Below are 57,349 nucleotides of genomic sequence, written 5' to 3'. Positions count from 1 at the left end.
TCGGGAAGGGGGTACATTAATGGCAAGGTCATTAAAAAAAGGACCTTATGTAGAGCCCAAGTTATTAAAAAAGATTGAAGAAATGAATGCAAAGAACGAAAAGAAAGTCATTAAGACATGGTCCCGCCGTTCTACCATTTTCCCACAAATGGTAGGTCATACCATTGCTGTGCATGACGGCCGGAAGCATGTGCCGATATATATCACCGAAGAAATGGTCGGCCATAAACTCGGCGAGTTTGCACCGACGAGATTTTTTAAGGGCCACGGTGCTCACACCGAGCGTTCTACGGCTCTGAAATAGCCGAAGGGAGGTATTCAAATGGAAGCAAAAGCTGTTGCTAGATATATACGAATTTCCCCCAGAAAGGCGCGTCAGGTAGTGGACCTTATCAGAGGGAAATCGGTCAAAGAAGCACTTGCTATACTTAAGTTTACCCCGCAGAAGGCAGCGGAAGCTATTGAAAAAGTTGTCAAATCCGCGGCAGCTAATGCGGAGAATAATTTTGAAATGGATAAAGACAGTTTATATATTTCTCAGATTTTTGTAGACCAAGGTCCGACCTTAAAGCGTTATAAACCCAGGGCCATGGGTAGAGCGGATTTAATGCGTAGAAGAACAAGTCATATTACCGTAGTAGTTAAAGAGAAAAAGGAGGGATAATGCGTGGGGCAGAAGGTACACCCTAAAGGCCTGAGAATCGGAATTATTAAAGACTGGGATGCTAAATGGTATGCTGAAAAGGACTATGCCGATTTTTTGCTCGAAGACATAAAAGTGCGTGAATACGTCAAAAAGAAATTATACGCTGCCGGAATATCTCGGATTGAGATCGAGAGGGCTGCTAATAGACTAAAACTGACTATCCACACTGCTAAGCCAGGTATTGTAATTGGGCGGGGCGGATCTGAAGTTGAAGCCCTGAGAAAGAACCTGGAGAAGATGACCGGGAAGCAAGTGAGTATAAATATTGTTGAAGTTAAGGTTCCTGAGCTTGATGCCCAACTGGTTGCTGAAAACATAGCGGCACAATTGGAAAGACGGGTTTCTTTCCGTAGGGCTATGAAACAGGCTGTTTCTCGTACTATGCGGATGGGCGCTCAGGGCATTAAAATTGCCTGTTCCGGTCGTTTAGCCGGTGCAGAAATGGCCCGGACGGAATGGTACAGTGAAGGCAAAGTTCCTTTGCATACTTTAAGGGCAGATATTGACTACGGATTTGCAGAGGCAGATACTACTTATGGAAAGATAGGTGTAAAAGCTTGGATTTACCGTGGGGAGGTCCTTCCCGAGGTAAAGACTAGTGTTGCAAGCGAAGGAGGAGAATAGAATGCTGGTACCTAAAAGAGTTAAACACCGTAAGCAGCAGAAGGGCCGCATGAAGGGAAAAGCAAAAGGCGGAACCCAAATCGCCTTTGGCGAGTATGGACTTCAAGCTCTGGAACCTGCTTGGATCACAAATAGACAAATCGAAGCTGCGCGGATTGCTATGACCAGGTACATTAAACGGGGCGGTAAAGTATGGATCAAGATCTTCCCCGATAAGCCCATAACAGCCAAACCGGCTGAGACCCGGATGGGTAGCGGTAAAGGTTCGCCTGAATACTGGGTAGCAGTAGTAAAACCTGGACGGGTTATGTTCGAACTGGCCGGGGTCAGTGAGGAAGTTGCCCGCGAAGCAATGCGCTTGGCTGCCCATAAGTTACCGATTAAAACAAAGTTTATAACTAGACAAGAGATGGGTGGTGACGCTAATGAAAGCTAAGGAAATCAGGGAGTTATCCACCGAGGAACTGGTGCGCAAAGTGGATGACTTAAAAGATGAACTTTTTAAATTACGCTTTCAATTAGCTACTGGGCAATTAGAAAACCCGATGAGAATAAGAGAAGTACGCCGTTCAATTGCGCGGGTGAAAACCATAATTCGGGAGAGAGAACTTCAGGCCCAGCAAGGGTAATCGGTGAAAAGCCAAGAAAGGGGGCAAAAGCACAGGTATGGAAAGAGGCGCCAGAAAAGTACAAATCGGCAAAGTGGTAAGTGATAAAATGGATAAAACTGTTGTTGTGGCTGTTGAGACATTGGTCAGACACCCTTTGTACGGTAAAATTATGAGAAGAACCAAAAAATATAAGGCTCATGATGAGGAAAATGCCTGTAGGATTGGTGACAGAGTTAAACTGATGGAAACAAGACCGCTCAGCAAGGAAAAGCGTTGGCGGGTAGTTGAAATTTTAGAACGTGAAGAACAGATATAGCATTCCCGCATCTGAAAGGAGGGCACTAGCATGATTCAGGCAGAAACCAGGCTAAAAGTAGCTGACAACACTGGAGCCAGAGAACTGCTTTGTATCAGGGTAATGGGTGGTTCGTATCGCCGCTATGCCAGTGTAGGCGACATTATTATTGCTTCTGTTAAGGATGCAACACCAGGCGGCGTTGTTAAGAAAGGCGATGTTGTCAAAGCCGTTGTTGTTCGGACAAACAAAGAAATAAAACGGCCTGACGGTTCTTATATCAAATTCGATGAGAATGCAGCCGTTATAATTAACGATGCCAAGAACCCCAGAGGGACTCGTATTTTTGGACCCGTAGCGAGAGAATTGCGGGAAAAGGATTTCATGAAAATTGTATCTTTGGCGCCAGAAGTACTGTAGTGGTACCGGAAGAAGAGCTGATGTCAATAAAGTCAGGAGGTGGGTACTTTGGCTAAGAACAAGATCCATGTGAGAAAGGGAGATACAGTCGTTATCATATCAGGGGATGAAGCTGGACAAAAGGGCAAAGTGTTAGAGGTCCTTCCCAAGGAAAACCGTGTTGTTGTGGAGGGGCGTAATATAGTAAAACGCCACACCAGACCTACACAAAAATTGCCTCAAGGTGGGATTATTGAAAAAGAAGCCCCGATTGCCAGTTCCAATGTAATGATATACTGTCCAAAATGCGACGGGCCCAGGAGAATAGGCAAGCAAATTCTTGAGAATGGGAAAAAGATCAGGGTCTGCAGAAAATGTGGAGAAACGCTGGATAAGTAGTTGCGGAAGGGGGGTAACGTTTTATGGCCAGACTTAAGGAATTGTACTATAAGGAAGTAGTTCCAAAACTTAAGGAAAAGTTTCAATATAAAAACATTATGCAGGTCCCCAGGTTAGAGAAGGTCGTAATTAACATGGGCGTTGGCGATGCTATTCAAAATGCAAAGGCTATCGATGCCGCCGTCAATGACCTGTCTCTGATTACCGGACAAAAACCTGTTGTAACCAGAGCCAAAAAGTCCATCGCCGGCTTCAAACTGCGCGAAGGTATGCCTATTGGCTGTAAAGTTACACTGCGTGGAGATCGGATGTATGAATTTGTCGATAAACTTTTGAACATTTCTTTGCCGCGGGTAAGGGATTTCAGAGGGGTATCCTCTAAATCTTTTGACGGAAGAGGCAACTATACCCTGGGCATCAAGGAACAGCTGGTATTCCCCGAAATTGATTACGACAAGATTGATAAGGTCAGGGGCATGGATATTACCTTCGTCACCAGCGCTAAAACCGACGAAGAAGCTCGTGAGCTCTTAAAGCTTTTAGGCATGCCCTACAGGGAATCTTAAGAACAAAAGGGGGGAACGACGTGGCAAAAAAATCGATGATTGCCAAGGCAAAAAGAACACCCAAGTTTTCAGTCCGGGCTTACAATAGATGTAAAATTTGTGGCCGGCCGCATGCATATATGAGAAAGTTCGGGATGTGCCGGATTTGTTTTAGGGAAAGAGCATACAGAGGAGAAATTCCCGGCGTGAAAAAAGCAAGTTGGTAAGATAGGAAGGGGGTAGTTAATAGTGGTAATGACAGATCCTATCGCAGATTTCCTTACCAGGATTCGGAATGCCGTTATGGTAAACCATGATAAGGTAGAAATTCCTGCTTCCAAGGTGAAAAAAGCAATCACTGAAATTTTTAAGGAAGAAGGGTTTATTAAAGACTGCGAATTTATTGATGACGGTAAGCAAGGCATCATTAGGATATATCTGAAGTATGGCGATAACCGCGAAAAGGTTATTACAGGCCTGAAAAGAATTAGCAAGCCCGGTCTGAGGGTTTACGCAAAGAAAGATGAAATACCCCGCGTATTAGGTGGTTTGGGCGTAGCCATTATTTCCACCTCGCAAGGCATCATGACTGATAAACAGGCCAGAAAGCTGGGGTTAGGCGGAGAAGTTCTCTGCTATATTTGGTAGGAAAAAGGGACGCAGATTTTGAACGGATATTGATAGGAGGTGTAGACATGTCCAGGATTGGTAAGCAGCCTGTAATTATACCTCAGGGAGTGGAAGTAAAAGTAGACGGTAATGTAGTGACCGTAAAAGGGCCTAAAGGCCAGTTGGTAAAAGAATTCCACAAAGATATGTTAATTACCGTCGAAGACAATAAAATAGTTGTGCAAAGGCCTTCTGATGAAAAAGTGCACAGATCGTTGCACGGTTTAACCAGGACACTGGTAAGCAATATGGTAGACGGAGTGACCAAGGGGTTTCAAAAAGAACTGGAATTATCAGGTGTTGGTTACCGGGCGGCAAAGCAGGGAAATAAGCTGGTTCTTACCGTTGGTTATTCTCATCCCGTAGAAATGGAGCCGCAGAATGGCATTGAAATAGAAGTACCGGCAGCTAATAGGATTGTTGTCAAGGGCATTGACAAGGAAACTGTAGGCGCTTTTGCTGCGAAAATTCGTTCTGTAAGAGAACCTGAACCTTATAAGGGTAAAGGAATTAAATATGTTGATGAGAGAATTCGCCGTAAGGTTGGTAAGACCGGCGGTAAAAAGAAATAATTAGGCTCCTGCCGTATTGAATATAGCAGATTAGCGGACGAAAGGAGTGAGCAATTTGTTCAAACAAGTTGACCGTAAAGCTATCAAGGCAAAACGTCATCTGCGAGTACGCAAGAAAGTTTTTGGCACCCCGGAACGCCCCAGGCTGAGCGTATTTCGGAGTCTCAATCATATATATGCTCAGATCATTGATGATACAAAAGGGTACACCATTGTGGCCGCTTCAACCCTTGAACCTGAACTAGGTAAAAGCTTGAGCTCAAAAAGCAATGTGGAGGCGGCTCAGGCGGTTGGTAAAGCAATTGCCGAAAAGGCCCTGGCCAAGGGAGTAAAGCGGGTTGTATTTGACCGGGGCGGACATATCTATCACGGAAGAATCAAGGCCCTTGCCGATGCGGCAAGAGAAGCAGGGCTGGATTTTTAATCCCAGGAAGAAGGAGGGGAAATAATGTCATTAATTGATGCCAGTAAATTGGAACTGACCGAAAAAGTTGTCAATATAAACAGGGTAGCGAAGGTTGTAAAAGGTGGACGCCGTTTTAGCTTTAGTGCATTGGTAGTTGTAGGCGACGGAAATGGATACGTAGGTGCCGGTCTGGGAAAAGCCAGCGAGGTGCCTGAAGCTATTCGGAAAGGCATAGAAGATGCAAAAAAGCACCTGATTCATGTTCCTATTGTTGGAACTACAATTCCCCATGAAGTTATTGGTCATTTTGGCGCCGGTAAAGTTTTACTAAAGCCTGCCGCTCCCGGTACCGGAGTTATTGCAGGTGGTCCGGTAAGGGCAATCCTGGAACTGGCCGGAGTCCGGGACATTCTTACAAAGTCGCTGGGTTCCAATAACGCCAATAACATGATTCATGCAACCATGGATGCTCTGAAGAACTTAAAAAGAGCAGAGGAAGTTGCCAGGCTTAGGGGAAAAACTGTTGAAGAGCTCTTAGGTTAGGAGGGGAACTAAATGTCTCAGAAGTTGAAAATAACTTTGGTGAAGAGTGTTATCGGCACTCCGGAAGACCAAAGAGCAACAGTTCGTTCATTGGGACTCAAAAAGGTTAACGCTTCTGTTAGCCATGACGATACTCCACAGATCAGGGGAATGATAAAGAAGGTTTCTCACCTGGTAAAAGTAGAAGAAGTATAATCTGAACAGGCAAGGAGGTGTCGTTTCGTGGAATTACACAACCTGAAACCGAATGCCGGGGCCAGGAAGAGCCCAACCAGGAAAGGAAGAGGTATTGGTTCCGGATTAGGCAAAACAGCAGGACGGGGACACAAAGGACAAAATGCCCGTTCGGGCGGCGGCGTAAGACCCGGATTCGAAGGTGGCCAAATGCCTTTGCAGCGGGCTGTTCCCAAGCGCGGGTTTACCAATGTTTTTGCCAAGAAATTTGTAACTACAAACTTGGATAAATTGAATAAGTTCGCAGATGGCACAGTGGTAACACCGGAATTGATGAAACAGGAAGGTATTATCAGTTCAATCAAGGACGGGGTCAAAGTATTAGGTAACGGAAACCTGGAGAAAAAATTGACTGTCCAGGCCCATGCTTTCAGTAAATCCGCTGCGGAAAAAATTGCTGCGGCCGGCGGTAAAGCTGAGGTGATTTAATTTGTTTGAAGCTCTAAAGAGTTCCCTTAAGCTGGGAGACCTGAGGAAAAAAATCCTCTTTACCTTGGCTATGTTTGTGGTTTTTCGAATCGGGGCCCATATACCGGTACCCGGCATAAACCACACAGCCATTGAGCAGCTCATCAAGGGCGGAGGTTCGCTCCTCGGATTTTTTGATGTTATTTCGGGGGGCGCCTTTAAAAGATTTTCCATTTTTGCCATGAGTATTACCCCTTATATTAACGCATCGATTATTATGCAGTTATTAACGGTTGTCATCCCCAAGCTGGAACAGCTCTCCAAGGAAGGGGAGGAAGGCCGGAAAAAGATTACCCAATATATTCGGTACGGAACGGTAGTTTTAGGTTTTGTTCAATCCCTGGGAATGGCGTTTACTTTAAGGGCAGCCGGAGCCTTGGAGAATCCGAGCTTTGGTTCTTACATGATTATTGCCATCACCTTGACCGCCGGGACTGCCTTTCTCATGTGGCTGGGCGAACAGATTACTGAAAAAGGCATTGGCAACGGTATATCATTAATAATTTTTGCCGGTATTGTGGCCGGAATTCCGGGCGGGCTCTACAATATTTATGAGGCTGTTCGGGTTGGAACGGTCAATCCGTTGAGTGTTGTACTGCTGGTAATCGTAGCTGCTCTGGTTATAGCAGCAGTAGTGGCCGTAAACGAAGGTCAAAGGCGGATACCTGTTCAGTATGCGAAAAGGGTTGTCGGTCGTAGGGTCTACGGTGGCCAGAGCACCCATATTCCCCTGAAGGTTAACCAGGCCGGGGTTATACCGATAATTTTCGCATCATCAATATTAATGTTTCCTACTACCATTGCAAATTTTTTCCCTAATAATGCTTTTTCTAAGTGGATAAATTCGGTGTTTGCATGGGGTAGTGTATCGCACAGTATAATGTACGCTTTATTGATAATTTTCTTCACATATTTCTATACTGCCATCACTTTCAATCCGATGGATGTTGCAGATAACATGAAAAAATACGGAGGGTTTATACCCGGACTCAGACCGGGACGCCCAACTGCCGAGTATTTAGATAAAATACTGACAAGGATTACGTTGTCTGGAGCCGTCTTCCTTGCATTGATCGCTATTCTGCCGGCCATTATCCTAGGCGCTACCAAAATACCGAATATTTACTTTGGCGGCACCAGTTTGCTGATCGTCGTTGGGGTGGCTTTGGAGACCATGAAACAGATTGAATCCCATCTATTGATGCGTCATTATCAGGGCTTTATGAAATAATTACAGGAGAGGGTTTTCAGTGATTTATTGCAAATCCGAACGGGAAATTGCCTATATGCGTGATGCGGGCAGAATAGTTGCTCAAACGCATCAGGAAGTTCAAAAAGCCCTCAAACCAGGCATTACAACCGGTGAACTGGACAGCATTGCCGAAGACTTCATCAGAAGTAAAGGGGCTAGGCCGGCATTTAAAGGATATATGGGATTTCCGGCATCTATTTGTGCCTCTGTAAATGAGCAGGTAGTACATGGTATTCCCGGTTTAAAAAAGCTGGAAAACGGTGATATTATTAGTATTGACATTGGTGCGGAAATAAATGGATATTATGGGGACAGTGCAGTTACTTTACCCGTTGGAGATTGTTCAAAAGAAGCATTGGACCTGATCAGGGTAACAGAAAATTCCCTATATGAGGGAATCAGTAAAGCCCGGAAAGGTAACCGGTTGTCCGATATATCTCATGCGATTCAAAGCTGTGTGGAAAGCCATGGTTATTCTGTTGTACGCGATTATGTAGGTCATGGCATAGGGAAGAACATGCACGAAGAGCCGCAAATTCCCAATTTCGGCAAGCCCGGAAGAGGTCCAAGGCTGATGCCAGGGATGACTTTGGCCATTGAACCGATGGTTAATCTGGGCACATTTGAAGTTATGACTCTGGAAGATAATTGGACAGTTGTTACCAAGGATAGAAAGTTATCTGCTCATTTTGAACACTCTGTTGCCATTACCGAAGATGAACCAGTGATCTTGACTTCAATATAATCCCGTTTTATTTCCCTGATGCAAACATACGGGAGGTGCTCATATTGTCTCTTAATGAGCCGGGGATAGGGCAACTTGTGAAATCTAAGGCAGGCCGTGATAAAAAGAGATTCTTCATCATTTATGACGTCCTGAATGAGGCCTTTGTTCGGGTGGTGGACGGAGACTGTAGAAAAGTGGAAAATCCCAAGAAAAAAAACCTTAAGCATCTGCAATTATATCCCGTAATTGCTGATGGGATAAAAGCCAAACTTGCCCAAGGGAAAAAGGTTGACGATGCTGAGGTAAGAAGGGCTATTGAAGACTTGGTAACCGGTCTCGAGTAAGAGAGGTCGAACTAAGGAGGTTGGTTGACCTAATGTCAAAGCAGGATGTAATTGAAGTCGAAGGGACAGTTATAGAACCACTGCCGAACGCAATGTTCAGAGTGGAACTGGAGAATGGACACAGAGTTTTAGCGCACGTTTCCGGAAAAATTCGTATGAATTTTATAAGAATTTTACCGGGTGATAAGGTGACCGTTGAATTATCTCCCTATGACTTGACGCGTGGGCGAATCGTATACCGGTACAAGTAAGCAGCTTAGGCCGGAAGGAGGACATTGAAATGAAAGTCAGACCGAGTGTGAAACCCATTTGTGAAAAGTGCAAGATAATAAAACGTAAAGGCAAAGTAATGGTAATTTGCGAGAATCCAAAGCATAAGCAGAAGCAGGGATAAGTTGTCACGGAAAACTATACTTACATTGGAATGACGGAGGTGTAATTTAATGGCCAGGATAGCAGGTGTTGATTTGCCCCGGGACAAAAGGGTAGAGATTGCTTTAACCTATATTTTTGGTATAGGCCGCCCGACTGCCAATCAAATTTTAAGTCAAACAGGGGTAAATCCTGATACCAGAGTTCGGGACCTAACTGAAGAAGAAGTTGCTAAGTTACGTGAAGTAATTGATAAAAACTACAAAGTTGAGGGTGACCTTAGAAGAGAGATTTCTTTAAACATTAAGCGGCTGATGGAAATTGGCTGCTACCGGGGATTGCGCCACCGTAGGGGACTGCCTGTACGGGGCCAAAGAACTAAGACCAACGCCCGGACACGGAAAGGACCGGCTAAGACCGTTGGCGTAAGGCGTAAGAAATAAGTAAAGGGGGAAAGAGTGGATGGCACGAAGAGTCAGGGGCAAACGTAAAGAGCGGAAAAATGTGGAACAAGGTATTGCCCATATCAAATCAACCTTTAATAATACAATTGTTACCATTAGTGACCGGGCAGGAAATGCTATTTCCTGGGCCAGTGCAGGGGTCATGGGCTTTAAGGGTTCCAGGAAAAGCACTCCTTTTGCTGCTCAGATGGCAGCTGAAAAGGCAGCAAAAGAAGCAATGGATCATGGTATGAAAGAAGTAGAAGTCTATGTAAAAGGGCCTGGGGCCGGCCGTGAGGCAGCTATCAGGGCTATTCAGGCGGCAGGAATTGAAGTCAATGTTATTAAAGATGTTACACCAATACCACACAACGGTTGTAGGCCGCCCAAGAGAAGAAGGGTTTAGGAGGTGTTTAAATAATGGCAAGATATACGGGGCCTGTTTGCAGATTGTGTCGTAGAGAAGGCGCTAAATTGTACCTGAAAGGTGACAGATGCTACAGTGACAAGTGTGCCATAGACCGTAGAGGGTATGCCCCCGGTATGCACGGCCAGGGACGGAAGAAGATTTCTGAATACGGAATTCAGTTAAGGGAAAAACAAAAGGCCAGAAGAATTTACGGTGTTCTGGAAAAACAGTTCCGGAACTACTTTGCTAAAGCTGACCGCCAGCCCGGGGTTACCGGTGAGAATTTGCTCCGATTACTGGAAAGAAGGTTGGACAATGTTGTTTACCGGTTAGGCTTTGCTTCATCCAGGACGGAAGCCAGGCAGTTGGTTCGCCATGGTCATTTCACCGTAAACGACAAAAAGGTGAACATCCCATCCTACTCTTTGAAGGTTGGCGATGTTATAAAAATCAAGGAAAAGAGTCTGGAACTGCCGAGAATTAAGGAGCTTTTGGAGCAGGCTGCTCATAAGACTCCCCCCGCTTGGTTGGAATTGGACGTAGATCAGCATCTAGGAAAGGTGGTTGCTATTCCTTCCAGAGAAGAGATTGACGTGCCTATTGAGGAGCACCTCATTGTTGAGCTGTACTCTAGATAAAAGGCCGGGATTAATCGAGTTCTCTAGAAGGAGGGTTATCTTATGTTGGAAATTGAAAAGCCCAAAATTGAGTGTGTGGAACTCAGTGAAGACAATACTTATGGCAAGTTCGTAGTAGAACCCCTGGAGAGAGGATACGGAATTACTCTGGGTAATTCTCTGAGAAGGATTCTGTTATCATCTCTCCCGGGTGCTGCGGTTACATCGGTCAAAATTGATGGAGTACTGCACGAATTTTCTACTGTTCCCGGTGTTTATGAAGATGTTACAGACATTATTCTTAACCTGAAAGAATTGTGCCTTAAGATGTATACCGACGAGGAAAAAGTCCTCCGCATTGAGTCAAAAGGACCGGGTGAGGTTAAGGCAGGAAATATAATAACTGATGCTGATGTGGAGATCCTGAATCCGGAGTTACATATCGCTACTTTATCCGATGATGCTCGTTTAGTTATGGAGATTAACGTTGCAAAGGGTAGAGGATATGTACCTGCGGAAAGGAATAAAAAAGACGATCATGTAATCGGTATTATCCCGGTTGATTCGGCTTTTTCGCCTGTTCGGCGGGTAAATTACTACATTGAAGATACCCGGGTAGGCCAGATTACTGATTATGACAAGCTGACCCTGGAAGTGTGGACTAACGGCAGCATCCGTCCTGACGAGGCTACCAGCTTGTCAGCCAAGATATTAAGCGAGCACCTGCGCCTGTTTATAGGCTTGACAGAAAATATCAAAGATGTTGAAATAATGGTGGAAAAAGAAGAGGAAGAAAAGGATAAAATTTTGGAGATGACAATTGAGGAATTGGACTTGTCAGTTCGTTCATACAATTGTCTTAAGCGGGCCGGGATTAATACCGTGGAAGAGCTTACTCAGCGGACCGAAGAGGATATGATAAAGGTCAGGAATCTCGGGAAAAAATCCCTTGAAGAGGTTATTAATAAATTGGCCGAACTTGGTTTGTCGCTCAAAAAATCTGAAGACTAAAGGGAGGGATTGTCGTGGGGTTATCCAAATTAAGACGTCCTACTGCTCATAGGAATGCTATGCTAAAAAACCTGGTAACTTCTCTGTTGCGAGAGGAAAGAATCCAGACCACAGCTCCCAGAGCAAAGTCTGTCAACCGTTTAGCTGAAAAAGCTATTACCCTTGCTAAGCGCGGCGACTTACATGCAAGGCGCCAGGCGCTGGCAATGATTCAGGATGAAGAAGTGGTAACCAAACTGTTTGATGTTTTGGCAACCCGGTATGAAGACAGGCAGGGAGGTTACACCAAGATTATCAAGGTTGGAAATCGCCGTGGCGATGCGGCAGAAATGGTTATCCTGGAATTAGTTTAATCCCAATACAGGAATTAAAAAGGGCACGAGGTCAGGATGTTTACAAAATAGTCAAGTAAACGGTACTCCTGGCTTCTCTTTCTTTATAACCTGATTTGGGATTGCGGTTCGATAACAAGAAATGTGTGTTATTTAAGCGGAGGGATTTTATGGTCACTCTCGTCGAGATGGCCGGTGTGGAATTTGCCTATCCAGATGATAACCGTAAAGCTGCGCTGCCTGTGCTCAGAGGGGTTAACCTGCGGGTTCGGCGGGGCGAATTTCTGGCTGTCATTGGACCGAATGGTTCGGGTAAATCAACCCTGGTCAAACATTTTAACGGGATCCTTTTACCTTCGAAAGGGCGGGTCACAGTAGACGGCCTGGATACGGCTAACCAGGATAATCTATTGGAAATCAGACGGAAAGTGGGGCTGTTGTTTCAAAACCCGGAAAACCAGTTGGTCTCCTCTATTGTGGAGGAAGATGTGGCTTTCGGCCCTGAGAACCTAGCCCTGCCACCGGAAGAAATACAAAAAAGAGTAGCTGAGGCTCTGGAAGCTGTGGAGATGACCCCTTACCGGCATCAAACGGTACATACCCTGTCCGGTGGTCAAAAACAAAGGGTTGCCATAGCAGGGTTATTGGCTATGCGGCCTGATTGCCTGGTTTTGGATGAACCAAGTTCTATGCTTGACCCGGCTGGCAGGAGGCGTTTGTTTGACATTTTGCTGCGTTTACACAAAAGAGGAATGACAATTATATTAGTAACCCATTTAATGGAAGAAGCAGCCCTGGCCGACCGGGTTTGTATATTTGGCGGCGGGACCATCCTGCGGGAGGGGACGCCGGAGGAAATTTTCAGTGAGCCCGATTTTCTGATCAGCCAAAACTTGGAGGTTCCCCAAATAAATTGTCTGGCAGCCATGCTGAGAAATGAGGGGTTTAATATCCCTGCCAGTATTTTAACAGTCGATGAAATGGTGGATTATCTATGCAGATTGAAACACGCAACCTGAGTCATATTTATGCAAAAGGTACGGCCATGGAGAACAAGGCCTTGACAGACGTTAATGTAACTATTGAAAGGGGTACGTGGACCGCCATTGTGGGTTCCACAGGCTCAGGGAAATCCACATTTATTCAGCATTTAAACGGGTTGTTAAAGCCTACTTCCGGCCAGGTTTTGATAAATGGCAAAGATATCAATGCCAAAGGGGTTCCGCTCGTTGAGGTCAGGCGTACTGTGGGACTGGTTTTTCAGTACCCCGAACACCAAATCTTTGAAACAACTGTTTACAACGAAGTAGCCTACGGGCCACGCAATTTAGGATTTAAGGATGCGGAGGTGACGGAGGCTGTAAGAACCGCTCTGGAGAAAGTAGGGCTTGATTACGGGGATTTTAAGGACCGGTCTCCTTTGGAGCTGAGTGGGGGAGAAAAGCGTAAAGTGGCTATTGCCAGCGTATTGGCCATGAGACCCCAAATCATGGTGCTGGATGAAGCAACGGCAGGATTAGATCCCTGTGGTCGGGAGAGGCTGCTGCGGGAGATTGCCCGGTTAAAAAAAGATTTGGGCCTGACGATTGTTTGGGTGACTCACAATCTAAATGAAGTTTTAACTTATGCTGACAAGGTTATAGTTTTCCATAAAGGGCGGCTTGCGCTCCAGGGCAAACCAATGGAGGTATTCAGCCAGGTTGAATTATGCGAAAAGGTAAAATTAGGCGTACCTCAGCTTTTGGAATTGGAGTATAAACTAAAGGCGCGAGGGTTGAAACCCCCAAACAGGTTTACCACTTTAGAGGAAGCTAAAAAGGCAATTGCAAATCTTCTAAGGGGGGAGAACCGTTGATAGATTCCCTGGCTTTTGGCCGGTTTGTGCCGGGAAATTCATTTTTGCACAGATTAGACCCCAGGACAAAAATATTTGCGTCTTTTGTTTTGATTACCACCATAATGCTGATTAATAAAATGCAGGTTTTGTTTGCCTTTGGTTTACTGACGGTGATGATGATATTTCTATCCGGGGTTTCACTGAAAGCTTTTTTGAATTCTGTTAAATTGGTGTTATTTCTGATCATTTTTACTATTATAGCGCATTTTCTTTTTACGCCGGGACAACTTATGTTCAAGTGGGGATTTTTGCAGGTATCCAGGGAAGGGTTTAACCAGGGGATCACCATGTCCTTAAAGCTTTTTTATATTGTTTCTGTCACTTCGCTGGTTACCTTAACCACATCGCCCATGGCTCTGACCGACGGACTGTTGGCCATTTTCCGGCCTTTTAAAAGGATAGGGCTCCCGGCTGACGAACTGGCGCTTATGATGGTGATTGCGTTAAGGTTTATCCCTACTATCTGGGAAGAAACTGACAAAATCAAAAAGGCTCAGATGTCCAGGGGTGCCCAGTTTGACACGGGCAATATTATAACCAGAATCGGTCATATGACAGCTCTTATGGTGCCTATCTTGCTCAGTGCTTTCCGGCGTGCTGACGAACTGGCCCTGGCTATGGAATCAAGAGCCTATAGGGTAGGAATTCCCCGAACAAGAATGAAAATTATGAAGTTTTCTCCTTGGGATTACCTGGTAATGGTTTTGTTGACTGCTGTCCTGGTTGTTGTTGTGGGGTACCGCATGAACTGGTAGGTGGCAAGGGTGAGAAACATTAAAATGACCGTTGAATACGATGGAACATCATATCACGGTTTCCAGAAACAGGCAGGTCAGAATTTGCCTACAATTCAGGAGGCTTTGGAAAAAGCTCTCAGAAAGCTGACCGGGGAGGAAATTTCTGTTACCGGGGCCGGGAGAACTGATGCCGGTGTTCATGCGCTGGGTCAGGTGATAAATTTTTATACCGAGTCTTCAATACCCACTGGGAATTTTGTACGGGCATTAAACAGCGTATTGCCTGAAGATATTGTGGCCAAAGATGCTGTAGAGGCGCCCGGAGATTTTCACGCCCAGTTTTGGGCTAAGAAGAAAACCTACAGATACACTATTTTTAACGACACAGTACCATCGGTTTTTTATCGCCGTTACTCGTTGTTTGTTCCTTATAAGCTCAATGTGGATAATATGCGAAAAGCAGCTTCTTTTCTGGTGGGACAACATGATTTTTCGGCCTTCAGGGCTGCCGGTTCCACGGCCCGTAGTTCCATTCGGACTATGTATAGGGCTGAGGTTGAACAAGAGGGAGAATTAATCCACGTTTACTTAGAAGCAAACGGCTTCCTTTACAATATGGTGCGTATAATAACAGGCACGTTACTCTATATTGGCCAAGGCAAGTTGAGGGTGGAGGAGATGAAAGATATTATAGCTTCTGGGGACCGTACGCTGGCAGGGCCTACAGTCCCGCCGCAGGGGTTATGCCTTATGCGGGTTGAATACTAAAACTTGACATGACATTTCCTGTATATTAAAATATTCTTGTGATTTTTGCACATATAAGGTCCACAGCCCCGGATCTCTGTGTTACTAGTGGTAGATAGTAACACAAATAAAAAAGTTTATGACTGTTTGCAGCAAGGAGGGAATAGGATGAATACTTACATGGCTAAAGCCGAGGACATACAAAGAAAATGGTATGTTATCGATGCTGCCGGTAAGCCGCTGGGCAGATTGGCTTCCGAAGTGGCCAGGCTCCTCAGAGGCAAACATAAACCGATTTTCACCCCACATGTTGATACTGGAGATCATGTAATAGTAATCAATGCAGAAAAGGTTGAATTAACCGGTAAGAAAAGAAGCCAAAAACTTTATGTTCGCCATACCGGATACCCAGGTGGGCTGAAGACTATGAATTATGAAACTCTTTTAAGAACAAAACCCGAAAGAGCAGTGGAAAAAGCCGTTAAAGGTATGCTTCCTCACAACCGTTTGGGCAGGGCAATGCTCAAGAAGCTGAGGGTATACCGTGGTTCTGAACACCCACATCAGGCTCAAAAGCCGGAAGTATGGCAAATCGGGGAATAAAGAAAGGAAGGAGGAGATAATTCATGGCTCAGGTCCAATACTATGGTACCGGACGGAGAAAAAACGCAGTAGCCCGTGTACGGTTAGTACCCGGTGACGGAAATGTCACCGTTAACAATAGAAGTTTAGATGAATACTTTGGTAAGAAAACCTTGGAAATGATAGTAAAGCAGCCCTTGAATCTGACTAATACATTAGGCCAGTATAATGTTCTGGCTAGTGTGCGCGGAGGCGGTACGTCAGGACAGGCAGGCGCTGTAAGGCTGGGCATAGCCAGGGCATTGATCAAGGCCGATCCTAACCTGCGTCCGGCGTTAAAAAAAGCCGGTTTCCTGACCAGAGACCCCAGAATGAAGGAAAGAAAGAAGTACGGTTTGAAAAAAGCCCGCCGGGCCCCACAATACTCAAAACGGTAATTTTGTTAGTTATAAGGAAGGATATTGCCTTCCTTATTTCTTTTTGGCAAAGATTGAGCCAAAAACCAGCTTTTTTCGCAAAAAAACTTAATTAAACTAAGCAGTTTAAAGAGGAATATAACGGTTTTAATAGAATAGATTAGATTAGGACTTTTGAAAAATTTAGGGAAAGGAGGGGAAAAGAGAGTGTTAAAAAGGCTACATAAATTTTCCTTGAAAAAGGTTATGTTATTAACTGCGCTGGTGTTGTTGGCCTTGCTGGTTGTAGGTTGCTCACAACAAACATCTACGGCTCCAGCCACTGCTCCCGAGAAGGAGACCTCCGGTGACGCGACGCAAAAGCAGGATACCCAGGCAGGCGGTGCAACCCCTACCAAGGTAAGTGATACGGAAATAGCTCAGACTCAGTGTACCGAATGTCACGAAATGTGGCCCGAAATTGCTACCTGGCAGACTTCCGTACACGCCAATGTTCCATGTCTTACCTGCCATAAAGGGTATGATCCCCAGCAAAACAAGAGCGCCCATGACAGCGGCTCTTTCCAGAAACCCATCGCTATTCGCAATAATCCTGTATCAGATGATGCCTGCAGAAGCTGTCATGCCATGCAAAACAGGCTGGCCACTCTGCTGCCTGACCTGATTGCTCCGCACGAAAAGCACGAGGCTGCCAAGGTACCTTGTCTATCTTGCCATAGGTTTGTAACCCATGGCAATATCGCCGAGCGTAAGGTTACTACGAGACCTGAATATTCCGATTATTCCAAATGGTCTCCGCAGTTGGCTAAACAAGCAGCTCCTCAGGTAATGCGCCGTCCGAACATGTTCGTATGTATTAATTGTCACGAACAGCGTAAAGTTACCACTAAGTGTGCTGCTTGCCACTACTACCCTGATAGGAAGAGCCTGCCTTCCCACGAAAATCCAGAGTGGAAGGTTATTCACGGTAGGGAAGGACGGAAAGACGTAAATAACTGTGCTAAATGTCACTATGATAAAGAAAGTCAGAAGTTTGCCACTCCGTCCACCGGAGACTTGATTGCTGATTTTGCACGGGCTAACAGCTACTGCTACGGTTGTCACCTGAAGCGTCCGGCCAACCATGACGGTGCTTGGATGTCCAAACACCCGCAGATGGCTAAAGACAAGGGCCTGCAGAACTGTTTCGCCTGCCATGATAAGAACCAGCCCAGGCCGAATGTTACAGGTACTTATTGTAACACCTGCCACTGGTTCCAGGATCCCAAGCCGGCTGCAGAGCAGGCACAGAAAAAATAAGGTAATATTAAGAGGGCTTCCGGTAAAGGAAGCCCTTCAGATTTTTAGACAAAGTTTCAAATTGGCACGATTAAACCTTGACAAGAAGGCAGGGTACCCAAACCAGATGGCTATATGAACCACGGAGTCCACAGCGCAGCCAAGCTGCAATCAAAATTTAAAAGACCAGAAACCCATGATAAAACTGAAAAAATGACGCAGAGATAAAAAAGAGAGGTACTCTCAGGCACTACTTAACGGTCTGAGAACACAGAGAAAAACATAAAACCAAGAAACAACATAAAAAATCAACAAATCAAAATAAAAAAAGGAAACGACTACAATGAGCATGATAAACAAATTCAAAGAAAAAATCAAAGGTTCTTTAAGCACATTTGACAGAATGATTTTTAAGGGACATTTCTGTTTTATGCATAAGAAAGAAAACCGTTATTATCTTTTGAGTCAGGAGAAGGTTTTACTAAAGGATTTCGGTGAAGCAAACCGTCCGTATATCTACTTAAATAGTCCAAAAGTCTCAAAAGAGGAGATTGCTAAAAAAATTATGGAGACCGATATGTCAATCTATCCAGATTTGGTTGAACATGCAAAGACTTCCCTCAGTTTTTAATGACAGCCTAAAATTTAGTTTTTTTTGCAAACTTTTACAAAGTAGTAGTACAGAGAATTAATTATCAAAGTAAGGTTTATGAGTTATCCAGTAATGAAGTTTCAATCAGCTCTTAATAAATTTTCTCGACCAGCTTCCTCTGTGCTCTCTGAGTCCTCTGTGGTGAGTTTTTAAAACCACAGGTATTACTGAGGTAACAGAATTTTTCAAGTAATTAACTCTTTGTGGTAAACTGTTTCCGCCCACAGCTTCGAGCAACGGTTGTTTTCCGTTACACGGCCGGTGGAATACAGTGACGAATAAATTCTTTTCCTTACATAATTCCCTCCCGTTCTGCATATTGTTAAAAGGGATAAGCATATGGGAGGGCGCCTATGAAAAGGGTTTATTTCTGGTCGGCGAAAATTCAAAAGAGAGACCTGCTCCTGGCCATACTGGCCATAGCCATCATCACGGTCAGTATTGTCTGTCGGGTGGCCGCTTACGAAAATACGGTTGCATCTGCTGTTTCCTGGAAAGTGGCCAACCGGGTGATTGTGATTGATCCTGGCCATGGCGGAATGGATCCGGGAGCGGTAGGTAAAGCAGGTACTCTGGAAAAAGATGTGGTTTTGGAGGTTGCTCACAAATTAAAAAGGCTCTTAAGCGACGCGGGGGCCATTGTAATACTGACCAGAGAAAGCGATAGCGATTTAAGCGGCAAGGCCGCGGGTTCGGCTTATGAGAAGAAACGAAGAGACCTCGCTAATCGGGTGGCCATAGCTAATAAAAATAAGGCTGATATATATGTCAGCCTTCATTTAAACAGTTTTCCGTCGGCACGGTGGACGGGGGCCCAGACCTTTTATCAGCACGGGTCGGCAAAAGCGAAGCTGTTGGCGGAATGCGTCCAGGCCGAAATTATCAAATCATTAAAAAACACTGACCGGCAGCCTTTAGCCGAAAACTTTTACACGACGCGGCAGACCGCCATGCCGGCCGTTACCGTAGAATTAGGTTTTTTATCCAACCCGCGGGAAGAGCAGCTTTTAAGGCAAGCCGATTACCAGGACAAAATGGCAGTGGCTATTTTTTCAGGTATAGCCAAATACTTTGCTGAGGCAGATAACATGGGCAGGAAAAAATAGTCATACGTAGAAATGAATGTGTAAATAAGTTCCGGCAACCGGAGGAGGGCTGAGGATGGGTAAAATTGTATTCGGCGGCATAGTTCCGCATCCGCCTATTATGGTTCCTGAAGTAGGCAGAGGTGAAGAAGAAAAGGTCAGTTCTACCCTGGCGGCCATGGGGCAATTTGCCAAAACATTGGCAGATACCGGGCCCGACCTTGTAGTGATCATTTCGCCCCATGGGGCGGTTTTTTCCGATGGTGTGGCCATTAACGGCGCTTCTGTGCTGAAAGGGAGTTTAAGCCGATTCGGGGCGCCGGAGGTATTCCTGGAATATGTAAATGACCTGGAATTTGCGGGACTTGTTGTTTCTGAAGCTGAGGCCGGTGGTATAACAGCCATAATTATGGACCGGGAGCTGGCCGGGAATTACCGTGTCAGTGTGGAACTTGACCATGGAGTAGTTGTTCCTATGTATTTTGTGGACAGGGCAGGTATCCGCCTGCCGATGGTCATGGTCTCCATGTCCATGTTGCCACCCGTTGAACTGTATAAATTCGGAATAGCGCTGCAGAAGGCTGCCGTGAAATCTGACCGGAAGGTTGCCGTGATAGCCAGCGGTGATTTATCCCACAGGTTAACACCTGACGCGCCGGCGGGCTATGCACCGGAGGGGAAAATACTGGATGAAAAAATTGTACAAGCTATCAAGGATTTCGATGTGCCGGGTTTAGTCAGTTTAGACCCCAATCTGGCTGAAAAAGGCGGCGAGTGCGGTTGGCGGTCCATTATCATGATGCTGGGAAGTCTGGACGGCTATGAAATTCATTCAGAAGTACTGTCATATGAGGGACCCTTTGGGGTGGGGTATATGGTAGCTGTCTTAGTGCCGGGAGAGGCGTCGGAAAAGAGAAAAATGCTGCCGCAAATGGTTGCTGAACGGGAAAAAATGATCAATGACCGCCGGGCTAACGAGAGCGCCTATGTTAGATTAGCCCGGGAAACCTTGGAGCACTATGTAAGGGAAGGGAAGATTCCCGGGGTTCCGGATCCGCTGCCTGAGGATATGCTAAAGAGGGCCGGTGTTTTTGTCTCCATTAAAAAACACGGGCAGTTGCGGGGCTGCATAGGCACAATTCTGCCGACTACGGAGAACTTGGCGCAGGAGATTATTAACAATGCCATCAGTGCCGGCACCAGGGACCCCAGGTTTGCCCCTGTCCGGGAAGAAGAGCTCGATGAGCTGGTCTACTCGGTAGATGTGTTAAAGGAACCGGAACCTGTAGACGATATGTCCCAGTTGGACCCCTATCGTTACGGGGTAATTGTCCGCAAAGGGCATAGAACTGGCCTTTTGTTGCCCAACCTTGAGGGGATAGATACAGTGGAAGAGCAGGTGGCCATAGCCCGGCAGAAGGCGGGTATCGGGCCCGATGAACCGGTGGAGTTGGAACGGTTTGAAGTGGTGAGGTATTACTAACAAAGGTGGTTGGCAAAATGCACCCTGCTTTGTATTGGGAAAAAGCAGAAAATAATAAAGTACAGTGCAGGTTGTGTCCTCAGTTGTGTGTAATTGCGGAGGGTCGGAGGGGCTTCTGCCGGGTCAGGGCAAACCGGGAAGGGCAGCTTTTTACCTTAAATTACGGACGGTGTTCATCCTATGGTATGGACCCCATTGAAAAAAAGCCTTTGTATCATTTTTATCCGGGGCACAATATTTTTTCTGTGGGCACGGTGGGGTGTAACTTGCGCTGCGGCTTCTGCCAAAACTGGACCATTGCCCACGGGGACCCCGAGACGGTGGAGGTTTCGCCGGAGCTGTTAGTGGAAGCAGCCGCCAGGGAAAAAACCAACGGAAACATCGGGATAGCCTATACCTATTCTGAGCCTTTGATGTGGTATGAATTTGTTCTGGATACAGCCAGACTGGCCCACGCAAAGGGCCTGAAAAATGTCCTGGTGACCAACGGTTTTATTAACCCGGAGCCCATGGAGGTCCTGCTGCCTTATATTGATGCCATGAATATTGACGTCAAAGCTTTTCGGGATGAGTATTACAATACTACCTGTGCCGGTGAACTGCATCCCATCAAAGCGACGGTGGAAAAGGTTTTTGCCAAATGCCATGTGGAAATAACTACCCTCTTAGTGACGGGGTTAAACGACAGCGAGGAAGAAATAGGGGAACTGGCCGACTGGCTGGCTGGCCTGAACCCCGATATTCCGCTGCACCTGTCCCGGTATTTCCCCAATTATAAAATGGACCTGCCGCCTACGCCGCTGGAGACGATGGAGCGGGCTTGGGAGGTAGCCATGCGGAAACTGAACTATGTCTACCTGGGCAACGTACAGGACGAAAAAGCCCGTAATACCTACTGCCCCAAATGCGGAGAGCTGCTGATTCAACGGTCCGGTTATTACACCGAAGTAACCAATCTGACCGGTGGCAAGTGTGCCAAATGCGGTCAAGCAATTGCCATTGTTCAATAGATGCTGTTACCATTATATTTATCATAAAAAGCAAAAGAAATAAGTTTTCCTTACCTTTCTATAAAATTTAGTGCTATAATAATTTTATTAATTTTAGCACCAGATAATTATACAAACAAAGGGGTCTTGCTATATGAACGCTGTATTTTTTGCTGCCTTGTGTTTGATTTGGGGTTCTACCTGGATGGCCATAAAAATAAATTTGGGTTCTTTTCCGCCATTTTTTTCCGCCGGTTTACGTTTTTTGCTGGCGGGTTTTGTACTTTTGGCGGCCATGAAGTTTGCCAAAGTCTCATTTCCAGGCGAATGGAGGAAACTGTCTCCCTCCTTCGTCTTTGGCCTTCTAAACGGCATTTCTTACGGGCTTATTTACTGGGGCGAACAATACATACCCTCGGGCCTGACGGCAGTTCTCAATGCATCCCTGCCCTTTTTCAGTATCATCTTCGCCGCCATGTTTATTGGTGAAAGGATTACGCTGCGCAAGGTGTTTGGTTCAATCATCGGGTTTGCGGGAGTTCTGTTGCTGTTTTACGAAAGCCTGTCGGAGTTGGGTTCCGGAAAAATAATGGGGGAAATAGCCATTGTGGTTGCCGCCGCGGTATATGCCCTGGCCGGTGTACACGTGAAAAAACGTTCCTCAGTAGAACCCCTGGCTGCCGTCACAGTACAGATGCTTACTGCCGCCGCAGTTTTACTCCTAGTAGCCCTCCCCGTTGAATATGGTGCAGCGGTGCACTTCACCTGGCGGGGGTTGGCGGCTTTTATGTACCTGAGTTTATTCGGGTCGGCAGTGGCTTTTTATTTATACAACCATTTAATCTTACGTATGGAAGTTACTGCCTTAAGCTATACCTCGCTGATTACTCCGGCCATAGCAACCTTATTGGGTGTTTTGATCATGGAAGAAGAATTGAACGGGTTCATGATTATCGGCATGATTTTAATATTTACGGGGACCGCCATTATCAACATAAAAGGAGCCCACCGGTCTCGGGATAAATTGCCTGATTTATCCGCCGATTCCGAACCATACCGGCAGTCCGAAGAACTACGGCAGTCATAAAAGAATTAACCGAAATTGCAGTTTAAGGCTGGATAATTTTGGCTAACCTATAGTCGATAGACTTATGGGGAGGCGGAGTAAAGTTGAACAAAGCTAAAGTATTGAAGGAAATTAATAATCGGATTGAAATGTATAACCTCTTTATCCGGGCGGTCAAAAAGGCCCACATGGAAAAGAAATTGAAGGCAAGTCCGCAAAAAAGGAGAGGTTAAAGGTCTTGACAGCAGCGGCAGGGCAGAAGGGTATCTCCGCTACCTGGGAGCTTGGTGCTGCAAACCCTTACCAGGAAGTCCGCTAACCGCTATGGAGGCAAAACAACTATTGCTTCAAGGTTACGGGCGCGTTAAGGAGCAACTGCGCCCGCAAAACCGCAGCCAGGCAGGCAAGGGGTTTCCGCATGTTTGAAGATGGCGAAGGCCGCCGGGAAGTCCGGCACTCAAGTAAAGTTGAGTAGCCGGACGGGAGGCGGCCTGGCTTTTGAGAAATGCAACATGAGCCATCGAGTTCGGGAACGCTGCCTGCCTGGCCAGGTTTTGCAGCACAAAGCTCCTTGGTAGCGGAGAACCCCACCTACCCCTTCCGAGATCGAAGGAAGGCGTAGCCCCGGAGCAACGGTTGTTCTACTGGTGCAGCGGCTTTCCCATTCCACCTGCGCCTTCCTTGGGACCGGCATAATTGATTTTAACTCCGGCCATACTATCTGATAGTGTTATCACCGGGGAGGCAGATAATATGCTGTCACGGCGGGAGTTTATCAAATTGATGGGCGGATTGACCGCCGGTATTTATGCAGCGGATTTTGTGGTGCCAGAACTGGCGGCGGCATTTGCGGGAAAAGCCAAAGTGCCGGTCATCTGGTTGGAGATGATGACCTGTTCAGGCAATGTTTTTTCTGCTCTCAATACCCTTCACCCCGGTATGCGGGAACTGCTGTTTGATATTATTGAACTCAGGTTCAGTAACAGTATCATGTTCGGCGAAGGCGACCAGGCCATAGAGTATCTTTTCCAAACTATTGAACAGGAACGGGGGCGTTACATTCTTATCGCGGAAGGTACTGTTCCGACCAAGGCGAACGGTTATTACAGTCTCATCGGATATTACCCCGACGGCCGGCCCTTGACCAGCCTGGAGGCCATCAAACTTGCCGCAGGTAATGCTAAATACATTATGAGCCTGGGTACTTGCGCCAGTTTTGGTGGTCCTTACGCTGCCAAACCCAACCCCAGCGGATCAAAACCGGTTATGGACGTAATAGAGGAGCCGGTAGTGAACGTGCCGGGGTGTCCGGTTAATCCTGACTGGTGCGTTGGTACTTTGATTCATCTAATACTCTATGGAATGCCGGATCTGGACGGATACCGGCGTCCGACCATGTTTTACGGGAAGCGGATACATGACTGGTGTCCCCGGCGGCAGCATTTTGATAACGGTAATTTTGCTTCCAGACCTAGCGAAGAGGCTTGTACCTACAAAATAGGCTGCAAAGGTCCCGTTACCTTTGCCGATTGCCCAACCCGGCAATGGAACAGTGAGCATGTAAATTGGCCGGTCGGGGCCAATTCCCCGTGTATAGGCTGTGTTGAACCGGGGTTTCCTGATGCCATGAGCCCCTTTTTTGAGCACCTGCCCGATGCGGTGCCACTGGGTATCAGGGCATCCACTGATGCTATAGGGTTGGGGGTAGCCGGCGCAGTCACCGCCGGTATTAGTGCGCACCTGGTAGCCAGTACCGTATCGGGGCGCATCGGCCAACGTTTAATCGGGGGTACGGAGGCAAAACCTACAGGTTTAAGTGGCATTGTACCCGGGTCAACGGGTAACAAAAGAGTTATTAAGTTTAAGCCCGCAGGCAGGGCCAAACAAATCGGCCTGAAAAGGCATTGGAAACAGTTGCAGGTCAATAACGCACTGCCCAAACAGAAATGGTATGGTGCTCTGATAAAATATTTACCTAAAAGGAAGGGTAGATAGTGGCAGTTACCAAAAAAATCAGTCCCATCACGCGTATTAACGGATTCTGGAACATAGAAATAACCGTAGACAACGGTAAGATTGTTGATGCCAAGAGCAGCGGAATATATTTCAGGGGTCTCGAACTTATCTTAATTGGCCGTGATCCCAGGGATGCCGCTTACCTTACACAGCGGATATGTGGTATTTGTTCTTCCGTTCATGCCCTGGCTGCTTCTTTGGCCCTGGAAGATGCCCTGGGCATTGAAGTGCCCCCAAACGGTATCCTGATGCGCAATCTGACATTTGGGGCAGATTTGCTGCAGAATCATATCCGGCATTTTTATTTACTGGGAATTGCCGACTGGGTCGAAGGACCTGATTTTCCACCCTTTGTTCCCAGGTACCGGCGGGACTTTCGTTTGTCAAAGAAAGATAATGAGCGCATTTTCAAACATTATATGGAGCACTTTGAATATGCCAGAAAATGTCATGAAATGGTTACTCTGGTCAGTGGGAAAGTTCCCCACCAGCATGGCATTGTTCCAGGGGGGCACACCGTCAGACCAACTATGGATATGATTTACAAGTTTTCCTCTATGCTCCACGAGGTCAGCGAGTTCATTTCAAACAAACTGATCCCTGATATGGAAACCATAGCTGAAAACTATAGCGATTATTATAAACTGGGAGTTGGGGTTAAGAATTTAATGGCCTTTGGAAATTTTCAGATTCCCAAAATGAGAGATAAGTGGGTAGTCCCCTTCGGTATTGTGCGGCGGGGGAAAATAGAACCTGTTGATCTTACAAAAATTAAAGAATATGTAACATTTTCATGGTATCTGGATAAAGAGCCAACCCACCCCGACAGGGGCAGCACTGTTCCTGAGGCGGATAAAAACGCGGCTTATTCGTGGTGTAAAGCGCCCAGGTATGAAGATGAACCTGTTGAGGTGGGTCCTCTGGCCCATATGTGGATGACGGGTGAGTACAGGCACGGAATCTCCACCATGGACCGTTTAATGGCCAGGTATCTGGAATTAAAAATGGCTGCAGAGCTTATGAAACAGTGGGTGAAAGAACTTAACCCTGACCTGCCCGTATATCAACCTTATGAGATACCGGGGGGTGAACACATCGGGGTGGGATTAACGGGAGCCATGCGCGGCGCTCTGGGGCACTGGGTACGGGTAGAAAACAGACGAATCAGCCATTACCAGATCATTACCCCGTCAGCCTGGAACTGTTCCCCCCGAGACGGAACAGGTACTTACGGGCCTATCGAACAGGCCTTAATCGGTACGCCGGTGGAAGATATTCACCAACCCATTGAGGTGGGCAGAATAGCCAGGGCCTTTGATCCATGCCTGGCCTGTGCGGTGCATATGGTTAATCCGCAGGGTGAAATCAAGCAATTCGTTATCTGAGGAGGTTTTTGCATGCCTGGTCAAAAGGTTCTTATACAACCAAGGGGAATAAGAATTCTGCACTGGCTTTTGGCTTTTGGTCTGGTAGCGCTGTTGCTGTCGGGTTTATATATTCATTCCCCTTTCATAACCGCACCGTACGTAACTTTGAGAACGGCGCAAATAATTCAGCTCGGAGCCGGTTTTATTACGGCCGGCATAGTTGCTTTGCGGCTTTATTACGCCCTGGTGACAGGAGACTACAAAAACATTATGTTTAAGCCGGCTGATTTTAAAGAATTCATTAAACTTATCAAGTACTATCTTTTTCTTGCCCAAAAAGAACCTCTACATAAAAAGTACAATGCCGGGCAAAAACTGATTTTCACTTCCTGGCTGATAGCTTTTTTGTTTCAGTTTTGTACCGGCCTTTTGCTGTACTACCCGGTGTGGGTAAATAACCATCCCTTTTTCGGGCACCTGCAAACCATCAGGTTTTATCATTACCTGGTGGCGTTGTGGTTCCTGGCCACACTACCGATACATGTTTATCTGGTCCTAACGGGGGACCCCGGTCGCCTGCAGGCCATTTTTACCGGCTGGGCGCGCCTGGCCAGACCCAAAGGCAGCTAAATTAAATTTTTTAGCGCACCCTATTGCATGTTTATGCAAAAATAATGTATAATTATAAATTATTAAACTCCGCATTAAAACTTTGTTCAACTTTCGCAGCTCTATCAGCATTGTAATGGTGAAACAATAGGTTGGGGCTGAGCGGAGGGCCGAAACTGCATATTTTGGAGGGATAGTCTATGATTAATGTAGGAATCGTTGGTGCCACCGGTTACACAGGTACCGAACTGGTGCGGTTTTTATCCAGGCACCCGCAGGTCAGGATTGCCGGTGTAACTTCCCAGAGTTACGTGGACCAGCGATATGCAGATATATTTCCCAATACGGAAAGATTTATTGACCTGGCCTGTGAAGAACAGGATTTGGATAAGCTTTTAGCCAAGTGTGATGTGATTTTTACTGCCTTACCGCACGGCGTTTCCATGGAAGTGGTTGGGGCGGCCGCGGCAAAGGGGAAAAAAGTTATTGACCTGGGAGCTGATTACCGTTTTGATGATGTAAGGGTTTACGAAGAATGGTACAAGATAGAGCATAAAACGCCGGAACTGGCCAAAAAAGCGGTTTACGGCCTGCCGGAGATTCACCGGGACGAAATAAAAAACTCGCAGGTAATCGGTAATCCGGGGTGCTACCCAACCAGTATCATACTGGGATTGGCCCCCTTGCTGAAACACGGTCAGGTTAAAGTGGAAACCCTGATCATTGATGCTAAATCAGGGGTCTCCGGCGGCGGTCGGGGACTTAATCTGGCTTTTCATTATGCCGAATGTAATGAAAATTTAAAAGCTTACAACATTGGCGTACACAGGCATACCCCGGAGATTGAACAGGAATTGAGCAAATTGGCCCGCACTGATGTCCGAGTTTCTTTCACCCCGCATTTGATTCCCATGACACGCGGAATTTTAAGTACCATTTACGCTAGTTTACATAATATCGACACCGATACCGAAGAATTGCTCAATATTTACCGGGATTTTTATAAAGATGAGTTTTTCGTGCGGATTCACCCGGAAGGAAGGTATCCACAGACAAAATACGTGTATGGGTCCAATTTTTGCGATATTGGCCTGCAATACGACCCCAGAACAAACCGGGTAATTGTTGTTTCTGTTATAGATAACCTGGTTAAAGGAGCATCGGGACAGGCGATCCAGAACATGAATATTTTATTTGGTTTGCCCGAAAAAACGGGCTTGGATTACCCGGCTTTGTGGCCGTAAATTAAAAGTCAAATCTTTATTTTTTGCTGACCTGGCTACTAGCCATTGGACATTAACCAGGACGGAGTGATTAAAATGATAAAACGAATTGACGGCGGAATTACGGCGCCAAAAGGCTTTTTGGCCAGTGGCGTAACAGCCCATATCAAAAAGGATAAAAAAGATTTAGCCGTTATATATTCTGAAACCCCTGCATCTGCGGCAGGAGTTTTCACTACCAACCGGGTCAAGGCTGCACCATTGTTGGTTTCCATGCAAAATATTGCCGACGGCAGAGCCCAGGCTGTAGTTGTGAACAGCGGCAACGCCAACGCCTGTACCGGTGAACAGGGCCTGCAGAATGCGCAGCAGATGGTTAAAACAGCGGCGGAGTGTCTGAAATTGCAGCCGGAAGACGTAATTGTGACTTCCACCGGGGTTATCGGTGTGCAACTGCCCATGGATAAAATAACGGCAGGTATAGAAAAAGCCGTGGCGGAATTATCCAGGGACGGTGGTTACAAGGCGGCCAAAGCAATCATGACCACCGATACCGTCGAAAAAGAAATAGCCGTATCTTTTAAACTGGGTGAAGCTGAAGTGGTTATCGGCGCAATGGCCAAAGGTTCAGGCATGATTCACCCGAACATGGCCACCATGTTAGGGTTTATTACCAGCGACGCGCAAATTTGTCCGGCCATGTTGGATAAGGCTTTAAGACAAGTGGTCAATCAAACTTTTAATATGATTACTGTAGACGGCGATACCAGTACCAACGATATGGTAGTGGCCCTGGCCAACGGAATGGCGGGAAATAAACTGATTGATACGGAAAATGAAGATTATGCTGTTTTTAAGCAAGCCCTCTATTATGTTTGCGAACACCTGGCCAAATCGATTGCCAGAGACGGGGAAGGGGCCACCAAGCTGATAGAGATACAGGTTGTTAACGCTTATACCGAAGAGGATGCGAAAAAAGCTGCCAAAGCTGTTGCCAACTCAAACCTGGTGAAAACGGCGATTTACGGCGAGGATGCGAACTGGGGCCGGATTATTTGTGCTGTGGGTTATTCCGGCGCTAATTTCGAACCTGATAAAATTGATATTTACATTGGTGACGTAAAAACGGCTGAACAGGGTTGTGCCCTTGGCTTCAGCGAAGAAAAGGCTAAAGAAGTTTTGATGCAGGAAGAAGTCCTGATTAAAGTTGATATGCATGTAGGTACTGCTTCAGCCAAAGCCTGGACCTGCGACTTTTCCTACGATTATGTGAAGATCAATGCCAGCTACCGGACATAGCAGTCGGCTGGTCACAGATGGCTGCTGAAAGCTTTGCTTTTAAAAATTAATCTCAGTGTCCTCTGCGTTCTCCGTGGTTTAAAACATAGGTTAGTCTGGTAACCGGCTATCGAAGGGGGGCCTTTATGAATCTTTCCCGGGTTTTGTACCTGGCCCGGTATTATATCAGGGCAAAATTTTTCAATGACAAGAGGCCTATACTGTCGGGCATGAAACTGACCCACAGGTGTACGCTGACATGCCGCCAGTGTCCTTACTGGCAGCGGCCGGCGCCTGATTTGAGCTGGCAGAAGGCCGGGGAATTGTTCCCCTTTTTATATAAAAAGGGTATCCGCCTTTTAATTTTTGAAGGCGGAGAACCCTTGTTATGGAAAGACGGTTCTAAAACTATCCATGATTTGGTACGGGAAGCCAAACGATATTTCTTCTGTGTTGGCGTAACCACCAACGGTACCCTACCCCTTGATGTGGATACAGATATCATCTGGGTAAGCATCGACGGACTGCGGAAAACCCATGACGCGTTGCGGGGTAAATCTTTTGATAGGATTATAGACAACATCAAATCTTCATGCCATGCTAAAATTTTTGCGAACATTACCATTAACCGTATTAACGCCGGTGAATTGCCGGAGTTGGTAAGGGTCCTGGCCCCGCTTGTCAAAGGCATTACCATACAGTTCTTCTATCCATACCCAGAGAGTGAAGACCTGGCATTGAGCTGGGAGCAGAGGTCGGCAGTGCTGGACCAATTGATAAAAATGAAGAAAGAAGGTTACCCCCTGACAGATTCGGTTTTAGCTTTACAGGCTTTAAAAGACAACAATTGGAAGTGTGAACCCTGGATGATAGCCAACGTGGAACCGGACGGAACCTTTAACCAGGGCTGTTACCTGAAAAACCGGACCGGAGATGAATATCCCTGCACCTTATGCGGTTTTGCTGCCCATACGGAAATATCCCTGGCTTATCAACTGCATTGGTCAGCCATTATGGCCGGGAAGGAGATATTGGGGATATTTTAAATCACTGCTGCTGGGGCCAGCGGCATTTTCCGGCAGGAAAAGAAATGAGGTGATATTAGTGCCCAAAAAGGATCTAGCTCCTGAACGATGTGAAGAGATCCTGCGGCAGGCGGAGTTTGGGTATCTCGGTATGTGCCGGGAAGGGGAGCCCTACTTCATACCCTTTAACTTCCTTTACGATAAGGGGAGAATCTATATACATACAGGCCATAAAGGCACCAAATGGGATTACATCACGGCCAACCCCAGGGTATGTTTTACAGTTTCCGTGCCGGGACGAAAAAAGACAGGGGAAAGCCCCTGCCAATATACCTTCGAATTCGAGAGTGTGACGGTTTTCGGCTGGGCATCGAAAGTGGTTTCGGAAGAAGAGACAGCCGAGTCCCTTGGCAGGTTGATAGACAAATACCGGGAAGGTCCGGTGGGGGCTGTGCCGGGTGATAAACTGGCGAAACTCTGTATGATCAGAATAGATATAGAAAAAATAACGGGCAGGCAAAACCTTTGAGGCCCGGAAGGAGCGGCGACTATGAACAATGCGGTGGAAAAAGCCAATGTTTTGATTGAGGCCTTGCCTTATATCAGGAAATTTTACGGTAAGACTGTGGTGATAAAATACGGCGGCCATGCAATGATAAATGACGAGCTAAAACAGGCCGTTATCAAAGATGTCATTTTGATGAAGCTTATCGGGATAAACCCTGTAATAGTTCATGGCGGTGGGCCGGAAATTACTGATATGCTGAAAAGGCTTAATATCCCTTCACAGTTTGTGGGCGGCTGCCGGGTTACGGATCCGGCCACCATGGAAATAGTGGAAATGGTTCTGGTTGGGAAGATAAATAAGGAAATTGTTGCCTTGATTAACAGGCATGGGGGCAAAGCGGTAGGATTGTCAGGCAAGGATGCCAACCTAATCCAGGCAGTCAGAAAGATGGGCAAATCTATTGATAATGAAGGCAAAGAATTGCTGCAGGATATAGGTTTTGTCGGGGATGTGGAGAAAATTAACCCGGAGATAATCCAAACTGTCATCAACGAGGGATATATTCCTGTTGTGGCGCCTGTTGGAGTCGGTGCGGAGGGCGAGAGTTATAACATCAATGCCGATTATGTGGCCGGGGAAATTGCCATAGCCCTGAAGGCAGATAAATTGATTTTGCTGACCGATGTGGAAGGAATATTTGAGGATTATAACAATAAAGATACCCTTATTTCAGAATTAAAGCTGAATCAGGTAAATGAGAAGATAACCAGCGGGGTTATTAGTGGGGGTATGATCCCCAAAGTAGAGTGCTGTGTCCGGGCAGTTGAGGGCGGAGTTACGACCACCCATATCCTGGACGGGAGGATACCCCATTCCATCCTGCTGGAAATCTTTACAGACCGCGGAATCGGGACAATGGTGGTAAGGTAAGAGATGCCGCGTTTAAACCAGTCTGATTTTGGTGTCCATGAGTTTTAAAATATATGCGGTGACAAGACCCCATATTAGTGCGCCTGCCAGTGTGGCCAAGGCAGATAGCGGGGGGATCTCTTTGAACAGGGGTAAGTTTATGGCTGTTCCTATACCGTTAACGGTAATCCAGATAACAAAACCGAAGCCTGTTCCCTTGAACAGGTAAAACCTGTGAGAAGTAAGCATGATTATATAAGCAAGCATTACACCAAACAGGGCTCCTGCGCCCAGATGGCCGATTGTGCCCACGATGTCGGCAGTCACCCCTTTGAAGGGCTTAAACATCACAAACACTTTGGCGAAATCGATAAATGTGCGGTCTGTAATTTTTAGCATTTTCATAGTTATATCGAATATTACCTGTATCGTGGCGCCGATGAACCCGGCCAGAGCGCCGGCTGTCAATCTGTCCTTCATTGAGTTTTTCACCTTTACTGTTCATTAATTGTCCTAGTAAATAATTTGCCCAACATCAGAATTGTTATTCCAACACTAACAAGTTATATAAAGCATGTTAAAAAATATGATTGAGTATGCATCTAAAAAATGTCTTATAGAAAGGGGGCTATTAGCGGGCCGTTCCTTTTCGTGATCGGCCCGTTAAGATAAGCCATGAAAACGCAAGAGATAATTGAATTAGGCCAGAAATACGTGATGAATACATACGGGCGGCTGCCTATGGCCCTGGTCAAGGGCGAGGGGGCTTTTGTCTGGGATGCCGAAGGTAATAAATATCTGGATTTTGTAGCCGGTCTGGCCGTTAATTCCCTGGGCCACTGCCATCCCAAAGTGGTTGAGGCTATCCGGGAACAGGCCGAGACCCTTATGCATGTATCCAACCTGTATTGGATTGAGCCCCAGGTGAAACTGGCCAGGTTACTGGTGGAAAATTCGGCCTTAGACAAGGTATTTTTCTGCAACAGCGGGGCGGAAGCCAATGAAGGAGCCATCAAATTGGCCCGTAAGTATGCGAAAAAGTACCTGGGCCCCGATAAATACGAAATTATTACCATGGAAAAATCCTTCCATGGCCGCACTCTGGCGGCCATTACCGCCACGGCCCAGCCCAAGTACCAGAAAGACCTGGACCCCCTGCCGCCTGGTTTTAAGTATGTGCCTTTCAACGACTTTGCGGCTTTGGAAAAAGCAATTTCCCCCAACACCTGCGCTGTTATGATGGAACCTGTACAGGGTGAAGGCGGGGTAAATGTGGCCGATTACGATTATATGCAACAGGTGAAACAGCTCTGCCTGGAGAAAAACCTGCTTTTAATTTTCGATGAAGTTCAGTGCGGACTGGGGCGGACAGGTAAATTGTTTGCTTACGAACATTACAATGTAGAGCCCAATATTATGACTTTAGCCAAGGCCATTGCCGGCGGTTTCCCCATGGGGGCTTTGCTGGCCACGGACAAGGTAGCTGAATGTTTCCAACCGGGCGACCATGCCTCCACCTTTGGCGGCAACCCGCTGGCGGCGGCAGCCGGCTGTGCGGCTGTGAGCATTTTGGCCGATAAAGACTTTCTTGTCGAGGTAGCTGAAAAAGGAGCCTATTTTGAGCAAAAGCTCCACCGTTTAAAAGACAAATATTCCTTTATCACCGATGTCAGGGGAAAAGGCCTGATTTTGGGTCTGGGAATAACCGTTGACGGGAAATCGATTGTAGATGGATGTTTGCAGAAAGGGTTAATTATCAATTGTGTTGGTTCCAATGTGTTACGGTTTATACCGCCTTTGATTATAACGAAACAAAATATTGACGACGCCGTTAACATTATTGATGAGGTTATGTCCGGCCTTTCCTTTAATGAAGTTGAGCTATAATCTTGACAAGGGGAGAAGTAATTTTATGCCGAAGCGTACTGACATAAAAAAAGTATTGGTAATAGGCTCGGGGCCGATTATTATCGGCCAGGCGGCGGAGTTTGATTATGCCGGTACCCAGGCTTGCAAAGCCCTAAAGGAAGAAGGTTTGGAAGTAGTCCTGGTCAACAGCAACCCGGCCACTATTATGACCGACGGGCACATAGCCGACAAAGTTTACATAGAACCTCTGACATGGGAATCAGTAGCCAAGATAATCCGGCTGGAAAAGCCTGACGGTTTGCTGCCTACCCTGGGCGGTCAGACGGGGTTGAATATTGCTGTGGAACTGGCCGAGAAAGGAGTGCTGCGGGAAGAGGGCGTGGCTTTGTTGGGCACTTCCCTGGAGACCATTAAAAGAGCAGAAGACCGGGAAATGTTCAAAGAGCTGATGCTGGAAATAAACGAACCTATCCCGGAGAGCGTCATCATCTCCAGGCTGGATGAAGCCTTTGAATTTGTGAAAAGAGTGGGTTATCCCGTTATTGTCCGACCGGCCTATACTTTGGGAGGGACCGGAGGAGGAATAGTCGGAAACGAAGCAGAACTGACAGAAATTGTAACCAAGGGTCTGAACGCATCCCTTATAAATCAGGTGCTGTTGGAACGCAGCGTGGCCGGCTGGAAGGAAATTGAATACGAGGTAATGCGGGACAGCGCCGATAACTGTATTACCATCTGCAACATGGAAAACCTGGATCCGGTAGGCATACATACGGGGGACAGCATAGTTGTGGCACCGTCCCAGACCTTGAGTGACAAAGAATACCAGATGCTGCGGGCGGCGGCGCTGAAAATTATTCGGGCCCTGAAAATAGAAGGGGGCTGTAATGTTCAATTTGCCCTGAACCCTAACAGTTTCGAATACGTTGTTATCGAAGTAAACCCCAGGGTAAGCCGGTCCAGTGCTTTAGCTTCCAAAGCCACCGGATACCCCATAGCCAAGATGGCAGCCAAGATAGCCATAGGGCTGCATTTGAACGAAATAACCAACCCTGTAACGGGGAAGACGACAGCCTGTTTTGAACCGACGCTGGATTACGTGGTAGTGAAGATTCCCCGCTGGCCCTTTGACAAGTTTGCTACCGCCGACCGCCGGCTGGGCACCCAGATGAAGGCAACAGGCGAAGTTATGTCTATTGACCGCAGTTTTGAAGCTGCGTTAATGAAGGCTATCCGCTCGCTGGAAATAGGTGTCTATGGATTGAGATTAAAGAATTCCGCCCGTTGGACAGATATGGAAATCGAAGACAAACTGGCTAACGGCGATGACGAACGGCTCTTTGTTATTGCCGAAGCCTTTCGCAGGTGTATGACCGTCCGGGAAGTGGCCCAGCTTTCCAAAATTGACAATTGGTTTTTATGGAAGATTAAAAAACTGGTGGATATTGAGCAGGCCCTACAGAGTTCAGGAGGCAACCCCGCAACCGAGCTGCTTCGGGAGGCCAAGGTGAATGGTTTTTCTGATTACAACATAGCTCAGTTGACGGGTTTACCTGAGCCAGAGGTCAGGGAAATGCGCAAGAGAGCCGGCATAATCCCTGTTTACAAAATGGTGGACACCTGCGCCGCCGAATTTGAAGCGGCTACTCCCTACTATTATTCAACTTACGATGATGAAGATGAAGTGGTCGTCAGCGAAAGAAAAAAAGTCATTGTGCTGGGTTCCGGTCCCATCCGGATCGGTCAGGGCATAGAGTTCGACTATTGTTCGGTTCATTCAGTCTGGGGTTTAAAGCAGGAGGGAATAGAATCGATAATCATTAACAATAACCCGGAGACGGTCAGTACTGACTTCGATACTGCCGATAAGCTCTATTTTGAACCACTGACCTTTGAAGACGTTATGAATATTATTGAAAAAGAAAAGCCTTACGGGGTGATCGTCCAATTTGGCGGTCAGACAGCCATCAACCTGGCCGGTGACCTTTCCGGGGCAGGAGTACGTGTGCTGGGAACTCCGGTAGCCCAGATAGATGAAGCTGAAGACAGGGAAAAGTTCGAACGCCTGCTGAGAACCCTGGCGATTCCCCAATCGGAAGGGAAAACGGCCTTCACGGTTAAAGAAGCCCAAGAAATCGCTGAAAAGTTAGGTTACCCCGTTTTGGTTCGCCCTTCCTACGTACTTGGCGGCCGGGCCATGGAGATAGTGCATAATACCGGTGAACTCCTGAAATATATGGAAACTGCCGTTCAGGTATCACCGAAGCACCCGGTGCTGGTGGACAAATATATACGGGGAAAAGAAGTAGAGGTTGATGCTATCGGCGACGGGGAAAATATCCTGATTCCCGGCATTATGGAACACATTGAACGGGCCGGTGTGCACTCCGGCGACAGTATCGCCTGTTATCCGGTACAGACATTGACACAGGAGGAACAGCAAAAGGTCATCGATTATACTACCCGGATAGCTAAAGCTTTAAAAATTTGTGGGTTGATCAACATCCAGTATGTGGTGGGTGAAGAGGAGGTATATGTTTTAGAGGTTAACCCGCGGGCATCCCGTACCGTGCCCGTTCTGAGCAAGGTTACCGGCGTGCCCATGGTTTCCGTGGCTGCCCGGGCCATGGTAGGGCGCTCTCTGCGGGAACAGGGTTATCCAACGGGTCTGTGGAAACTGCCTAACCATGTTACCGTAAAGGCCCCCGTATTCTCTTTTGAAAAGCTTACGCAGGTAGACATATCTCTGGGCCCGGAGATGAAATCCACCGGTGAAGTTATGGGTGTGGACCGCAGTTTTGCTCATGCCTTATACAAAGCCATGCTGGCGGCCGGGTTGAGATTCAGCACTGCAGGCGCCATATTGGCGGCTATTGCCGATAAAGATAAGCAGGAGGCCGTGCCTATCATAAGACAATACGCCGACATGGGTTTTGCTGTCTTTGCCACCGAGGAAACAGCCAAAGTTCTGCAGGCTGAAGGGATTCCCGCCCAACCTGTCCTGGGGCAGTTGGACCCCTTGCACCTGATTCGCGAAGGGCGGGTGCAGTTTGTGATCAATACCCCTACCAAAGGTAAAGTACGCGGCAGGCTGGGCTTCAGTATCAGGCGTACAGCAGCGGAATTCAGGGTGCCCTGTTTCACTTCCCTGGATACGGCGGCAGCGGTCTTAAAAATTCTGGAGTTTCTCCGCCGGGGAGAAGAACCCTATCCTGTTTCCATGGACGACTTTACAGCCCACGTCAGAGATAGAGGCTAAAGAACCTAAAAAATATTGTATAGTTTGCCTTATTAAGGTAAACTAGTAACGTGACAGGAGGGAATGCCATGATTCCGCATACAACTTTAAAGGGAAAGGACCTACTTGCCCTATACGCGTTAACCGGGGAAGAAATAATGGATATATTGAAATTTGCTGCAGAACTCAAGCAAAAGCAGAAAGAGGGGATACCCCATCCCCTTTTGGCCGGGAAGACGCTGGCCATGATTTTTACCAAGTCTTCCACCAGGACCAGGGTATCCTTTGAAGTAGCCATGCACCAGTTAGGGGGCTATCCCCTGTTCCTGAGCGGCCAGGAACTGCAGTTGGGCCGCGGCGAGACTATTGCCGATACAGCCCGGGTATTGTCCCGTTATGTAGACGGGATCATGATCCGCACCTATGCCCATTCCGATGTGGAGGAACTGGCCAGGTACGCTGATGTGCCCGTCATTAACGGGTTAACCGATTTAAACCACCCATGCCAGGTCCTGGCCGATTTCCAGACCATTATAGAGCACAAAGGTTGTCTGGAAGGATTGAAGCTGGCCTATGTGGGAGACGGCAACAATGTCTGTCATTCCCTGCTGAACGGATGTGCCAAGGTGGGGATGCATATATCTGTTGCCACGCCCAAAGGATATGAGCCCGATGCTGAGATAGTGCGGAAGGCCATGGCCGATGCCCGGCTCAGTGGAGCTGTGGTGGAAATTCTGGAAGACCCCTGCCAGGCCGTTAAAGATGCCGACGTAATATATACCGATGTCTGGGCCAGTATGGGTCAGGAAGCGGAACACGCCGAGCGGCTGAAAATATTCAGACCTTATCAGGTCAATTCTGACCTTGTCAAAAGAGCCAGGCCCGACTACCTGTTTATGCACTGCCTGCCGGCCCACAGGGGAGAGGAAGTGGCGGCAGAAGTAATCGACGGCCCCAATTCTGTTGTTTTTGACGAGGCCGAAAACAGGCTGCATGCGCAGAAAGCCGTGCTGGCGCTGACAATAGGGTAGTAAGTGGTCACTGGCCACTGTGCAGAAAATATCTGGGAAGGGAGTTTTAATCATGGCCAAAAAAGTTGTGCTTGCGTATTCCGGAGGTTTGGATACCTCAATTATCATTCCCTGGTTAAAGGAAAATTACGGTTACGAAGTTATTGCCATGGCTGCCGATGTAGGCCAGGGAGAGGAACTGGCACCGTTAAATGAGAAAGCTATCAAAACAGGGGCCAGCAAGATTTACATAGAAGACCTGAAAGAAGAATTTGTCACCGATTTCGTCTGGCCTACCTTGAAAGCGGGGGCTGTATATGAAGGTAAATACCTGCTGGGTACAAGTTTTGCCCGCCCGCTCATTGCCAAACGTCTGGTGGAAATCGCCCGGCAGGAGGGTGCTGAAGCCGTGGCCCACGGAGCCACCGGCAAAGGCAATGACCAGGTGCGGTTTGAACTAACGGTAAAGGCACTGGCGCCCGATTTGAAAATTATCGCGCCCTGGCGTGAATGGGATATCAGGTCCAGGGAGGATGCTATCGAATATGCGGAAGCCAGGGGTATCCCCATTCCCGTGAAAAAAGGCCATGCTTACAGTATGGACCGGAACCTCTGGCATTTAAGCCACGAAGGAGAAGACCTGGAAGACCCATGGAACGAGCCCAAGGACGAAATGTTGTTAATGATTATCCCCCCGGAAAAGGCTCCCGATAAACCGACTTACGTAGAAATCGAGTTTGAAAAAGGTGTTCCGGTTAAGGTTGATGGAAAGGCTTACGGGCCAGTTGAACTGATTCAGTATTTGAACGAAGTTGCCGGCAAAAACGGCGTGGGTATAGTGGACATGGTAGAAAACCGGCTGGTGGGCATGAAGTCCAGGGGTGTTTACGAAACTCCGGGCGGAACCGTTCTGTATGCGGCCCACCGTGAATTGGAGCTTTTGTGTCTGGACAGGGAAACCTTGCATTACAAGGATCTGCTGGCGCAGCGCTATGCAGAACTGGTATACTATGGTATTTGGTACCATCCGTTGCGCGAAGCTCTTGATGCCTTTGTGGATGTGACCCAGAAAACAGTCACCGGTACGGTGCGGATGAAGCTGTATAAGGGTAGTTGTACGCCGGCCGGCAGTAAATCGCCTTATTCCTTGTACAATGAGGAGTTGTCCACCTTTGGGCGCGATGAGGTATATAATCAGAAAGACGCTGAAGGCTTCATAAACCTTTTTGGCTTGCCTTTAAAGGTGCGGGCCTTGATGGAGCTGAAGTCCGGACTGAGAAAATAATTGTTTTACAAAGTATCAGGACAAAGGTTTGATGCTTTATGTTGTATTTATTGTGGGGACTTCTGGTATTAATGGCGGTTATGGGAATTTCTCTCGGCCTGTTTTACTATTTTAAGGCCGAATATGTTGTGGACAGGCGGGTCAAAAGGATGAACTTCCCTCTCCACGACAATGACCCGGAGTTTCGGAAATGGTTTAAAAAGGAATACGAGACCCAGGTGAACCGGACCAGAAAAGTGGGTAAGATGCTATTCATTATTGAAGTGATATGGTTGATTATCATACTGGCGCTTTTTATCAGCGGCAGCGGTACTTTGACCAAATAAGGGGTTGAAATAAGTTGAAATTATGGGGTGGCAGGTTTCAAAAGGAAACGGACAAGCTGGTGGAGGATTTCCATTCTTCCATTGCCTTTGACCGGAGATTAGCTAAGCAGGATATCAGAGGAAGTATTGCTCATGCCCGTATGCTGGGGAAGCAGGGCATTATATCACCGGAAGAGGCAGATAAAATAATAGCAGGTTTGCAATCCATTTTGGCCGACATAGAAGGCGGCAAAGTGGAGTTTGAGATAGGCGCCGAGGATATCCACATGAATATAGAAAAGCTTTTAACGGAGCGGATTGGCGATGTAGGGCGCAAGCTGCACACAGCACGCAGTAGAAATGACCAGGTAGCCCTTGATATTCGTATTTATCTGAAGCAGGAAATCAGGGAGATCGAGGCTTTACTGGTCAATCTGCAGGAAACCTTGCTGGAGATGGCAGAGAAGCACCTGTATACTGTTATGCCCGGTTATACCCACCTGCAGCGGGCTCAGCCAATCACCTTTGGGCACCACCTGATGGCTTATTTCCAGATGTTCAAGCGGGATATAGAACGCATGCAAGACTGCTTTAAGAGAACTGACGTTATGCCATTGGGGTCCGGCGCTTTGGCCGGGACAACTTTTCATCTGGACAGGCAGGCTGTGGCTGCGGAACTGGACTTTTCGGCCATCAGTGAAAACAGCCTGGATGGGGTCAGTGACCGTGACTTTGCCATAGAGTTTTGTGCTGCTGCTGCTATACTGATGATGCATATGAGCCGGTTCTGTGAAGAAATAATTTTATGGGCTTCAGCGGAATTTCAGTTTATTGAGCTGGACGACGCTTATTCCACAGGCAGTAGTATCATGCCACAGAAAAAGAACCCCGATGTGGCGGAACTTATTCGGGGTAAAACGGGCCGTGTATATGGCGACCTGATGGCGCTTCTGACAGTAATGAAGTCTTTACCCCTGGCTTATAACAAGGACATGCAGGAAGATAAGGAAGCATTATTTGATGCCATTGATACGGTAAAAGGCTGTCTCCTGGTCTTTACGCCAATGGTAGAGACGATGCGTGTAAACAGGGAAGTCATGGCCAGGGCTGCCAGCGGCGGATTTACCAATGCCACGGAAGTGGCTGATTACCTGGCCAAAAAAGGGGTGCCTTTCAGAAAAGCCCATGAAATTGTAGGCAAGCTGGTGCTGGGTTGTCTGGAAAAAGGTAAATCTCTGGACCAACTGACCGTTGCAGAGTACAAAGAGGCCTCGCCACTCATCGAGGAAGATATCTATGATGCCATAAACATAGAGAAATGTGTGGCGGCCAGAAAAGTTTCCGGCGGTCCCGCCCCTGAGGCCGTTTTGGAATCCATCAAATCCGGGCGCGCCTGGCTGGAAAGGGTAAAAAATATCGCTTCTTGAATTTCAACGTAGCCGGTTGTATACTAAAAAGAATAGGATATGTTTGAAAATTCTATATCATTGGTTTTTGAGGGGAGAGAGCAAGAATTGAAAATTATTGTGCAGAAATTTGGCGGTACTTCTGTGGCAACGGCAGAAGCCAGGCACAAAGCCATGGAAAAGATTATCCGGGCTAAAAATGAAGGTTTTGCACCGGTGGTGGTTGTTTCAGCTATGGGTAGAAAGGGACAGCCTTATGCCACCGATACCCTCATAGATTTAGTGAAATCAATTGATAAGGAAATAGAACCACGGGAATTGGATCTGCTGATTTCCTGCGGGGAAATTATTTCTTCCGTTGTTTTAGCCCATTCCTTAAAAGCCAAAGGATATCCCGCTGTGGCTCTGACGGGGGCGCAGGCCGGAATACTTACTGACGACAATTATGGAAATGCGCAAATTGTGAACATAGACCCCACACCGATTAAGAAATATGTCGAGGAAGGCAAAATCGTTGTAGTGGCCGGTTTCCAGGGTTGCAGTTCCAATGGGGATGTAACCACTCTTGGGCGGGGCGGCAGCGATACGACGGCAACTGCCCTAGGGGCAGCTATTAAGGCTGAGTTTGTCGAAATTTATACTGACGTTGATGGGGTAATGACCGTTGATCCCCGTTTAGAACCGGAAGCCAATATCTTGAAAGATATTACATACAAAGAAATTTGCGAAATGGCTTACCAGGGGGCCAAGGTTATTCATCCCAGGGCTGTGGAGGCAGCTATGTCCGGGCATGTGCCCATAAAGATCAAAAATACATTTAGCGATGCGGAAGGGACGTTAATTACTGATAGGGCGGCAGCAAGGGTAATTACAGGATTGGCTCATATCGCAGATCTCTCCCAGATCCGGGTAGTTTTGAGCGAAGAAGCCATTCAAATGGCCAAGGTCAGGGTCTTCAAGTTAATGGCGGAAGCTAAGATAAGCCTGGATTTGATCAACGTTGGGTCTGATTCTCTGCATTTTGTGGTCAGTTCCGAACAGGCCCCAAAAGCGCTGAATATATTGCAGGAGGCGGGATTTGATGCCAGGGTTAGAGCCGGCTGCGCCAAAGTATCCATTATCGGAGCAGGTATGGAAGGCGTACCGGGCGTTATGGCGAAGGTTATGGAGAGCCTTGATAAAGCAGGTATCAACGTACTGCAGACATCTGACTCCGACATCACTATTTCCTGCCTGGTAAAAGAAGAAGACATGGCTGATGCCGTCAAAGTTCTGCACAATGCCTTTGGGCTTAACCAACAATCAGACGGAGAAGAAAATTCCGAGCAAATTTTATAAAAATTGTCTTGACATACAGGAAGAGAATTTTGTATACTAGATTCAAATTTATTTGCGGCAAAGATAATGAAGGGGAGGAGAAACATTGAATTTCAGGCTGCAGAGAGCCGGAGTAAGGTGCAAGTCCGGCGCCGAAACAATGTTTCAGGATCACCCCGGAATCGTCTTACGAACGGCTGAAAAGCTCAGTAGTTTCGACCGGTTGACATCCGTTACAATGTCGTGGTGAATACATAAGTGGCTGTGTGTTTTGATGCGCGCAGCAAGCAGGGTGGTACCGCGGAAGGTTTAACCTCTCGTCCCTGGCAGATTTCTAACTATGCCCGGATGAGGGGTTTTTCTTTATATATAGGGTAGTTTAAAAGGGTCTATAAATTTCATAATATACAAATTTCAATTTTAAACGGGGGGATGGACATGATTATCTATCTAGACGGTAAGTATGTACCAAAAGAAGAGGCTGTTGTTTCCATTTTTGACCATGGCCTGCTGTATGGTGACGGTGTGTTCGAGGGGATTAGGGCCTATCACGGCCGGGTTTTCCGCTTACAGGAACACCTGGTTCGCCTTTACGAATCAGCAAAATCAATTATGTTAGAGATACCGGTAACGATTGAGGAAATGGAAGAAATTGTCCTCGAGACCCTGCGCAGGAATAATCTGCGGGATGCTTACATAAGACTCGTTGTTACCAGAGGTGTGGGCGACCTGGGGCTGGATCCCCGTAAATGCTCCAAACCGACCCTTTTCTGCATCGCTTCCTCTATTCAGCTTTATCCCAGTGAACTTTATGAAAAGGGGCTGGAAGTTATAACAGTTCCCACGAGGCGGAATATTAGCGATGCTTTGAGTCCACGTATCAAATCACTGAACTACCTCAACAATATCATGGCCAAAATTGAAGCCAACCTGGCCGGTACTTTGGAAGCGATAATGCTGAATGCTGAAGGATATGTGGCAGAAGCTACAGGCGACAATGTTTTCCTGGTCAAGAACGGAGTGCTGATTAGCCCTCCAAATTACGCCGGATTGCTTGAAGGCGTAACAAGAAACGCCGTAATGGAATTGGCCGGGAAAGAGGGAATTGAAGTGAAAGAAACTCTCTTTACCAGGCATGATATTTATATTGCAGACGAGGTATTCCTTACAGGCACTGCCGCAGAAATTATTCCCGTTGTGAAAGTAGACGCCAGGACCATTGGCGATGGCAAACCCGGTCCGATTACCGCCAAGCTTACGGAAGCTTTCCATAAACTGACCGAAATTGACGGGCCCAAGATTTTTCCCGAGGAATAACTCCTATTGATGTAAAATTAAGGGAGAGGATAACATGCGTAGCGATTCTGTAACCAAGGGTCTGGAAAAAGCCCCCCACCGGTCTCTGTTTAAAGCCATGGGTTATACCAATGAGGAACTGTCCAGGCCGCTGATTGGTGTGGTTAATGCACATAACGAAGTTATCCCGGGCCATTATCATCTAAATGAACTAGCAGAAGCGATAAAGGCCGGCATACGCATGGCCGGAGGTACACCCATAGAGTTCCCGGCAATCGGGGTCTGTGACGGCATAGCGATGAACCATGCCGGCATGAAGTATTCCTTGGCCAGCCGGGAGTTAATTGCCGATTCCATTGAGATTATGACGCAGGCCCACGCTTTTGACGGCCTGGTATTGATACCCAACTGCGATAAGATCATCCCCGGGATGCTAATGGCGGCGGCCCGGCTCAATATTCCCACCGTCGTGGTCAGCGGTGGGCCCATGTTAACAGGCAAATACAGAGGCCGCGAAGTATCTCTCAGCAACATATTTGAAGGCATCGGCGCAGTGCGTGCCGGCAGGATGACTGAGGAAGACCTGGCGGAAATGGAAGAGTGCGTATGCCCGGGCTGCGGTTCCTGCGCCGGCATGTTTACCGCCAATACCATGAACTGCCTGACGGAAGTACTGGGCATGGGTCTGCCGGGTAACGGTACCATACCCGCTGTTTATTCCGGTCGCAGGCGACTGGCCAAATACGCCGGTATGCAGATTATGGAGCTGGTGAAAAAGGATATTAAGCCGCTGGATATCATGACAGAAAAGGCCTTCCAAAACGCCATTGCAGTGGATATGGCCCTTGGTGGTTCTACCAATACAATATTGCATTTACCGGCTATTGCCAATGAATGTGGTTTTGAGCTAAGCCTGGATCTATTTCAGGAGATAAACGAAAAGACACCGCAATTATGTAAACTGAGCCCTTCCGGTACCCATCATATTCAGGATCTGGACGAAGCAGGCGGTATCCCGGCTGTTATGGCTGAATTAAGTAAAAAAGGGCTTATTCATCTAGACCTTTTGACAGTAACAGGCAAAACAGTGGGTGAAAACATTACCGGTTGCTCCATTCTAAACCCGGAAGTTATTCGGCCCCTGGGCAATCCCTACAGCGAAACGGGCGGATTGGCAATTTTAAAGGGAAACCTTGCACCACAGGGGGCTGTTGTCAAAAAAGCCGGTGTAGTACCGGAAATGCTGAGGCATTCAGGCCCGGCCAGGGTGTTTGACTCCGAGGAAGAAACCATGTCTGCGCTAATGGCCGGTAAGATTAAAAAGGGCGATGTGATTATAATCCGCTACGAAGGGCCCAAAGGCGGGCCAGGTATGCGGGAAATGCTGACGCCGACGGCTACAGTGGCGGGACTGGGCCTGGATAAAGAGGTGGCGCTTATTACAGACGGTCGTTTTTCCGGCGCTACCCGCGGCGCATCTATCGGGCATGTCTCTCCCGAAGCTGCTGAAGGGGGACCTATAGCTATAGTACAGGAAGGAGATATCATTGAAATAGATATTCCCAACGGTAAACTGAACATCCGCCTCAGTGACGAGGAAATAAAGGAGAGGCTGTCCGGGTGGCAGCCACCCGCGCCAAAGGTGAAGAAAGGATACTTGGCCCGGTACGCCAAAATGGTTACTTCAGCCAGTACCGGCGCAGTTCTGAAGGAATAAGCGATGCGTTTAAAAAAAATAAACGGTGTAGTTTAAAAAAATGAACGGTGCAGTTCTAAAGGAATAATAGCCAGCCGCACTGCACCTTTCTACAATGGAGGTGGGAAGGATGAAGTTTTCAGGCGCCGAGATTCTGGTAAAAAGCTTAATGGAAGAAGGTGTTGATACCATATTCGGATATCCCGGCGGGGCCGTTTTGGAAATTTATGATGCTTTATACCATTCTTCAATTAAGCATTACCTGGTGCGGCACGAACAAGGAGCCATCCATGCTGCTGACGGCTACGCAAGAGCCACGGGAAAACCAGGGGTTTGTTTGGCAACCTCCGGCCCTGGGGCTACCAACCTAGTGACAGGGATAGCCACTGCCTATATGGATTCCGTCCCCATTGTTGCCTTTACGGGGCAGGTAGCTTGCGACCTGATAGGCAGAGATTCCTTCCAGGAAGCAGATATAACCGGTATAACCTTACCTATAACAAAACATAACTTTCTGGTCAAAGATGTTAGGGACCTGGCCCGGACGATTAAAGAGGCATTCCATATTGCTACAACGGGGCGCCCGGGTCCGGTGCTTATAGATATTCCCAAAGATGTTTCCATTAAAAAGACCAAGTTTAAGTACCCGGAAACAGTAGAACTGAGAGGTTACCGCCCCATTTTGTACGGTAACCCCAACCAAATTAGGCAGGCGGCCCAACTGATTATGGACGCAAAACGGCCGCTGATTTACGCCGGGGGTGGGGTAGTTATATCCGGCGCCCATAAAGAACTTCTGGAATTGGCCGAACTGACGGGCTGCCCGGTAACCACCACCCTGATGGGGATTGGAAGTTTCCCGGAAAATCATCCCTTATCACTAGGTATGCTGGGCATGCACGGGACCAAGTATGCTAACTATGCTGTCTGTGAATGCGATCTGTTAATTTCCGTCGGCGCCAGGTTTGATGACAGGGTAACGGGTAGACTTGACGAATTTGCACCACATGCCAAGATTATACATATCGATGTTGACCCGGCGGAAATAGGGAAGAATGTCAGGGTTGATGTGCCAATTGTCGGAGACGTAAAAAATGTGCTTGCCGAAATTAATAAGCAACTTGAACCTCAAAAACATCCCCAGTGGGAAGAACAAATAAGGCACTGGAAAGAAACCTATCCATTAACCTATTCTAAAGAAGGATGCCTGAAACCACAATACGTTGTCGAACAAATTTACGAAGTTACCAAAGGAGACGCCATTATAACCACCGAAGTAGGGCAAAACCAAATGTTTGCCGCCCAATTTTATACTTATACTGAGCCCAGAACCTTTATAACTTCAGGCGGATTGGGGACCATGGGTTACGGGCTGCCTGCCGCCATCGGAGCAAAGGTAGGCCGGCCCGATAAGGTCGTCATCGACATTGCCGGCGATGGCAGTATCCAGATGAACATTCAGGAACTGGCTACCGCTGTTCACAATGAAATTCCGGTTATAGTGGCCATTTTAAATAATAACTTCCTGGGTATGGTCAGGCAGTGGCAGGAGATATTCTATGAAGGGCGTTATTCATACACGGAAATAAGCGGGCCCGATTTTGTAAAACTTGCAGAAGCGTATGGGGCGCTTGGGTTGAGGGTTACAGAGGCTAAAGATGTGAAACCTGCGCTGGAACAGGCTATTGCCGCCAACAAACCGGTACTCATAGACTTTGTGGTGGAACGGGAAGAGAATGCATTTCCCATGGTACCGCCCGGAGGTACTTTGAACCGGATGTTAGGAGGTTGAGAAAATGAGACATACACTGGCTGTTCTGGTAGAAAATAACCCTGGCGTTTTGACCAGGGTAGCGGGACTTTTCAGCCGCCGCGGGTATAATATTGACAGTCTTGCCGTAGGTAGGACAGAGAATGCAAGGATATCCAGGATGACCATTGTCGTAGAAGGTGACGACAATGTGCTGGAACAGGTTACCAAACAACTGAACAAGTTGATTGACGTAATTAAAATCTGTGATATTACATCGGAACAATATGTAGACAGGGAACTGGTGCTGATCAAAGTTGCGGCAGACCCTTCCGTACGTGGAGAGATAATGCAGATTGTCGATATTTTCAGGGCCCGGATAGTAGATATCGGCAGAAAGACCTTGATGATTGAATGTACCGGTGATGAAGGCAAAATCAATGCGATTATTGAATCCCTTAAGCCCTTTGGTATCCGCGAACTTGTCCGCACCGGTAAAATAGCCATGCTCAGGGGCGCAAAATCTACTTCTGTTGACGGAACAGACGACAGCTCAAACGTGATAAACGGGAATTCAAATGATAGGGAGGATGATTAGACCATGAAAATGTTTTACGACAATGACGCTGATTTAGCGTTACTGCAGGGGAAAACCGTAGCGGTCATCGGGTATGGCAGCCAGGGGCATGCCCAGGCTCTGAACCTGAGAGACAGCGGCGTAAATGTAATTATTGGTTTGCGCCGGGACCTACCGGACTGGGATAAGGCTGTAGAGGCCGGTTTTGAGGTTTATCCCGTTGCCGAGGCCGCTGCTAAAGCTGATATTATCCAGATTCTAGTACCTGACCAGATCCAGGGTGACCTGTACAAAAGTGAAATCGCCGAGCATATGACTGAAGGTAAAGCCCTATGTTTCTCCCACGGTTTTAACATACATTTCGGGCAAATTGTACCGCCGGCAAATGTGGATGTATTCATGGTAGCGCCGAAGAGCCCCGGCCATATGGTACGCAGGATGTATCAGGAAGGAGCGGGGGTTCCCGGCCTGGTAGCAGTACATCAGGATTACACCGGCAAAGCAATGGATATTGCCCTGGCTTATGCCAAAGGTATAGGCTGCACAAGAGCCGGAGTATTTGAAACATCTTTTAAAGAAGAAACGGAAACAGACCTGTTTGGTGAGCAGGCTGTCTTATGCGGGGGTGTTTCCGAACTTATTAAAGCAGGTTTTGATACCCTGGTTGAAGCCGGATATGCGCCGGAAATGGCTTATTTTGAATGTTTACACGAATTAAAGCTGATAGTTGACCTGATATACGAAGGCGGCCTAAGTTATATGCGGTATTCAATCAGTGATACAGCTGAATATGGAGATTATGTTACGGGGCCAAGAATAATCACAGAAGAAACCAGACAAGAAATGAGACAAATTCTTTATGAAATTCAATCAGGTCAGTTTGCCCGTGAATGGCTGTTGGAAAATAAGATTAACCGTCCTGTTTTCAATGCCATGAAAAAAGCAGAAGCAGAACACCCAATCGAAGTTGTGGGGAAACGCTTACGGGAAATGATGCCTTGGTTGAAGAAAAAAGGATAAAATTTCACCACAGGGGCCTCAAAACAGGCCCCTGCCTGTTATAAGGGTTCTGGAATAACCCTTTAAGAATAAGTCAGGGTGAATTGAAAATTTTAGGAGGTGAAGGGATGTCCGATAGCAACAAAATTTACATTTTTGATACTACCTTAAGGGACGGCGAACAGTCGCCCGGGGTCAGTTTGAATAACCACGAAAAACTGGACATTGCCCGGCAACTGCAGAAACTGGGCGTAGATATTATAGAAGCCGGATTTCCCATGGCGTCGCAGGGCGATTTTGAGGCAGTGAAAACTATTGCAGAGAATGTGAAGGGAGTAACTATCTGCGGCTTGAGCAGAGCTGCCTTCAACGACATAGACAGGGCCTGGGAGGCCATTAAAGTCGCAGATCAGCCACGCATTCATACCTTCATTGCCACTTCCGATATTCACTTGCAATATAAACTGAGGATGACCAGGCAGCAAGTTATTGAAGCTGCCGTGGCGGCTGTAAAACACGCCAAGAAATATACCTCCGATGTAGAGTTTTCGGCCGAAGATGCCTTCCGCAGCGAGCTGGACTTCTTGTGCCAGGTACTGGAAGCCGCCATTGATGCGGGAGCGACTACCGTGAATATCCCCGATACTGTCGGGTATGCCACTCCTGCCGAATTCGGGCAATTTATCAAAGAGATAAGGGAAAAGGTCCCCAATATTCATAAGGCCAGAATCAGCGTCCATTGTCACAATGACTTGGGTTTAGCTGTGGCCAATTCCCTGGCGGCGGTAGCTAACGGTGCAACCCAGGTGGAATGCACCATTAACGGAATTGGCGAACGGGCCGGCAATGCCGCTTTGGAAGAAGTGGTCATGGCTTTGTATACCAGGAAAAGCCTTTTTAACAAAACCACAGGCATAAATACCCGGGAGATTTACCGGACCAGCCGCCTTGTTACCAATTTAACGGGTATGAAAATACAGCCTAACAAAGCGGTGGTCGGGAAAAATGCCTTTGCTCATGAATCAGGCATTCACCAGGACGGGGTTTTAAAAGAACGCAGTACTTATGAAATAATGAACCCTGAATTGATAGGTTTAAATGTCAATAACATTGTGCTCGGCAAACATTCGGGCCGCCATGCCATCAGGGAACGTCTGGCCGAACTGGGATACGTCCTTGATGATTCGGAATTAAACAAAGCTTTCGAAAAATTCAAAAACCTGGCCGATAAGAAGAAGGAAGTTACCGACGAAGACCTGGTTGCCCTGGTTGAGGAAGAAATAAGAAGCATCCCGGCTACTTACGAATTAGAATACTTACATATATCCAGTGGGACCAGGGTCATTCCCACCGCTACTATAAGCTTGAGCAAAAACGGCGAACCGGTTGAGGACGCTGCCTGCGGCGACGGACCTGTTGATGCTATATACAAAGCGGTGGAGAAAATTACGGGCTTAAACTGCACCTTGCTTTTATATAACCTGAGCGCTGTTACCGGGGGAAAAGACGCCCTGGGCGAAGTTACGGTGAAAATCAGGCCCAACGGTTCGGCCAAAACCTATTTGGGCCGCGGTGTCAGCACTGACGTATTGGAAGCCAGCGCCAAGGCATATATCAACGCAGTAAACAAGGTGGTTTATGACAGAATGCAGGCGGCAGAAGAAGCGGTTGCTTTACCGAAAAAAGAAGGGGTCTGACAGGAATAGCCAGAGTTGCAGTACCAGAAAAGGGAGAGGTGAGAAATATGGGAATGACCATAACCGAAAAAATACTGGCGGCCCATTGTGGGAAAGACAAGGTGGTACCCGGTGAGTTGATTAATTGCAAGGTAGATGTTGTTTTGGGCAACGACATAACTGCCCCGGTAGCGATAAAAGAATTTGAAAAAATCGGCGTGGAAACGGTTTTTGATAAAGATAGGGTGGTACTGGTGCCTGACCACTTTACCCCCAACAAAGATATAAAATCTGCGGAGCAGGCCAAACTGATCCGCGATTTTGCCCGCAAACATAAGATTACCAATTATTTTGAGGTGGGTAAGGTGGGGATCGAACACTGCCTGCTCCCGGAGCAGGGCATTGTCGGGCCCGGCGATGTTGTTATAGGCGCCGATTCCCACACTTGCACCTATGGCGCTCTGGGGGCTTTTTCCACGGGTATCGGTAGTACCGATATGGCGGCAGCGATGGCGACCGGAGAAGTATGGTTTAAAGTTCCCGAATCCATCAAGTTTGTGTTTTATGGCGACCAGCTTAATCCCTGGGTCAGCGGTAAAGACCTGATTCTGTATGTAATAGGCCAAATCGGGGTTGACGGAGCGCTGTATAAAGCTATGGAATTCACAGGACCGGCAATCAGAAACCTTTCCATGGACAGCCGGTTTACGATGGCTAATATGGCTATTGAGGCAGGTGGCAAAAACGGTATAATCGAACCTGACGATATAACATTGGAGTACGTAAAAGGCCGGACAAAGAGGCCATATACCTTATATACCAGCGATCCGGACGCTGAATATTTCGCAGTCTACGAATATGACGTAAAAGACATTGAACCGCAGGTGGCTTTTCCGCACTTGCCCGAAAATACCAAACCAATCAGCCAGGTAGGGCATGTGGAAATTGACCAGGTTGTTATCGGTTCTTGCACCAATGGGCGGATGGAGGACCTGCGTATTGCCGCTGAGGTGTTAAAAGGCCGGAAGGTGCATGACAGAGTAAGGGCCATAGTATTTCCCGGCACTCAGCAAATTTATAAACAGGCTATGCAGGAAGGTTTGTTCGATATCTTTATAGACGCGAATGTTGCTATCAGTACTCCCACTTGTGGTCCGTGCCTGGGTGGACACATGGGCATCCTGGCTAAAGGAGAACGCGCTATAGCTACAACCAATAGAAATTTTGTAGGCCGTATGGGTCACCCGGAAAGCGAAGTTTATTTGTCTAATCCGGCTGTAGCAGCGGCATCGGCCATTCTTGGCCGTATTGCCAGCCCCGAGGAGGTGAAGTAGGATGGAAATCAAAGGAAGGACCTGGAAATTTGGGGCTGACGTGGATACCGATGCGATCATACCAGCCCGCTATTTAAATACTTCTGACCCTATAGAATTGGCAAAACACTGCATGGAGGATGCCGATCCCGAATTTCCGGGCAAGGTGAGGCAGGGTGATATTATTGTCGCTGACAAAAACTTCGGTTGCGGCAGTTCGCGGGAGCATGCGCCTATAGCCATTAAGGCGGCGGGAGTGTCGTGTGTGGTGGCCAAGTCCTTTGCCAGGATTTTTTACCGCAATGCCTTTAATATAGGGCTCCCTATTTTTGAGTCTCCGGAAGCAGTAGACGCTATTCAGGAAGGCGATGAAATAGCTGTCGATACGGAAAAGGGAATTATCACCAACCTCAGAACAGGCCGGCAATTCTCTTCTACTGCCATTCCTCCTTTTATGCAGGAGCTCATTGAAGCAGGCGGTTTAATCAATTACGTAAAAAGGAGGATGCAGAAATGATATGTAAAATTGCAAGCTTACCGGGAGACGGCATAGGAGCCGAAATTGTTCCGGAGGCCATAAAAGCCTTACAGGCGGTAGGCAGAAAATATGGTCATGAATTTGTTTTTACTGAGGCATTGATCGGCGGAGCAGCGCTGGATGCCGTGGGGGTTCCCCTGCCGGAAGAGACGCTGCGTCTTTGTAGGGAAAGTGATGCCGTGCTTTTGGGTGCCATCGGTGGACCAAAATGGGATAACCTCCCCGTGCATTTACGCCCGGAGGCCGGTTCGCTGCTGCCGTTGCGGAAAGAGCTGGGCCTTTATGCCAACCTTAGACCCGTTGTACTTTACGATGCGTTAATTGATGCTTCCACACTGAAAAAAGAAGTCATCCAGGGCACAGATATCCTGGTTATCCGAGAATTGACAGGGGGCCTTTACTTTGGAGAAAAGAAAAGGGAGCAGACCCCTACGGGCCAAATAGCCGTAGATACCCTGGTCTATACTACGGAAGAAATAACAAGGATTGCCCGGCTGGCCTTTGAAACGGCCCGAAAAAGAAAGAAAAAGCTATGTTCCGTAGACAAAGCCAATGTTTTGGAAAGTTCCCGGCTTTGGCGGGAAACTGTTACAGAACTGGCCAGGGAATACCCCGATGTGGAATTAACCCATATGTATGTGGATAATTGTGCCATGCAGTTGGTGCGCTGGCCGAAACAGTTTGATGTAATTGTCACAGAAAATACATTCGGCGACATACTTACCGACCAGGCATCCATGATTTCGGGGTCCCTGGGTATGCTCGCCTCGGCCAGTATTGGCGGAAAAGTGGCCCTTTATGAGCCTAGCCATGGTTCTGCTCCCGATATTGCCGGCCAGAAAAAAGCAAATCCGATTGCAACCATCCTTTCAGCAGCCTTGATGCTGCGGTATTCCTTTAATCTGGAAAAAGAGGCTCAAGACATTGAAAAGGCTATAGTGCGGGTATTGGATAAAGGTTACCGGACTGCCGATATTATGCAGGAAGGCGGTATATTGGTCAATACTGAAGAAATGGGTGACAGGATAGCCGAAGAAATTTTGGAGGCGAAATAAGTAAAGGAGTAGACCGCATATGGGAAAAGTAATCCTTTACGATACAACTTTAAGAGATGGAACGCAGGGAGAAGGAATCTCCTTTTCGGCGGAGGATAAAGTGAAAATTGCCCTGAAACTGGATAAAATGGGCTTTCACTATGTAGAAGGCGGATGGCCGGGTTCTAATCCTAAAGACATGGAATTTTTCCGCATGATTAGAGAATACAACCTGGAACACGCCAAAATTACGGCCTTTGGCTGCACTTGTAAACCGCAGACTTCCCCCGCGGAAGATCCCAATATTCAAAGTATATTGGAAGCCGGCGTACAGGTGGCCACAATTTTCGGTAAAACCTGGGATTTCCACGTAACCCATGCCCTGAAAACAACCCTGGAAGAAAACCTGAAAATGATCAGGGATACGGTAAAGTATTTAAAGAGCAGGGGCCTGGAAGTAATTTATGATGCCGAACATTTTTTTGACGGGTATAAGAGCAACGCAGATTATGCCATGAAGACTATTAAAGCGGCGGAGGAGGCAGGGGCTGATACTATTTGCCTCTGTGACACCAACGGCGGTTCCATGCCTCACGAAATCAGCGAAATAGTCAGAAGGGTCGTAGATGCGGTGCAGGTACCCATAGGCATTCATGCGCATAACGATTGTGAGCTGGCAGTGGCCAATTCCATTGTGGCTGTTCAGGCGGGCGCTGTCCAGGTCCAGGGCACCATCAACGGTTTTGGCGAAAGGTGCGGTAATGCTAACCTGTGTTCCGTGATACCTAACCTGGTATTTAAATTAAAAATTGATTGTATGGACCGCGACAAACTGCAGGCTCTGACTGAGTTATCCAGGTATGTGAGCGAACTGGCCAATGTGCACCCGGATAACAGTCAGCCCTATGTGGGCAGCAGCGCTTTTGCCCACAAAGGCGGGGTGCACGTCAGCGCTTTGTTAAAAAACCCGGAAACCTATGAGCACATAGAGCCTGGCTTGGTAGGTAACAGTAGAAGGGTTCTGGTTTCTGAGTTATCGGGTATGAGCAATATTATATATAAGGCCGAGGAACTTGACCTGGACCTGGATATGAACCGCACCAATCCGGAGACCAAAAAGATTCTGGAACAGATCAAATACCTGGAAAACAAGGGGTTTCAGTTTGAAGGCGCGGAAGGGTCGTTCGAGCTTCTGATGCGCAAGGCTTTTAACGGCTATCACGAGCCATTTGAACTGCTGGCATTGCGCATAATCACGGAAAAGAGGGAAGCGGGAGTCATTTATTCCGAGGCAATTATCAAATTGAAAGTAGGCGAGGAAATTGTCCATACGGCTGCAGAGGGGAACGGTCCGGTCAATGCCATGGACAATGCTCTGCGAAAAGCTTTGGAAGTATTTTACCCATTCATTAGGGATATGAAGCTGGCCGATTACAAGGTCCGTGTGTTGGATGGCAATGCCGGGACCCGCGCCCAGGTCCGTGTTCTTATCGAGACCCACGATAAGGAACTTGGTTCCTGGGGTACGGTGGGCGTATCGGAAAACATTATTGAAGCCAGTTGGCAGGCCTTGGTGGACAGTCTTGCTTACGGACTGTTAAAAAAGAAAAAGGAAACAGAAAAATAATATTTATCGACAGCCTGAACCGGGAAAAATTCCCGGTTTTTTCTTTTACTTGGAAAGTGAACCGCGCGGGAAGGTTTTTTTAAGTTGTATATGTTTTTTGTCAAATGGGCGTAAGCGGTTATATAACCTGTTTAAACAATGGGCGAACGGTCGGGGAACAGACGGCGAATGGTTTTGTGAACAGTCAGCGAATGGCAAGTCGGCTACAACAGCTAATAAATTTCCCGTTTAGAGTGGTTTAAGGTCTTTAGCTTAGCTATTATGGCAATTCCCGCCCAAAAAATAGATAAATCAGGCTCCTGTATATTAAAATGTAACTAATCCCAAGCCCGTGTCTAACCAACTTTACAAAAAATGCGTTTTTTATAAACTTCTTAAGAAAGGGGGGAGGTTGGATTAATCATCCGTTCCCGGACTTTTTAAATTAATTATTCGGGCAGTTATTTGAAATTTTAAAAAGGGGGAAATAAAATGGATACCAATGCTAATGCTATTGAAAATCGAGTGTTTTACCCGTCTGAAGAGGTTGTCAAGAATGCTAACGCCACACCGGAACTTTATGAGGAGGCTAAAAAAGACCGGCTTGGTTTTTGGGACAGAATGGCTAAAGAACTGGTTACCTGGTTTGAACCTTATGATAAGGTACTGGATGACAGTAATCCTCCTTTCTATAAGTGGTTTACAAACGGAAAACTGAACGTATCTTATAACTGTGTTGACCGTCACGCCAAATCGGAAAAGCGCAATAAAGCAGCTATCTGCTATGAGAGTGAAATTGGGAAGAAGGTTGTATTGACATACGGACAACTGTACCGGGAAGTGAACATGTTTGCCAGCGCTCTGTCCAAACTGGGCGTTAAAAAAGGCGACCGGGTCTGCCTGTATATGCCGATGATTCCGGAAGCTGCTATTGCCATGTTGGCCTGCACCCGGATCGGCGCTCCTCACTCCATTGTATTCGGCGGATTTAGTTCCGATTCCCTCCGCGATAGGATCAACGATGCCAAGGCCAAAATACTCATTACTGCGGACGGTAACTTCCGTAAGGGCGCGCCGTTTCCATTAAAGAAAAACGCCGATGAAGCCCTTAAAGAAACACCGACCGTAGAAAAAGTTGTTGTCGTGCAAAACGCCGGCAATGAAATCGAGATGGTAGAGGGCCGTGACGTTTGGTATCACGAAATAATGGCCACCGCGGATACTTACTATGAACCCGAAAAAATGGACGCCGAAGATATGCTTTTCATCCTTTATACCTCTGGTTCAACCGGGAAGCCTAAAGGCGTTGTGCATACTACCGGCGGGTACCTCGTACAGACGCAGGCCACAGTGAAGTATGTTTTTGATTTAAAAGAAACTGACGTTTACTGGTGTACGGCAGATATCGGCTGGATTACCGGCCACAGTTATGTTGTTTATGGTCCGCTGGCTCTGGGTATGACTACCTTCATGTATGACGGTACTATTGATTATCCTGACAAGGACAGGATGTGGGATATGGCTGAAAGATGGGGAGTAAACGTATTTTATACGGCTCCCACCGCCATTCGTACCTTCATGAAATGGGGTACTGAGTATCCCAAGAAGCACGATTTATCTCAGCTCCGGCTCCTGGGCACTGTTGGCGAGCCGATCAACCCGGAAGCCTGGATGTGGTACTACGAGAATATCGGCGGTGGCCGTTGCCCAATTATGGATACGTGGTGGCAGACCGAAACAGGCGCCCATATGGTCACGCCATTGCCTATCACTCCGCTGAAACCGGGTACAGCCACTATTCCATTCCCAGGCATTGAAGTGGATATTGTTGATGAAAACAAACAACCATCAGACCGGGGATATCTGGTAGTCAAGTCTCCTTGGCCCTCCATGTTAAGAACCATTTACGGTGATGACCAGAGATACATTGACCAGTACTGGAAGCGGTTCGGCGACTATTATTTCGCCGGCGACGGCGCCAAGAGAGACGAAATGGGTTATATCTGGGTAACGGGTCGTGTTGACGACGTACTGAACGTATCTGGTCACCGCCTTGGTACCGCTGAGATTGAAAGCGCCCTTGTTGAATGCGAAGAAGTGGCTGAAGCTGCTGTCATTGGTAAGAAGCACGATGTTAAAGGCGAATCGGTATGTGCCTTTGTGACCCTGAAAGATGGTTTCGAAGGAACGCCGGAACTTGTTGAAAAACTCAGAAAGCATGTGGGCGTGAAGATTGGTCCCATTGCCAGACCCGACGACATTATCTTTACCGCTGCGTTGCCCAAGACCCGTTCCGGTAAGATTATGCGCCGTCTGTTAAGGGATATTGCCGAAGGTCGTGCTCTGGGCGACATAACTACATTGGCTGATCCGGGCGCAATGCAGGAGATTGCTGCCAAATATGCCGGCAAGGAAGACTAAAATGGAAAAAATAGAAGGCCCTGGCCGGCGGTGATTTACCGCCGCAGGGCCTTTTTATATAGCTAGGGAGGAAGGGTTGGTGGGGTGGCCCGGCTACCCCGGAGCTTTGTGCTGGAGAATGGCGGCAGGGTAGGATGGTGTCTCCGCTACCTGGGAGCTTGGTGCTGC

Annotated in this window: 67 protein-coding genes and 1 other annotated feature; of the genes, 66 read left to right on the top strand and 1 reads right to left on the bottom strand. The window is 47.3% G+C overall.

Annotated features, from left to right (window positions below):
* Positions 1-19 precede the first annotated feature (19 nt).
* From rpsS to argB, 48 genes are all read left to right on the top strand, one after another.
* The gene (gene rpsS / locus ACSNJE_RS12935; RefSeq protein WP_013119211.1) at positions 20-304 is read left to right on the top strand and encodes a 30S ribosomal protein S19; all 285 of its coding nucleotides are present in this window, start codon (positions 20-22) and stop codon (positions 302-304) included.
* Positions 305-322: 18 nt separating this feature from the next.
* Entirely contained in the window at positions 323-664 is a 342-nt protein-coding gene (gene rplV / locus ACSNJE_RS12930) for a 50S ribosomal protein L22 (RefSeq protein WP_013119212.1), read from the top strand.
* 3 nt (positions 665-667) lie between these two features.
* Positions 668-1,330, top strand: coding sequence for a 30S ribosomal protein S3 (gene rpsC / locus ACSNJE_RS12925; protein ID WP_495252813.1), 663 nt, complete (start codon positions 668-670; stop codon positions 1,328-1,330).
* 1 nt (position 1,331) lies between these two features.
* Positions 1,332-1,766 (top strand): 50S ribosomal protein L16, encoded by a 435-nt coding sequence (gene rplP / locus ACSNJE_RS12920; protein ID WP_013119214.1) that lies wholly within the window; start codon positions 1,332-1,334, stop codon positions 1,764-1,766.
* A complete protein-coding gene (rpmC, locus tag ACSNJE_RS12915) occupies positions 1,756-1,959 on the top strand; it encodes a 50S ribosomal protein L29 (protein ID WP_495252812.1) in 204 nt (67 codons plus the stop codon). The genes rplP and rpmC overlap by 11 nt, the downstream gene beginning before the upstream one ends.
* A gap of 37 nt (positions 1,960-1,996) precedes the next feature.
* Positions 1,997-2,257: a 30S ribosomal protein S17 gene (rpsQ, locus tag ACSNJE_RS12910; RefSeq protein WP_495252811.1), complete on the top strand. Its 261-nt coding sequence runs from the start codon at positions 1,997-1,999 to the stop codon at positions 2,255-2,257.
* Positions 2,258-2,287: 30 nt separating this feature from the next.
* Positions 2,288-2,656: a 50S ribosomal protein L14 gene (gene rplN / locus ACSNJE_RS12905; RefSeq protein WP_474661122.1), complete on the top strand. Its 369-nt coding sequence runs from the start codon at positions 2,288-2,290 to the stop codon at positions 2,654-2,656.
* 48 nt (positions 2,657-2,704) lie between these two features.
* On the top strand, positions 2,705-3,034 hold the full coding sequence (gene rplX / locus ACSNJE_RS12900; RefSeq protein ID WP_013119218.1) for a 50S ribosomal protein L24: 330 nt from the start codon (positions 2,705-2,707) through the stop codon (positions 3,032-3,034).
* 23 nt (positions 3,035-3,057) lie between these two features.
* Complete coding sequence (gene rplE / locus ACSNJE_RS12895) at positions 3,058-3,600, top strand: 50S ribosomal protein L5 (protein ID WP_013119219.1); 543 nt, start codon at positions 3,058-3,060, stop codon at positions 3,598-3,600.
* A gap of 20 nt (positions 3,601-3,620) precedes the next feature.
* The gene (locus ACSNJE_RS12890) at positions 3,621-3,806 is read left to right on the top strand and encodes a type Z 30S ribosomal protein S14 (RefSeq protein ID WP_013119220.1); all 186 of its coding nucleotides are present in this window, start codon (positions 3,621-3,623) and stop codon (positions 3,804-3,806) included.
* 22 nt (positions 3,807-3,828) lie between these two features.
* Positions 3,829-4,227 (top strand): 30S ribosomal protein S8, encoded by a 399-nt coding sequence (gene rpsH, locus ACSNJE_RS12885; protein WP_013119221.1) that lies wholly within the window; start codon positions 3,829-3,831, stop codon positions 4,225-4,227.
* 47 nt (positions 4,228-4,274) lie between these two features.
* Positions 4,275-4,820: a 50S ribosomal protein L6 gene (rplF, locus tag ACSNJE_RS12880; protein WP_013119222.1), complete on the top strand. Its 546-nt coding sequence runs from the start codon at positions 4,275-4,277 to the stop codon at positions 4,818-4,820.
* 55 nt (positions 4,821-4,875) lie between these two features.
* Positions 4,876-5,244: a 50S ribosomal protein L18 gene (gene rplR, locus ACSNJE_RS12875; protein ID WP_495252810.1), complete on the top strand. Its 369-nt coding sequence runs from the start codon at positions 4,876-4,878 to the stop codon at positions 5,242-5,244.
* A gap of 24 nt (positions 5,245-5,268) precedes the next feature.
* Positions 5,269-5,769, top strand: a complete 501-nt coding sequence (rpsE, locus tag ACSNJE_RS12870; protein WP_013119224.1) for a 30S ribosomal protein S5 — start codon at positions 5,269-5,271, stop codon at positions 5,767-5,769.
* A gap of 12 nt (positions 5,770-5,781) precedes the next feature.
* The gene (gene rpmD, locus ACSNJE_RS12865; protein WP_013119225.1) at positions 5,782-5,964 is read left to right on the top strand and encodes a 50S ribosomal protein L30; all 183 of its coding nucleotides are present in this window, start codon (positions 5,782-5,784) and stop codon (positions 5,962-5,964) included.
* A gap of 27 nt (positions 5,965-5,991) precedes the next feature.
* On the top strand, positions 5,992-6,432 hold the full coding sequence (rplO, locus tag ACSNJE_RS12860; protein ID WP_013119226.1) for a 50S ribosomal protein L15: 441 nt from the start codon (positions 5,992-5,994) through the stop codon (positions 6,430-6,432).
* Between the two features lies 1 nt (position 6,433).
* Positions 6,434-7,702 carry a preprotein translocase subunit SecY gene (gene secY / locus ACSNJE_RS12855; protein ID WP_052218133.1) on the top strand — a complete coding sequence of 423 codons (1,269 nt, stop codon included), beginning with the start codon at positions 6,434-6,436 and terminating at the stop codon, positions 7,700-7,702.
* A 19-nt stretch (positions 7,703-7,721) separates the two neighbouring features.
* Positions 7,722-8,468, top strand: coding sequence for a type I methionyl aminopeptidase (gene map, locus ACSNJE_RS12850; RefSeq protein WP_052218132.1), 747 nt, complete (start codon positions 7,722-7,724; stop codon positions 8,466-8,468).
* A gap of 44 nt (positions 8,469-8,512) precedes the next feature.
* Entirely contained in the window at positions 8,513-8,794 is a 282-nt protein-coding gene (locus tag ACSNJE_RS12845) for a KOW domain-containing RNA-binding protein (RefSeq protein WP_013119229.1), read from the top strand.
* 32 nt (positions 8,795-8,826) lie between these two features.
* Positions 8,827-9,045 carry a translation initiation factor IF-1 gene (infA, locus tag ACSNJE_RS12840; RefSeq protein ID WP_013119230.1) on the top strand — a complete coding sequence of 73 codons (219 nt, stop codon included), beginning with the start codon at positions 8,827-8,829 and terminating at the stop codon, positions 9,043-9,045.
* A gap of 29 nt (positions 9,046-9,074) precedes the next feature.
* Entirely contained in the window at positions 9,075-9,188 is a 114-nt protein-coding gene (gene rpmJ / locus ACSNJE_RS12835) for a 50S ribosomal protein L36 (RefSeq protein WP_008516283.1), read from the top strand.
* Between the two features lie 49 nt (positions 9,189-9,237).
* Positions 9,238-9,609: a 30S ribosomal protein S13 gene (gene rpsM / locus ACSNJE_RS12830; protein WP_013119231.1), complete on the top strand. Its 372-nt coding sequence runs from the start codon at positions 9,238-9,240 to the stop codon at positions 9,607-9,609.
* Between the two features lie 19 nt (positions 9,610-9,628).
* Complete coding sequence (gene rpsK / locus ACSNJE_RS12825; RefSeq protein ID WP_013119232.1) at positions 9,629-10,015, top strand: 30S ribosomal protein S11; 387 nt, start codon at positions 9,629-9,631, stop codon at positions 10,013-10,015.
* 14 nt (positions 10,016-10,029) lie between these two features.
* Complete coding sequence (gene rpsD, locus ACSNJE_RS12820; protein ID WP_013119233.1) at positions 10,030-10,656, top strand: 30S ribosomal protein S4; 627 nt, start codon at positions 10,030-10,032, stop codon at positions 10,654-10,656.
* A 42-nt stretch (positions 10,657-10,698) separates the two neighbouring features.
* Entirely contained in the window at positions 10,699-11,646 is a 948-nt protein-coding gene (locus ACSNJE_RS12815; RefSeq protein WP_052218131.1) for a DNA-directed RNA polymerase subunit alpha, read from the top strand.
* Between the two features lie 14 nt (positions 11,647-11,660).
* Positions 11,661-11,999, top strand: a complete 339-nt coding sequence (gene rplQ / locus ACSNJE_RS12810; protein WP_083436872.1) for a 50S ribosomal protein L17 — start codon at positions 11,661-11,663, stop codon at positions 11,997-11,999.
* A gap of 149 nt (positions 12,000-12,148) precedes the next feature.
* On the top strand, positions 12,149-12,997 hold the full coding sequence (locus ACSNJE_RS12805) for an energy-coupling factor transporter ATPase (protein WP_495252809.1): 849 nt from the start codon (positions 12,149-12,151) through the stop codon (positions 12,995-12,997).
* Positions 12,973-13,833, top strand: a complete 861-nt coding sequence (locus tag ACSNJE_RS12800; RefSeq protein ID WP_495252808.1) for an energy-coupling factor transporter ATPase — start codon at positions 12,973-12,975, stop codon at positions 13,831-13,833. Before ACSNJE_RS12805 ends, ACSNJE_RS12800 begins: the two co-directional genes overlap by 25 nt.
* A complete protein-coding gene (locus tag ACSNJE_RS12795) occupies positions 13,830-14,630 on the top strand; it encodes an energy-coupling factor transporter transmembrane component T family protein (protein ID WP_474774370.1) in 801 nt (266 codons plus the stop codon). The genes ACSNJE_RS12800 and ACSNJE_RS12795 overlap by 4 nt, the downstream gene beginning before the upstream one ends.
* Positions 14,631-14,639: 9 nt before the next feature.
* A complete protein-coding gene (gene truA, locus ACSNJE_RS12790) occupies positions 14,640-15,380 on the top strand; it encodes a tRNA pseudouridine(38-40) synthase TruA (RefSeq protein ID WP_495252807.1) in 741 nt (246 codons plus the stop codon).
* A gap of 147 nt (positions 15,381-15,527) precedes the next feature.
* Positions 15,528-15,962 (top strand): 50S ribosomal protein L13, encoded by a 435-nt coding sequence (gene rplM, locus ACSNJE_RS12785; protein ID WP_052218127.1) that lies wholly within the window; start codon positions 15,528-15,530, stop codon positions 15,960-15,962.
* Positions 15,963-15,985: 23 nt separating this feature from the next.
* Positions 15,986-16,378 carry a 30S ribosomal protein S9 gene (gene rpsI / locus ACSNJE_RS12780; protein ID WP_013119242.1) on the top strand — a complete coding sequence of 131 codons (393 nt, stop codon included), beginning with the start codon at positions 15,986-15,988 and terminating at the stop codon, positions 16,376-16,378.
* A gap of 186 nt (positions 16,379-16,564) precedes the next feature.
* Positions 16,565-17,656: a periplasmic decaheme cytochrome A gene (pdcA, locus tag ACSNJE_RS12775; protein ID WP_052218125.1), complete on the top strand. Its 1,092-nt coding sequence runs from the start codon at positions 16,565-16,567 to the stop codon at positions 17,654-17,656.
* Between the two features lie 322 nt (positions 17,657-17,978).
* Entirely contained in the window at positions 17,979-18,266 is a 288-nt protein-coding gene (locus tag ACSNJE_RS12770; RefSeq protein ID WP_495252806.1) for a hypothetical protein, read from the top strand.
* Between the two features lie 374 nt (positions 18,267-18,640).
* On the top strand, positions 18,641-19,393 hold the full coding sequence (gene cwlD / locus ACSNJE_RS12765; RefSeq protein WP_052218124.1) for an N-acetylmuramoyl-L-alanine amidase CwlD: 753 nt from the start codon (positions 18,641-18,643) through the stop codon (positions 19,391-19,393).
* Positions 19,394-19,448: 55 nt separating this feature from the next.
* A complete protein-coding gene (gene amrA, locus ACSNJE_RS12760) occupies positions 19,449-20,855 on the top strand; it encodes an AmmeMemoRadiSam system protein A (RefSeq protein ID WP_495252805.1) in 1,407 nt (468 codons plus the stop codon).
* Positions 20,856-20,872: 17 nt separating this feature from the next.
* Complete coding sequence (gene amrS / locus ACSNJE_RS12755; RefSeq protein ID WP_495252804.1) at positions 20,873-21,865, top strand: AmmeMemoRadiSam system radical SAM enzyme; 993 nt, start codon at positions 20,873-20,875, stop codon at positions 21,863-21,865.
* A gap of 133 nt (positions 21,866-21,998) precedes the next feature.
* Positions 21,999-22,931, top strand: a complete 933-nt coding sequence (locus ACSNJE_RS12750) for a DMT family transporter (RefSeq protein WP_052218119.1) — start codon at positions 21,999-22,001, stop codon at positions 22,929-22,931.
* A gap of 83 nt (positions 22,932-23,014) precedes the next feature.
* The gene (locus ACSNJE_RS12745) at positions 23,015-23,143 is read left to right on the top strand and encodes a hypothetical protein (RefSeq protein WP_282432066.1); all 129 of its coding nucleotides are present in this window, start codon (positions 23,015-23,017) and stop codon (positions 23,141-23,143) included.
* A gap of 189 nt (positions 23,144-23,332) precedes the next feature.
* A complete protein-coding gene (locus ACSNJE_RS12740) occupies positions 23,333-23,488 on the top strand; it encodes a hypothetical protein (RefSeq protein ID WP_157723896.1) in 156 nt (51 codons plus the stop codon).
* A 175-nt stretch (positions 23,489-23,663) separates the two neighbouring features.
* Entirely contained in the window at positions 23,664-24,905 is a 1,242-nt protein-coding gene (locus tag ACSNJE_RS12735; protein WP_495252803.1) for a hydrogenase small subunit, read from the top strand.
* Positions 24,905-26,311: a nickel-dependent hydrogenase large subunit gene (locus tag ACSNJE_RS12730; RefSeq protein ID WP_474774352.1), complete on the top strand. Its 1,407-nt coding sequence runs from the start codon at positions 24,905-24,907 to the stop codon at positions 26,309-26,311. Before ACSNJE_RS12735 ends, ACSNJE_RS12730 begins: the two co-directional genes overlap by 1 nt.
* Positions 26,312-26,323: 12 nt before the next feature.
* On the top strand, positions 26,324-26,923 hold the full coding sequence (locus ACSNJE_RS12725; protein WP_495252802.1) for a cytochrome b/b6 domain-containing protein: 600 nt from the start codon (positions 26,324-26,326) through the stop codon (positions 26,921-26,923).
* A gap of 179 nt (positions 26,924-27,102) precedes the next feature.
* A complete protein-coding gene (gene argC, locus ACSNJE_RS12720; RefSeq protein WP_052218114.1) occupies positions 27,103-28,146 on the top strand; it encodes an N-acetyl-gamma-glutamyl-phosphate reductase in 1,044 nt (347 codons plus the stop codon).
* Between the two features lie 75 nt (positions 28,147-28,221).
* Positions 28,222-29,424, top strand: a complete 1,203-nt coding sequence (gene argJ, locus ACSNJE_RS12715; RefSeq protein ID WP_052218113.1) for a bifunctional glutamate N-acetyltransferase/amino-acid acetyltransferase ArgJ — start codon at positions 28,222-28,224, stop codon at positions 29,422-29,424.
* Positions 29,425-29,549: 125 nt separating this feature from the next.
* Entirely contained in the window at positions 29,550-30,449 is a 900-nt protein-coding gene (locus ACSNJE_RS12710) for a radical SAM protein (RefSeq protein ID WP_013119257.1), read from the top strand.
* A gap of 58 nt (positions 30,450-30,507) precedes the next feature.
* Positions 30,508-30,957 carry a pyridoxamine 5'-phosphate oxidase family protein gene (locus tag ACSNJE_RS12705; protein ID WP_495252800.1) on the top strand — a complete coding sequence of 150 codons (450 nt, stop codon included), beginning with the start codon at positions 30,508-30,510 and terminating at the stop codon, positions 30,955-30,957.
* Between the two features lie 21 nt (positions 30,958-30,978).
* Positions 30,979-31,866 carry an acetylglutamate kinase gene (gene argB / locus ACSNJE_RS12700; RefSeq protein ID WP_474774353.1) on the top strand — a complete coding sequence of 296 codons (888 nt, stop codon included), beginning with the start codon at positions 30,979-30,981 and terminating at the stop codon, positions 31,864-31,866.
* 12 nt (positions 31,867-31,878) lie between these two features.
* Here argB and ACSNJE_RS12695 read toward each other — a convergent pair whose 3' ends face one another.
* Positions 31,879-32,325: a hypothetical protein gene (locus ACSNJE_RS12695; RefSeq protein ID WP_052218109.1), complete on the bottom strand. Its 447-nt coding sequence runs from the start codon at positions 32,323-32,325 to the stop codon at positions 31,879-31,881.
* Between the two features lie 195 nt (positions 32,326-32,520).
* Between ACSNJE_RS12695 and ACSNJE_RS12690 the strand changes: the two genes are divergently transcribed.
* The 18 genes from ACSNJE_RS12690 to acs all read left to right on the top strand — a co-directional run bounded on the left by ACSNJE_RS12690 (position 32,521) and on the right by acs (position 57,181).
* Positions 32,521-33,732: an acetylornithine transaminase gene (locus ACSNJE_RS12690; RefSeq protein ID WP_495252799.1), complete on the top strand. Its 1,212-nt coding sequence runs from the start codon at positions 32,521-32,523 to the stop codon at positions 33,730-33,732.
* 25 nt (positions 33,733-33,757) lie between these two features.
* Positions 33,758-36,973, top strand: coding sequence for a carbamoyl-phosphate synthase (glutamine-hydrolyzing) large subunit (gene carB, locus ACSNJE_RS12685; RefSeq protein WP_495252798.1), 3,216 nt, complete (start codon positions 33,758-33,760; stop codon positions 36,971-36,973).
* A gap of 68 nt (positions 36,974-37,041) precedes the next feature.
* Entirely contained in the window at positions 37,042-37,983 is a 942-nt protein-coding gene (argF, locus tag ACSNJE_RS12680) for an ornithine carbamoyltransferase (RefSeq protein WP_495252797.1), read from the top strand.
* Between the two features lie 52 nt (positions 37,984-38,035).
* Positions 38,036-39,247, top strand: a complete 1,212-nt coding sequence (locus ACSNJE_RS12675) for an argininosuccinate synthase (protein WP_495252796.1) — start codon at positions 38,036-38,038, stop codon at positions 39,245-39,247.
* A 38-nt stretch (positions 39,248-39,285) separates the two neighbouring features.
* Positions 39,286-39,573 (top strand): hypothetical protein, encoded by a 288-nt coding sequence (locus ACSNJE_RS12670; RefSeq protein WP_474774358.1) that lies wholly within the window; start codon positions 39,286-39,288, stop codon positions 39,571-39,573.
* 14 nt (positions 39,574-39,587) lie between these two features.
* Entirely contained in the window at positions 39,588-40,979 is a 1,392-nt protein-coding gene (gene argH / locus ACSNJE_RS12665) for an argininosuccinate lyase (RefSeq protein WP_495252795.1), read from the top strand.
* A gap of 87 nt (positions 40,980-41,066) precedes the next feature.
* A complete protein-coding gene (gene dapG, locus ACSNJE_RS12660) occupies positions 41,067-42,296 on the top strand; it encodes an aspartate kinase (protein ID WP_052218102.1) in 1,230 nt (409 codons plus the stop codon).
* Between the two features lie 57 nt (positions 42,297-42,353).
* Positions 42,354-42,603: a binding site (T-box leader), on the top strand.
* 110 nt (positions 42,604-42,713) lie between these two features.
* Positions 42,714-43,592: a branched-chain-amino-acid transaminase gene (ilvE, locus tag ACSNJE_RS12655; RefSeq protein WP_427916561.1), complete on the top strand. Its 879-nt coding sequence runs from the start codon at positions 42,714-42,716 to the stop codon at positions 43,590-43,592.
* Positions 43,593-43,626: 34 nt separating this feature from the next.
* A complete protein-coding gene (gene ilvD, locus ACSNJE_RS12650) occupies positions 43,627-45,288 on the top strand; it encodes a dihydroxy-acid dehydratase (RefSeq protein WP_495252794.1) in 1,662 nt (553 codons plus the stop codon).
* A 109-nt stretch (positions 45,289-45,397) separates the two neighbouring features.
* Positions 45,398-47,059, top strand: coding sequence for a biosynthetic-type acetolactate synthase large subunit (gene ilvB / locus ACSNJE_RS12645; protein ID WP_474774362.1), 1,662 nt, complete (start codon positions 45,398-45,400; stop codon positions 47,057-47,059).
* A gap of 4 nt (positions 47,060-47,063) precedes the next feature.
* A complete protein-coding gene (ilvN, locus tag ACSNJE_RS12640; RefSeq protein WP_013119270.1) occupies positions 47,064-47,615 on the top strand; it encodes an acetolactate synthase small subunit in 552 nt (183 codons plus the stop codon).
* Between the two features lie 3 nt (positions 47,616-47,618).
* Complete coding sequence (gene ilvC / locus ACSNJE_RS12635; RefSeq protein WP_013119271.1) at positions 47,619-48,614, top strand: ketol-acid reductoisomerase; 996 nt, start codon at positions 47,619-47,621, stop codon at positions 48,612-48,614.
* A 107-nt stretch (positions 48,615-48,721) separates the two neighbouring features.
* A complete protein-coding gene (locus tag ACSNJE_RS12630) occupies positions 48,722-50,290 on the top strand; it encodes a 2-isopropylmalate synthase (protein WP_495252793.1) in 1,569 nt (522 codons plus the stop codon).
* A 47-nt stretch (positions 50,291-50,337) separates the two neighbouring features.
* Positions 50,338-51,603, top strand: a complete 1,266-nt coding sequence (gene leuC, locus ACSNJE_RS12625; protein WP_052218097.1) for a 3-isopropylmalate dehydratase large subunit — start codon at positions 50,338-50,340, stop codon at positions 51,601-51,603.
* Position 51,604: 1 nt separating this feature from the next.
* Positions 51,605-52,099 (top strand): 3-isopropylmalate dehydratase small subunit, encoded by a 495-nt coding sequence (gene leuD / locus ACSNJE_RS12620; protein WP_013119274.1) that lies wholly within the window; start codon positions 51,605-51,607, stop codon positions 52,097-52,099.
* Positions 52,096-53,175: a 3-isopropylmalate dehydrogenase gene (gene leuB, locus ACSNJE_RS12615; RefSeq protein ID WP_152909015.1), complete on the top strand. Its 1,080-nt coding sequence runs from the start codon at positions 52,096-52,098 to the stop codon at positions 53,173-53,175. Before leuD ends, leuB begins: the two co-directional genes overlap by 4 nt.
* 19 nt (positions 53,176-53,194) lie before the next feature.
* Complete coding sequence (gene cimA, locus ACSNJE_RS12610; RefSeq protein WP_052218096.1) at positions 53,195-54,781, top strand: citramalate synthase; 1,587 nt, start codon at positions 53,195-53,197, stop codon at positions 54,779-54,781.
* 471 nt (positions 54,782-55,252) lie between these two features.
* The gene (acs, locus tag ACSNJE_RS12605) at positions 55,253-57,181 is read left to right on the top strand and encodes an acetate--CoA ligase (RefSeq protein ID WP_052218095.1); all 1,929 of its coding nucleotides are present in this window, start codon (positions 55,253-55,255) and stop codon (positions 57,179-57,181) included.
* Positions 57,182-57,349: the final 168 nt, after the last annotated feature.

This window comes from Thermincola sp. GK-1, from assembly GCF_059412445.1.
Note: the sequence above shows the minus strand (reverse complement) of the source record. Positions and strands in the feature narration are given on the sequence as shown.

Excerpts from the sequence above, each read along its gene's own strand:
- infA (WP_013119230.1), top strand. The coding sequence starts at position 8,827 with ATGTCAAAGCAGGATGTAATTGAAGTCGAAGGGACAGTTATAGAACCA.
- argF (WP_495252797.1), top strand. The coding sequence starts at position 37,042 with ATGATTCCGCATACAACTTTAAAGGGAAAGGACCTACTTGCCCTATAC.
- argC (WP_052218114.1), top strand. The coding sequence starts at position 27,103 with ATGATTAATGTAGGAATCGTTGGTGCCACCGGTTACACAGGTACCGAA.
- ACSNJE_RS12815 (WP_052218131.1), top strand. The coding sequence starts at position 10,699 with ATGTTGGAAATTGAAAAGCCCAAAATTGAGTGTGTGGAACTCAGTGAA.
- rpmD (WP_013119225.1), top strand. The coding sequence starts at position 5,782 with ATGTCTCAGAAGTTGAAAATAACTTTGGTGAAGAGTGTTATCGGCACT.
- ilvN (WP_013119270.1), top strand. The coding sequence starts at position 47,064 with ATGAGACATACACTGGCTGTTCTGGTAGAAAATAACCCTGGCGTTTTG.
- rpsE (WP_013119224.1), top strand. The coding sequence starts at position 5,269 with ATGTCATTAATTGATGCCAGTAAATTGGAACTGACCGAAAAAGTTGTC.
- rpmC (WP_495252812.1), top strand. The coding sequence starts at position 1,756 with ATGAAAGCTAAGGAAATCAGGGAGTTATCCACCGAGGAACTGGTGCGC.
- ACSNJE_RS12710 (WP_013119257.1), top strand. The coding sequence starts at position 29,550 with ATGAATCTTTCCCGGGTTTTGTACCTGGCCCGGTATTATATCAGGGCA.
- argJ (WP_052218113.1), top strand. The coding sequence starts at position 28,222 with ATGATAAAACGAATTGACGGCGGAATTACGGCGCCAAAAGGCTTTTTG.
- leuC (WP_052218097.1), top strand. The coding sequence starts at position 50,338 with ATGGGAATGACCATAACCGAAAAAATACTGGCGGCCCATTGTGGGAAA.
- rpsS (WP_013119211.1), top strand. The coding sequence starts at position 20 with ATGGCAAGGTCATTAAAAAAAGGACCTTATGTAGAGCCCAAGTTATTA.
- rpsI (WP_013119242.1), top strand. The coding sequence starts at position 15,986 with ATGGCTCAGGTCCAATACTATGGTACCGGACGGAGAAAAAACGCAGTA.
- rplP (WP_013119214.1), top strand. The coding sequence starts at position 1,332 with ATGCTGGTACCTAAAAGAGTTAAACACCGTAAGCAGCAGAAGGGCCGC.
- rpsQ (WP_495252811.1), top strand. The coding sequence starts at position 1,997 with ATGGAAAGAGGCGCCAGAAAAGTACAAATCGGCAAAGTGGTAAGTGAT.
- ACSNJE_RS12805 (WP_495252809.1), top strand. The coding sequence starts at position 12,149 with ATGGTCACTCTCGTCGAGATGGCCGGTGTGGAATTTGCCTATCCAGAT.
- rpmJ (WP_008516283.1), top strand. The coding sequence starts at position 9,075 with ATGAAAGTCAGACCGAGTGTGAAACCCATTTGTGAAAAGTGCAAGATA.
- leuB (WP_152909015.1), top strand. The coding sequence starts at position 52,096 with ATGATATGTAAAATTGCAAGCTTACCGGGAGACGGCATAGGAGCCGAA.
- ACSNJE_RS12690 (WP_495252799.1), top strand. The coding sequence starts at position 32,521 with ATGAAAACGCAAGAGATAATTGAATTAGGCCAGAAATACGTGATGAAT.
- rplN (WP_474661122.1), top strand. The coding sequence starts at position 2,288 with ATGATTCAGGCAGAAACCAGGCTAAAAGTAGCTGACAACACTGGAGCC.
- ilvC (WP_013119271.1), top strand. The coding sequence starts at position 47,619 with ATGAAAATGTTTTACGACAATGACGCTGATTTAGCGTTACTGCAGGGG.
- carB (WP_495252798.1), top strand. The coding sequence starts at position 33,758 with ATGCCGAAGCGTACTGACATAAAAAAAGTATTGGTAATAGGCTCGGGG.
- cwlD (WP_052218124.1), top strand. The coding sequence starts at position 18,641 with ATGAAAAGGGTTTATTTCTGGTCGGCGAAAATTCAAAAGAGAGACCTG.
- ACSNJE_RS12725 (WP_495252802.1), top strand. The coding sequence starts at position 26,324 with ATGCCTGGTCAAAAGGTTCTTATACAACCAAGGGGAATAAGAATTCTG.
- ACSNJE_RS12735 (WP_495252803.1), top strand. The coding sequence starts at position 23,664 with ATGCTGTCACGGCGGGAGTTTATCAAATTGATGGGCGGATTGACCGCC.
- leuD (WP_013119274.1), top strand. The coding sequence starts at position 51,605 with ATGGAAATCAAAGGAAGGACCTGGAAATTTGGGGCTGACGTGGATACC.
- ACSNJE_RS12675 (WP_495252796.1), top strand. The coding sequence starts at position 38,036 with ATGGCCAAAAAAGTTGTGCTTGCGTATTCCGGAGGTTTGGATACCTCA.
- amrS (WP_495252804.1), top strand. The coding sequence starts at position 20,873 with ATGCACCCTGCTTTGTATTGGGAAAAAGCAGAAAATAATAAAGTACAG.
- rplV (WP_013119212.1), top strand. The coding sequence starts at position 323 with ATGGAAGCAAAAGCTGTTGCTAGATATATACGAATTTCCCCCAGAAAG.
- ACSNJE_RS12670 (WP_474774358.1), top strand. The coding sequence starts at position 39,286 with ATGTTGTATTTATTGTGGGGACTTCTGGTATTAATGGCGGTTATGGGA.
- rplE (WP_013119219.1), top strand. The coding sequence starts at position 3,058 with ATGGCCAGACTTAAGGAATTGTACTATAAGGAAGTAGTTCCAAAACTT.
- amrA (WP_495252805.1), top strand. The coding sequence starts at position 19,449 with ATGGGTAAAATTGTATTCGGCGGCATAGTTCCGCATCCGCCTATTATG.
- ACSNJE_RS12750 (WP_052218119.1), top strand. The coding sequence starts at position 21,999 with ATGAACGCTGTATTTTTTGCTGCCTTGTGTTTGATTTGGGGTTCTACC.
- rpsD (WP_013119233.1), top strand. The coding sequence starts at position 10,030 with ATGGCAAGATATACGGGGCCTGTTTGCAGATTGTGTCGTAGAGAAGGC.
- argB (WP_474774353.1), top strand. The coding sequence starts at position 30,979 with ATGAACAATGCGGTGGAAAAAGCCAATGTTTTGATTGAGGCCTTGCCT.
- cimA (WP_052218096.1), top strand. The coding sequence starts at position 53,195 with ATGGGAAAAGTAATCCTTTACGATACAACTTTAAGAGATGGAACGCAG.
- ACSNJE_RS12770 (WP_495252806.1), top strand. The coding sequence starts at position 17,979 with ATGAGCATGATAAACAAATTCAAAGAAAAAATCAAAGGTTCTTTAAGC.
- acs (WP_052218095.1), top strand. The coding sequence starts at position 55,253 with ATGGATACCAATGCTAATGCTATTGAAAATCGAGTGTTTTACCCGTCT.
- ilvB (WP_474774362.1), top strand. The coding sequence starts at position 45,398 with ATGAAGTTTTCAGGCGCCGAGATTCTGGTAAAAAGCTTAATGGAAGAA.
- ilvD (WP_495252794.1), top strand. The coding sequence starts at position 43,627 with ATGCGTAGCGATTCTGTAACCAAGGGTCTGGAAAAAGCCCCCCACCGG.
- ilvE (WP_427916561.1), top strand. The coding sequence starts at position 42,714 with ATGATTATCTATCTAGACGGTAAGTATGTACCAAAAGAAGAGGCTGTT.
- rplM (WP_052218127.1), top strand. The coding sequence starts at position 15,528 with ATGAATACTTACATGGCTAAAGCCGAGGACATACAAAGAAAATGGTAT.
- ACSNJE_RS12630 (WP_495252793.1), top strand. The coding sequence starts at position 48,722 with ATGTCCGATAGCAACAAAATTTACATTTTTGATACTACCTTAAGGGAC.
- rpsK (WP_013119232.1), top strand. The coding sequence starts at position 9,629 with ATGGCACGAAGAGTCAGGGGCAAACGTAAAGAGCGGAAAAATGTGGAA.
- ACSNJE_RS12800 (WP_495252808.1), top strand. The coding sequence starts at position 12,973 with ATGCAGATTGAAACACGCAACCTGAGTCATATTTATGCAAAAGGTACG.
- rplF (WP_013119222.1), top strand. The coding sequence starts at position 4,275 with ATGTCCAGGATTGGTAAGCAGCCTGTAATTATACCTCAGGGAGTGGAA.
- ACSNJE_RS12695 (WP_052218109.1), bottom strand. The coding sequence starts at position 32,325 with ATGAAGGACAGATTGACAGCCGGCGCTCTGGCCGGGTTCATCGGCGCC.
- rpsM (WP_013119231.1), top strand. The coding sequence starts at position 9,238 with ATGGCCAGGATAGCAGGTGTTGATTTGCCCCGGGACAAAAGGGTAGAG.